Annotated in this window: 50 protein-coding genes and 1 tRNA gene (2 of these 51 cut by a window edge); 16 read left to right on the top strand and 35 right to left on the bottom strand. The window is 66.3% G+C overall.

The window, feature by feature from the left end; genetic code table 11:
• Positions 1-1,578: the 5' portion of a glycogen/starch/alpha-glucan phosphorylase gene (locus tag JJJ16_RS01075; protein ID WP_219751041.1), read on the bottom strand. Its footprint begins 789 nt before the window's first position; 1,578 of the gene's 2,367 nt are visible here — the first part of the coding sequence; its start codon is at positions 1,576-1,578; the stop codon falls past the left edge of the window.
• 400 nt (positions 1,579-1,978) lie between these two features.
• Here JJJ16_RS01075 and JJJ16_RS01070 point away from each other — a divergent pair, with 400 nt between their 5' ends.
• The gene (locus tag JJJ16_RS01070; RefSeq protein ID WP_225904953.1) at positions 1,979-3,469 is read left to right on the top strand and encodes a hypothetical protein; all 1,491 of its coding nucleotides are present in this window, start codon (positions 1,979-1,981) and stop codon (positions 3,467-3,469) included.
• Between the two features lie 323 nt (positions 3,470-3,792).
• On the opposite strand, the gene JJJ16_RS01065 is transcribed toward JJJ16_RS01070, so the two are convergent.
• The 3 genes from JJJ16_RS01065 to JJJ16_RS01055 form a co-directional block, all read right to left on the bottom strand.
• Complete coding sequence (locus JJJ16_RS01065; protein WP_219751039.1) at positions 3,793-4,353, bottom strand: LPXTG cell wall anchor domain-containing protein; 561 nt, start codon at positions 4,351-4,353, stop codon at positions 3,793-3,795.
• A 200-nt stretch (positions 4,354-4,553) separates the two neighbouring features.
• Positions 4,554-5,183, bottom strand: coding sequence for a MarC family protein (locus JJJ16_RS01060; protein WP_070834720.1), 630 nt, complete (start codon positions 5,181-5,183; stop codon positions 4,554-4,556).
• Complete coding sequence (locus JJJ16_RS01055) at positions 5,180-6,028, bottom strand: PHP domain-containing protein (protein WP_219751038.1); 849 nt, start codon at positions 6,026-6,028, stop codon at positions 5,180-5,182. Before JJJ16_RS01055 ends, JJJ16_RS01060 begins: the two co-directional genes overlap by 4 nt.
• Positions 6,029-6,266: 238 nt before the next feature.
• Between JJJ16_RS01055 and JJJ16_RS01050 the strand changes: the two genes are divergently transcribed.
• From JJJ16_RS01050 to JJJ16_RS01040, 3 genes are all read left to right on the top strand, one after another.
• Positions 6,267-7,727, top strand: a complete 1,461-nt coding sequence (locus JJJ16_RS01050) for an amino acid permease (protein ID WP_219751037.1) — start codon at positions 6,267-6,269, stop codon at positions 7,725-7,727.
• A 13-nt stretch (positions 7,728-7,740) separates the two neighbouring features.
• Positions 7,741-8,739 carry an asparaginase gene (locus JJJ16_RS01045; RefSeq protein ID WP_219751036.1) on the top strand — a complete coding sequence of 333 codons (999 nt, stop codon included), beginning with the start codon at positions 7,741-7,743 and terminating at the stop codon, positions 8,737-8,739.
• Between the two features lie 126 nt (positions 8,740-8,865).
• Positions 8,866-10,374 carry an aminopeptidase P family protein gene (locus tag JJJ16_RS01040; RefSeq protein WP_219751035.1) on the top strand — a complete coding sequence of 503 codons (1,509 nt, stop codon included), beginning with the start codon at positions 8,866-8,868 and terminating at the stop codon, positions 10,372-10,374.
• Positions 10,375-10,394: 20 nt separating this feature from the next.
• Here the strand turns inward: JJJ16_RS01040 and JJJ16_RS01035 are convergent, their stop codons facing one another.
• Entirely contained in the window at positions 10,395-11,135 is a 741-nt protein-coding gene (locus JJJ16_RS01035; protein ID WP_219751034.1) for a general stress protein, read from the bottom strand.
• A 101-nt stretch (positions 11,136-11,236) separates the two neighbouring features.
• Here JJJ16_RS01035 and JJJ16_RS01030 point away from each other — a divergent pair, with 101 nt between their 5' ends.
• From JJJ16_RS01030 to JJJ16_RS01015, 4 genes are all read left to right on the top strand, one after another.
• Positions 11,237-12,541, top strand: coding sequence for a magnesium transporter MgtE N-terminal domain-containing protein (locus JJJ16_RS01030; protein WP_219751033.1), 1,305 nt, complete (start codon positions 11,237-11,239; stop codon positions 12,539-12,541).
• Positions 12,534-13,109, top strand: coding sequence for a DUF1003 domain-containing protein (locus tag JJJ16_RS01025; RefSeq protein ID WP_219751032.1), 576 nt, complete (start codon positions 12,534-12,536; stop codon positions 13,107-13,109). The genes JJJ16_RS01030 and JJJ16_RS01025 overlap by 8 nt, the downstream gene beginning before the upstream one ends.
• A gap of 10 nt (positions 13,110-13,119) precedes the next feature.
• Complete coding sequence (locus tag JJJ16_RS01020) at positions 13,120-14,250, top strand: Mrp/NBP35 family ATP-binding protein (RefSeq protein ID WP_219751031.1); 1,131 nt, start codon at positions 13,120-13,122, stop codon at positions 14,248-14,250.
• Positions 14,251-14,445: 195 nt separating this feature from the next.
• Entirely contained in the window at positions 14,446-15,075 is a 630-nt protein-coding gene (locus JJJ16_RS01015; RefSeq protein WP_219751030.1) for an O-methyltransferase, read from the top strand.
• 64 nt (positions 15,076-15,139) lie between these two features.
• Here the strand turns inward: JJJ16_RS01015 and JJJ16_RS01010 are convergent, their stop codons facing one another.
• The 3 genes from JJJ16_RS01010 to dapE all read right to left on the bottom strand — a co-directional run bounded on the left by JJJ16_RS01010 (position 15,140) and on the right by dapE (position 17,406).
• A complete protein-coding gene (locus JJJ16_RS01010; protein ID WP_007589628.1) occupies positions 15,140-15,304 on the bottom strand; it encodes a DUF3117 domain-containing protein in 165 nt (54 codons plus the stop codon).
• 192 nt (positions 15,305-15,496) lie between these two features.
• Positions 15,497-16,222: a TIGR00730 family Rossman fold protein gene (locus tag JJJ16_RS01005; RefSeq protein WP_219751935.1), complete on the bottom strand. Its 726-nt coding sequence runs from the start codon at positions 16,220-16,222 to the stop codon at positions 15,497-15,499.
• Between the two features lie 2 nt (positions 16,223-16,224).
• A complete protein-coding gene (gene dapE, locus JJJ16_RS01000) occupies positions 16,225-17,406 on the bottom strand; it encodes a succinyl-diaminopimelate desuccinylase (RefSeq protein WP_219751029.1) in 1,182 nt (393 codons plus the stop codon).
• Between the two features lie 139 nt (positions 17,407-17,545).
• Here dapE and JJJ16_RS00995 point away from each other — a divergent pair, with 139 nt between their 5' ends.
• Entirely contained in the window at positions 17,546-18,319 is a 774-nt protein-coding gene (locus JJJ16_RS00995; protein WP_219751028.1) for a phosphomannomutase, read from the top strand.
• Positions 18,320-18,379: 60 nt separating this feature from the next.
• Here the strand turns inward: JJJ16_RS00995 and JJJ16_RS00990 are convergent, their stop codons facing one another.
• From JJJ16_RS00990 to JJJ16_RS00965, 6 genes are all read right to left on the bottom strand, one after another.
• Positions 18,380-19,561 carry a BMP family ABC transporter substrate-binding protein gene (locus JJJ16_RS00990; protein WP_219751027.1) on the bottom strand — a complete coding sequence of 394 codons (1,182 nt, stop codon included), beginning with the start codon at positions 19,559-19,561 and terminating at the stop codon, positions 18,380-18,382.
• Between the two features lie 160 nt (positions 19,562-19,721).
• Positions 19,722-20,840: a mannose-1-phosphate guanylyltransferase gene (locus JJJ16_RS00985; protein ID WP_219751026.1), complete on the bottom strand. Its 1,119-nt coding sequence runs from the start codon at positions 20,838-20,840 to the stop codon at positions 19,722-19,724.
• A gap of 78 nt (positions 20,841-20,918) precedes the next feature.
• Complete coding sequence (locus JJJ16_RS00980) at positions 20,919-21,527, bottom strand: 50S ribosomal protein L25/general stress protein Ctc (RefSeq protein ID WP_007589636.1); 609 nt, start codon at positions 21,525-21,527, stop codon at positions 20,919-20,921.
• A gap of 167 nt (positions 21,528-21,694) precedes the next feature.
• A complete protein-coding gene (locus tag JJJ16_RS00975) occupies positions 21,695-22,666 on the bottom strand; it encodes a ribose-phosphate diphosphokinase (RefSeq protein WP_060566502.1) in 972 nt (323 codons plus the stop codon).
• 24 nt (positions 22,667-22,690) lie between these two features.
• Positions 22,691-23,740, bottom strand: a complete 1,050-nt coding sequence (locus JJJ16_RS00970; RefSeq protein ID WP_219751025.1) for a bifunctional N-acetylglucosamine-1-phosphate uridyltransferase/glucosamine-1-phosphate acetyltransferase — start codon at positions 23,738-23,740, stop codon at positions 22,691-22,693.
• Between the two features lie 40 nt (positions 23,741-23,780).
• Positions 23,781-23,851: transfer RNA gene (locus tag JJJ16_RS00965), tRNA-Gln, on the bottom strand.
• 111 nt (positions 23,852-23,962) lie between these two features.
• Between JJJ16_RS00965 and JJJ16_RS00960 the strand changes: the two genes are divergently transcribed.
• A complete protein-coding gene (locus JJJ16_RS00960; protein WP_219751024.1) occupies positions 23,963-24,595 on the top strand; it encodes a TetR/AcrR family transcriptional regulator in 633 nt (210 codons plus the stop codon).
• Positions 24,596-24,666: 71 nt separating this feature from the next.
• Here the strand turns inward: JJJ16_RS00960 and JJJ16_RS00955 are convergent, their stop codons facing one another.
• The 13 genes from JJJ16_RS00955 to JJJ16_RS00895 form a co-directional block, all read right to left on the bottom strand.
• Positions 24,667-24,942, bottom strand: coding sequence for a DUF1540 domain-containing protein (locus JJJ16_RS00955; RefSeq protein ID WP_034465842.1), 276 nt, complete (start codon positions 24,940-24,942; stop codon positions 24,667-24,669).
• 351 nt (positions 24,943-25,293) lie between these two features.
• Complete coding sequence (locus JJJ16_RS00950) at positions 25,294-27,306, bottom strand: glycosyl hydrolase family 28-related protein (protein ID WP_219751023.1); 2,013 nt, start codon at positions 27,304-27,306, stop codon at positions 25,294-25,296.
• Positions 27,307-27,630: 324 nt separating this feature from the next.
• The gene (locus JJJ16_RS00945; RefSeq protein WP_225904952.1) at positions 27,631-28,218 is read right to left on the bottom strand and encodes a TNT antitoxin family protein; all 588 of its coding nucleotides are present in this window, start codon (positions 28,216-28,218) and stop codon (positions 27,631-27,633) included.
• A gap of 62 nt (positions 28,219-28,280) precedes the next feature.
• Positions 28,281-28,868 carry an Imm61 family immunity protein gene (locus JJJ16_RS00940; protein ID WP_318836505.1) on the bottom strand — a complete coding sequence of 196 codons (588 nt, stop codon included), beginning with the start codon at positions 28,866-28,868 and terminating at the stop codon, positions 28,281-28,283.
• A 730-nt stretch (positions 28,869-29,598) separates the two neighbouring features.
• Positions 29,599-31,533, bottom strand: a complete 1,935-nt coding sequence (locus JJJ16_RS00935; RefSeq protein ID WP_219751022.1) for an ABC-F family ATP-binding cassette domain-containing protein — start codon at positions 31,531-31,533, stop codon at positions 29,599-29,601.
• Positions 31,533-32,507 carry a 4-(cytidine 5'-diphospho)-2-C-methyl-D-erythritol kinase gene (locus tag JJJ16_RS00930; protein WP_219751021.1) on the bottom strand — a complete coding sequence of 325 codons (975 nt, stop codon included), beginning with the start codon at positions 32,505-32,507 and terminating at the stop codon, positions 31,533-31,535. The genes JJJ16_RS00935 and JJJ16_RS00930 overlap by 1 nt, the downstream gene beginning before the upstream one ends.
• Before the next feature lie 39 nt (positions 32,508-32,546).
• Positions 32,547-33,536, bottom strand: a complete 990-nt coding sequence (gene rsmA, locus JJJ16_RS00925; protein ID WP_219751020.1) for a 16S rRNA (adenine(1518)-N(6)/adenine(1519)-N(6))-dimethyltransferase RsmA — start codon at positions 33,534-33,536, stop codon at positions 32,547-32,549.
• Between the two features lie 64 nt (positions 33,537-33,600).
• Positions 33,601-34,254, bottom strand: coding sequence for a DUF4230 domain-containing protein (locus tag JJJ16_RS00920; RefSeq protein WP_219751019.1), 654 nt, complete (start codon positions 34,252-34,254; stop codon positions 33,601-33,603).
• A gap of 680 nt (positions 34,255-34,934) precedes the next feature.
• The gene (locus tag JJJ16_RS00915; RefSeq protein WP_219751018.1) at positions 34,935-36,374 is read right to left on the bottom strand and encodes a ubiquitin-like domain-containing protein; all 1,440 of its coding nucleotides are present in this window, start codon (positions 36,372-36,374) and stop codon (positions 34,935-34,937) included.
• Between the two features lie 96 nt (positions 36,375-36,470).
• Positions 36,471-37,631, bottom strand: a complete 1,161-nt coding sequence (locus JJJ16_RS00910; protein ID WP_219751017.1) for a resuscitation-promoting factor — start codon at positions 37,629-37,631, stop codon at positions 36,471-36,473.
• 219 nt (positions 37,632-37,850) lie between these two features.
• The gene (locus tag JJJ16_RS00905) at positions 37,851-38,762 is read right to left on the bottom strand and encodes a TatD family hydrolase (protein ID WP_219751016.1); all 912 of its coding nucleotides are present in this window, start codon (positions 38,760-38,762) and stop codon (positions 37,851-37,853) included.
• A 40-nt stretch (positions 38,763-38,802) separates the two neighbouring features.
• A complete protein-coding gene (locus tag JJJ16_RS00900) occupies positions 38,803-39,387 on the bottom strand; it encodes a DJ-1 family glyoxalase III (RefSeq protein WP_219751015.1) in 585 nt (194 codons plus the stop codon).
• 113 nt (positions 39,388-39,500) lie between these two features.
• On the bottom strand, positions 39,501-42,911 hold the full coding sequence (locus JJJ16_RS00895; protein WP_219751014.1) for an ATP-binding cassette domain-containing protein: 3,411 nt from the start codon (positions 42,909-42,911) through the stop codon (positions 39,501-39,503).
• Between the two features lie 218 nt (positions 42,912-43,129).
• On the opposite strand from JJJ16_RS00895, the gene JJJ16_RS00890 reads away from it, so the two are divergent.
• Positions 43,130-43,702, top strand: a complete 573-nt coding sequence (locus JJJ16_RS00890) for an N-acetyltransferase (RefSeq protein ID WP_219751013.1) — start codon at positions 43,130-43,132, stop codon at positions 43,700-43,702.
• A gap of 36 nt (positions 43,703-43,738) precedes the next feature.
• Here JJJ16_RS00890 and JJJ16_RS00885 read toward each other — a convergent pair whose 3' ends face one another.
• Positions 43,739-45,631: a cation:proton antiporter gene (locus JJJ16_RS00885; RefSeq protein ID WP_219751932.1), complete on the bottom strand. Its 1,893-nt coding sequence runs from the start codon at positions 45,629-45,631 to the stop codon at positions 43,739-43,741.
• Positions 45,632-45,847: 216 nt separating this feature from the next.
• On the opposite strand from JJJ16_RS00885, the gene JJJ16_RS00880 reads away from it, so the two are divergent.
• Positions 45,848-46,441 (top strand): protoglobin domain-containing protein, encoded by a 594-nt coding sequence (locus JJJ16_RS00880; protein ID WP_009055343.1) that lies wholly within the window; start codon positions 45,848-45,850, stop codon positions 46,439-46,441.
• Positions 46,410-47,015: a methylated-DNA--[protein]-cysteine S-methyltransferase gene (locus JJJ16_RS00875; protein ID WP_219751012.1), complete on the top strand. Its 606-nt coding sequence runs from the start codon at positions 46,410-46,412 to the stop codon at positions 47,013-47,015. Before JJJ16_RS00880 ends, JJJ16_RS00875 begins: the two co-directional genes overlap by 32 nt.
• A gap of 1 nt (position 47,016) precedes the next feature.
• Here the strand turns inward: JJJ16_RS00875 and JJJ16_RS00870 are convergent, their stop codons facing one another.
• Positions 47,017-48,339: a hypothetical protein gene (locus JJJ16_RS00870; RefSeq protein WP_219751011.1), complete on the bottom strand. Its 1,323-nt coding sequence runs from the start codon at positions 48,337-48,339 to the stop codon at positions 47,017-47,019.
• Positions 48,340-48,491: 152 nt separating this feature from the next.
• On the opposite strand from JJJ16_RS00870, the gene JJJ16_RS00865 reads away from it, so the two are divergent.
• Positions 48,492-48,755, top strand: a complete 264-nt coding sequence (locus JJJ16_RS00865; protein ID WP_219751010.1) for a type II toxin-antitoxin system Phd/YefM family antitoxin — start codon at positions 48,492-48,494, stop codon at positions 48,753-48,755.
• A 19-nt stretch (positions 48,756-48,774) separates the two neighbouring features.
• Here the strand turns inward: JJJ16_RS00865 and JJJ16_RS00860 are convergent, their stop codons facing one another.
• Together JJJ16_RS00860 and JJJ16_RS00855 are read right to left on the bottom strand one after the other, a co-directional pair.
• Complete coding sequence (locus JJJ16_RS00860) at positions 48,775-49,497, bottom strand: nitroreductase (protein WP_219751009.1); 723 nt, start codon at positions 49,495-49,497, stop codon at positions 48,775-48,777.
• Positions 49,498-49,565: 68 nt separating this feature from the next.
• Entirely contained in the window at positions 49,566-50,615 is a 1,050-nt protein-coding gene (locus JJJ16_RS00855; RefSeq protein WP_219751008.1) for a threonine aldolase family protein, read from the bottom strand.
• Between the two features lie 137 nt (positions 50,616-50,752).
• On the opposite strand from JJJ16_RS00855, the gene JJJ16_RS00850 reads away from it, so the two are divergent.
• Entirely contained in the window at positions 50,753-51,589 is an 837-nt protein-coding gene (locus JJJ16_RS00850; protein WP_219751007.1) for a class I SAM-dependent methyltransferase, read from the top strand.
• Between the two features lie 21 nt (positions 51,590-51,610).
• On the opposite strand, the gene arfB is transcribed toward JJJ16_RS00850, so the two are convergent.
• From arfB to JJJ16_RS00835, 3 genes are read right to left on the bottom strand one after another with little or no spacing between them, the layout of a single operon-like run.
• Positions 51,611-52,051, bottom strand: a complete 441-nt coding sequence (arfB, locus tag JJJ16_RS00845; protein WP_219751006.1) for an alternative ribosome rescue aminoacyl-tRNA hydrolase ArfB — start codon at positions 52,049-52,051, stop codon at positions 51,611-51,613.
• 38 nt (positions 52,052-52,089) lie between these two features.
• A complete protein-coding gene (locus tag JJJ16_RS00840; RefSeq protein WP_219751005.1) occupies positions 52,090-52,689 on the bottom strand; it encodes a uracil-DNA glycosylase family protein in 600 nt (199 codons plus the stop codon).
• Positions 52,690-52,746: 57 nt separating this feature from the next.
• A complete protein-coding gene (locus JJJ16_RS00835; protein WP_219751004.1) occupies positions 52,747-55,113 on the bottom strand; it encodes a hypothetical protein in 2,367 nt (788 codons plus the stop codon).
• Positions 55,114-55,519: 406 nt separating this feature from the next.
• On the opposite strand from JJJ16_RS00835, the gene JJJ16_RS00830 reads away from it, so the two are divergent.
• Positions 55,520-56,482, top strand: a complete 963-nt coding sequence (locus JJJ16_RS00830) for an alpha/beta hydrolase (RefSeq protein WP_219751931.1) — start codon at positions 55,520-55,522, stop codon at positions 56,480-56,482.
• A gap of 100 nt (positions 56,483-56,582) precedes the next feature.
• Here the strand turns inward: JJJ16_RS00830 and hemQ are convergent, their stop codons facing one another.
• Positions 56,583-56,645, bottom strand: the end of a protein-coding gene (hemQ, locus tag JJJ16_RS00825) for a hydrogen peroxide-dependent heme synthase (protein WP_225905037.1). It continues 2,142 nt past the right edge of the window; the window shows 63 of its 2,205 coding nt (coding positions 2,143-2,205); the start codon falls outside the window, past its right edge; it ends in the stop codon at positions 56,583-56,585.

The raw sequence follows: 56,645 nt of genomic DNA, 5'->3' as shown, positions 1-56,645 counted from the left end.
GCGCTTGTACTCGTGCAGACGCTTGATCTGAACGTCGAAGATCGCGTCGGGATCGATCTCGACGCCCTCGCGCGCCTTGACCCACGCGGCGAAGTCGACCTTGTTGGCGTGCTTGATCTCGGCCAGGCGCTCGAGCACCTTGTCGGTACCGGCCTCGGTGAACTTGGACAGCTCGGTGAGGTCGCGGACCCACGCGTCGGAGCCGGTGACCTCGTCGAGGAGGGCTGCCAGGCGGGGGTTGCACTGCTTGAGCCAGCGGCGCGGGGTCACGCCGTTGGTCTTGTTGTTGAAGCGCTCGGGCCAGATGGCGTACCACTCCTTGAGGGTGTCGCGCTTGATGATCTCCGTGTGGAGGGCGGCGACGCCGTTGATGGAGTAGGACGCGTAGCAGGCGATCCAGGCCATGCGCACGGTGTTGCCGGCGACGGGGGCCATGTAGTCGATGGTGCCCTGGTCGAGGCCGCGCTCGGCCATGTCGATGCGGAAGCGACGGTCGATCTCGCGCACGATTTCGGCGATGCGCGGGAACAGGCGATCGAAGATGTGGATATCCCAGGTCTCGAGGGCCTCGGCCAGAACCGTGTGGTTCGTGTAGGCGAAGGTCTTGGAGACGACCTTCCAGGCCTCTTCCCAGCCGAGGCCATGCTCGTCCATGAGGATGCGCATGAGCTCGGGGATGGCGAGGACCGGGTGGGTGTCGTTGAGCTGGACGGCGTTGTACTCGGCGAAGCCGGTCAGGTCGGTGCCGTGGTGACGCACGTAGTTGGCGACGATTTCCTGCAGGGAGGCGGAGCAGAAGAAGTACTGCTGGCGCACGCGCAGGACCTTGCCCTCGAACGTGGTGTCGTTGGGGTACAGGACACGGGAGATGTCCATGGTGCGCTCACGGTCGACGATGGCGTCGGTGAAGCGCTGGGAGTTGAAGGCGTCGTAGTCGAATTCCTCGATGGGCTCGGCCTTCCACAGGCGCAGGGTGCCCACGTTCTTGGTGCCGTAGCCGGTGATCGCGATGTCGTAGGGGACGGCGCGCACGGTCAGGTCCGCGTAGGAGACGATGCGGGAGCGCTCTTCGCGGCGGGTAACGAAGGGGTAGCCCTCCTCCATCCACGGGTCCGGATGCTCGGTCTGGAAGCCGTTGTCGAAGAGCTGCTTGAACAGACCGTAGCGGTACAGGATGCCGTAGCCGCGCACAGGCAGGTCGAGGGTGGCGCAGGAGTCCAGGAAGCAGGCGGCGAGGCGGCCGAGACCACCGTTACCGAGGGCAGCGTCCGGCTCCTCTTCGAGGACCTGACCGAGGTCAAGGCCGTAGGCGGCGAGGGCTTCACGAGCCTTCTCGACGAGGCCAAGGTTCGACAGGTTGTTGAGCAGGGCTCGGCCCATGAGGAACTCGGCGGAGAAGTAGTGTTCCTGACGGCCCTTGGCGTAACGCTCCGTGGTGGCGGCCCAGTTATCGGCGATCTGATCGACGATTGCGGCGGAGAGCCCCTGCCACACTTCCATCAGGGTCGAATCTTCAACGGGGCGTCCAGAGGTCGCGCGCACATGAGAGGGCAGCGACTGCGTCAGATCCAGCGTCATACGATTTCCTTTTGTGTAACTGCGCCGTGCCCGCCGCGGGGGCGAGCGCCCCGGGTCGGGGCTGGCTTCACCTCTAGAGGGTAGCGAGTGTGTGGCCCAATTCCCTGTTCTGACACAGCACTGGGAGAAACCCCACCCCCAGCCACGTGACGGAATCCACCTGTCAATTCCAGCCCACGACTAAAGACCCAGATAGTCGCGCCTTTACAAACGGCAACCAATCCCCACCTGCAGCAAGTTGCGAAAAATTCCCTCAATGTTTTTTCGCAAACGCGAGACACGGTCAGTGTTCATGGATTAAGGTTCTCATGTAACCAATACTGACCGGGCCAACAATAGCCCACGCGGCCAGTATTCTTGAGACTGAATCACCTTCAACACGAGGAACACGATGAAACCGATGCATAAGTTGACCATCGCAACCGCTCTGAGCGCCACGCTCGCGACCGCCCTGATCGCAGGCCCCGCCATGGCCTCGCCCTCCGACGAGAACCAGCCCACGGGTCCCGGCACCGCCAACGGCGACAAGTCCACCGCGTGCCGCGCCGACTGGACCGCCGCGGCGATCCTCGACACGGACATCCTGGCCCACCACCCCGAGCTGGTGAACCCTGCCGACATCACCCGTAACTCCGACGGCACCGTCAACAAGGTCGCCACCGGCTCGAACAACGGCTACAAATCGAAGATCTCGACGAACTTCAACACCGAGACCTACACTGCTCCGGGCATGTTCGAGGCCAACCACTGGATCGCCGGTTCCATGCAGAACTGGCGCTTCCCCGTGGCCACGAAGAACAAGCTGGCCGCCGGCACGACGATCACCGTCGACCTGCCCGACGACATGGCCGACACCACCTTCATCGGCAAGATCGAGACCCGCGCGGGCCTCAACGCATACATGCAGGCCTGGGGCCCGCGTGAAGCCGAGTACACGTGGAATGACGGCGACTTCACCGCCACCCTGACCGACGCTGCCAAGAACATTTGGACCATCACGCTGAACAAGGGCCTCGACGCCAACACCGGCACTGTCTTCCAGTTCACGGGCACCTTCCCCGAGGGCGCCGAGTCCTCGACCGCGTCCGCCAACCTGGTCGGCGCCCAGTTCCCGGCCGACGGCCAGGTGTGCGGAGACCTGCCCACCCCCGAGACCCCCGAGCTCGCCAAGTGCCAGGTCACGACCGTGGACCGCACCGTGTGGAGCCCCTACTCGCGCGACATCAACGAGCGCAACAAGTACGCGGGCTCCTGGGGTTCTGAGGAGCCCAAGTGGGGCGAGGCCAACGCTGATGGCTGGTTCGTTGCCACCGGTACCGATCCGAAGGTCGGCGACTCGCGCACCCTGCGCCTCTACGGCGCCACCCACAAGGACCTCACCAACGCGACGCTGACGATCAAGGCCGTCCAGGGCCTGAAGTTCGACGCCTCCACGATCAACACGATCTCCAACCCCGGTGCCGGCGCGCTCCAGGGTAACGGCTTCAAGAACACTGTCGAGGGCCTGGGCGATATCAAGGTCAGCGAGGACGGCAAGACCATCACCGTCACGATCAAGCACATGCCGGCCAACTCCGGCTTCTCCTTCAACATCAACGGCATCCTGACCGGCGAGACCCTCGAGGGCTCCCCGGTCCTGGCCCCGATCGTCCTGCACAACTGGCTGACCGGCACGGACAGCGAGTGCACGGTTCCCACCGAGGTGCCGACCACGCCGGCGCCGTCGGATTCCCCGACGCCCGAGCCGACGACCCCCGCTCCCGCTCCGTCCGCAACCCCGAGCGGCAACCTCGCTCGCACGGGTGCTGACACCCCGATGCTGGCCGGTGCGGCCATCATGGCTGGACTGGCAGGCCTGGGAGCTCTGGCTCTGCGCCGTCGCCAGCACTGACGGATTGCCCCCCGCAGGGCGCGTCCCTGCGGGGGGCACGCTCCGCAGGGACGCATCAACAGGAAAGTGGCACCGCTCTTGATGAGTGGTGCCACTTCCCATCACCGGTTCATCATGAGGGCTCAATTCATGGTGACTTTCGGTAGTTCCATTGTGCATGTGATGCACGCATCATTTCAAGGCGAAACGGTGATTTTTCGGTGCAAATTCGCGGTTTCTAACTGCACGTTCGTGCACAACTATCGCGCGATCTGCGCAAACTAGACAAAACGCGGGCCCGCTCGAATCGAGCGGGCCCGCGTTGCTTGCCAGGCAAAGATGCCTCAGTGGCGCTTGCGAGCAACCACCAGGGTCACGCCACCGGCCAGCGCGATAACGCCAGCGCCAGCGGCGATCGAAGCGACGGAGCCGGTGTTGGCCAGCGTCGGGTTCGAGGCGGCGGGGGTGCCGGCCGGAGCGTTCGTATTGCGGATGCCGCCACGAGCGGAGACGGGGGCCGGGCCGTTGCCGGTGGAGATCTGGCCGCGGGTGGTCACGCCGGTGGTGCCGACGGGGCCGGAGGCAGCGCCAGCGCCACCCTGATCGGCGGCGGGGGCCGGGTCGACGGCGGGGGCCGGATCCTCGGTAGCGGGCTGCTCGGGAGTCGGGTCCTCGGTGGAGGGCTGCTCGGGGGCCGGATCCTCGGTGGCCGGGGTCGAGGGCTGCTCGGGGGCCGGATCCTCGGTGGCCGGGGTCGAGGGCTGCTCGGTGGCCGGGGCCTCGGTGGCCGGGGTCGAGGGCTGCTCGGTGACGGGGGTCTCGGCGGCGAAAGCAACGCCGGCCGAAGCGGCGATCAGACCGAGTGCCGCGGTGGCGGCGAACAGGGAAGAGGTCGTCTTCTTCATTGTTTCTCCTGGAACAATTGTGGTGAGGGATGAATGCGTGACCCTGACCAGTGCGGGCCGTGCGCGTCACGGCGTTCTCGCCCACCCTACAACATTTCCTGACCATTACGCACAGATTCTCGAAAATCACGCATCGGCGAGTCGCACCCCACTTTTTCGCGGGGCTTTGTTCGGCTCCGCCGCGCGCGAGAACAACCAGGTCAGGACAGCTTGGCGGTCGCAATGAACTGGAAGATTCCCTCCATGATGAGCTGCGTCGCAATGGCGGCCAGCAGCAGACCGGAGATCTTTGTCAGCAGCATGATGCCGCCGGGGCCAAGCGCCCTGGAGAGCATCAGCGAGAAGCGCATGGTCAGCCACATGACGATGTGTGCGAGCACGACGGCGACGATGACAGCGATCCACGATCCCACGTTCGTTCCGGCCTGTCCGACGGCCACCATGACGGCGACGATCGAGCCGGGGCCGGCGAGCAGCGGCGTCCCCAGCGGGACGAGCGCAACGTTGACGCCCTCGTCCCCCGTGTCCGGTGAGGACGAGTCCGTGCCCATGAGGAGTTCCATGGCGACGAGGAAGAGCAGGACGCCGCCGGAGAGCTGGAGGGCCTCCATCGAAATATGCAGGAGGCGCAGGATCTGCCCGCCCAGGATCGCGAAGGTCAAGATGACGCCGAAGGACACGGAGGTGGCCTGGATGGCGGCGCGCCGCTGCTTGGGCTGGGAGTAACGGGCGGTGAGCCCCAGGAAGACGGGCACGGTCCCAATGGGGTCCATAATGACCGTCAGTGTCGCGAAGGCGGTCGCGAAGAGGGTGACGTCGAAGAGGCTCACGGCTCGATCACCTCGATGGCGCCCTGCGCGATGACCTCGGCGATCACCTGCGGGTCCGTCGTGTTTTCGCCGATACGGTTCGGCTTGCCCGTCCCGTGGTAGTCGGAGGAGCCGAACATCGCCAGGCCCAACTCGCTGGCGATGCGCTCGACGTCGGCACGGTCCTCGGGCGCGTGGTCGCGGTGGTCGCGCTCGATGCCGAAGAGGCCGGCCGCCGCCATGTCGGCGATGACGGCCTCGGGCAGCAGGCGCTGGCGCTTGCGAGCGCGGGGGTGGGCCAGGACCGGCACTCCCCCGGCCTGCCGCACGCAGCGCACGGCCTCGACCGGGTCGGGCGCCCAATGGTGCACGTAGTAGGGACCCGACGGATGCAGGGCCTCGACGAAAGCGGCGCTACGGTCGGGGAAGGCACCGGCGGCGACGAGCGCGTCGGCGATGTGCGGGCGCCCCACGGGGCCGCCCTCGGGCGCGAAGGCGAGCACGTCGTCCAACGTAATCGGGTAGTCAGCCGACAGGTTCTCGACCATGCGCGCGGCGCGCGTCTCGCGGTCCTCGCGCGTGCGTCGGAAATTATCGACGAGGCTGGGGTTAGCCGGGTCGAAAAGGTAGGCCAGGAGGTGCACGGTGAACCCCGAGGAGGAGCACGACATCTCGGCGCCCCGGATGAGGCTCACGCCGGTGTCCGCGACGGCGGCCACGGCCTCGTCCCATCCGGCCGTCGTGTCGTGGTCCGTCAGCGCGATGGCGTCGAGCCCGGCCTGCGCGGCGATAGCCAGGAGCTGCGCGGGCGTATCCGTCCCGTCTGAATACGCGCTATGAGTGTGGGGGTCAATTCGCTTCACCATTTGAGACTACCCCATTAATCCCATCACACAACCGCGCGGGCGAACACCACCCGCGAACGCCGCACGTCTCACCAAAGAGCCTGTATTTGCTTGATTTTGACCTTATCGTCTGCACGTTCTCCCATCTCACCTTCACCCTTTTTGGTTAACCGCTCACCTGCGGCGACGGGCTGTCGACTGTAGGAAACTGGCAGTACACGGCCATTTGGCCTCCCTCAACACCGATTGGAGTACACGCGTGTCTGACAAGGATCAGACCCAGGTGTCCACCGCGACTGACGCGGGAGATGCCGGGTACAACAAGGCTCTGAAAAACCGACACATCCAGATGATCGCCATCGGCGGTTCGATCGGCACCGGCCTGTTCCTGGGTGCGGGTGGCCGTCTGGCGCTGGGCGGCCCCGCTCTGGCCTTCGCCTACGCAGTGTGTGGCGTCTTCGCGTTCCTGATGGTCCGCGCCCTCGGCGAGCTGGCGGTGCGCCGCCCCTCCTCGGGCGCGTTCGTCTCCTACGCCCGCGAGTTCCTGGGTGAAAAGGGCGCATTCATCACCGGCTGGTTCTTCTTCCTGGACTGGGCGGTTACGGTCATGGCCGACATCACCGCGGTCGCCGTCTACATGCATTACTGGAACATGTTCAAGGTGGTCCCTCAGTGGGTCATCGCCCTCATCGCTCTGGGTCTCGTCTTCGTCCTCAACATGATGAGCGTGAAGGCCTTCGGTGAGGCGGAGTTCTGGTTCGCGATGATCAAGGTCGCGACGATCCTCATCTTCATGGGCGTCGCTATCTGGGCGATCCTCACGCAGTCCTCGGTCGGCGAGTACACCGCGGGTGTCCACAACATCTCCGAGTCCGGCGGCTGGTTCCCCGAGGGCCTGGCGCCTGTCTTCGCCCTCACCCTCGGCGTCGTCTTCGCCTTCGGCGGCACCGAGATGGTGGGCGTCGCGGCCGGCGAGGCCAAGGACGCCGCGAAGATCCTGCCCAAGGCCATCAACTCGATGGTCATCCGCATCTTCTTCTTCTACGTCGGCTCCGTCGTTCTCTTCGCCCTGGCGCTGCCCTACACCGCCTACTCGTCGAATGAGTCCCCGTTCACGACGTTCTTCTCCGGCCTCGGCGTGCCCCACGCGGGCGACATCATGCAGGTCGTCGTCCTGACCGCCGCCCTGTCCTCTCTCAACGCCGGCCTGTACGCGACCGGCCGCACGCTGCGCTCGATGGCGCTCGTGGGCGAGGGCCCGCGCTTCGCGGCTCGCCTCAACAAGAACCACGTCCCCTACGGCGGCATCGTCGTCACGGCATCGCTCGGCCTGCTCGGCGTCCTGCTCAACGCCTTCGTTCCGGAGAACGCCTTCAACATCGTCATGGACCTGGCGGGCATCGGTATCGCCGGCACCTGGGCGATGATCCTCATCTCGCACCTGGCGTTCCTGCGCAAGGTCAAGCGCGGCGAGGAACAGCGCCCCGAGTTCCGCATGCCCGGCGCCCCCTACACCAACTACCTGGCACTGCTCTTCTTCACGGTCGTCGTGGCCTCGAACGTGACCTCCGAGTCGGGCCGTTGGACCCTCGCCCTCTTCGCCGTGGTCATCGTCCTCATGGTCGCCGGCTGGTACTACGTGCGCGGACGCGTCGGGAACCTGACCGACGAGGCCGCCGCCTCGCTGCAGGGCGAGGAAACCCTGGTGGCGGGCGACTGAGAAAGGACGAACAGTGCGTCTTCACGTCACGTATGCCGGTGGCACCATCGGCATGGTCGACTCCCCCGAGGGTCTGCGTCCCGGCGCTGACCTGCAGGGCTGGTTCGGCTCCCAGCTGGAGGGCATCGAGCTGGCCTCGAACATCACGATGTCGACGCTGGACCCGCTCATCGACTCCTCGGAGGCTACCCCCGAGGACTGGCAGGCCATCATCGACGACATCAACGCGCACGCGGACGAGGCCGATGCCTTCCTGGTCCTGCACGGCACGGACACGATGGCCTACTCGGCCGCGGCCCTGTCCTACGCGCTGGCAAGCATGGGTAAGCCGGTCGTTCTGACCGGGTCTCAGTACCCGCTTGGCGTCGTCGGCTCGGACGCGTCCGCGAACGTCACGGGCGCCCTGCGCGCCGCGATTTCGCACCGCGCCCGAGGCGTCATGCTGTTCTTCGGGCACAAACTCCTGGCCGGCAACCGCGCCACCAAGACCTCGTCGTGGGCATTCCGCGGATTCGAGTCGCCCTCCGTGTCCCCCATGGCACGCACGGGCGCCCCGTGGCGCTGGTACGGCGCTCCGAGCGCAGGCACCGGCTGGCAGGATCCCAGCCCGTACAAGCGCCAGGATGTCGCCGTCATCGACGTGGTGCCCGGCATGAGCGCCGCGCGACTGCGCGCCATGACGACGCCTCACCCGGACGCGGTCATCCTGCGCACCTTCGGCGTGGGGAATATCCCGGCCTCCGAGCCGGGTCTCGTGGACGTCCTGGCCGAGCTCGCGCAGGCCGAGGTGCCGATCATCGTCGCCTCCCAGTGCTACCAGTCCGAGGTCATGCTCGGCCACTACGAGGCCGGCAACGCGCTGGCGCGCCTCGGCGCAATCGGTGCGCATGACATGACGCTCGAGGCCCTCTACGCCAAGACTGTCTTCCTGCTCTCGCAGGGCAAGCGCGGCGCGGACTTCAAGCGGTGGATGGACCTGTCCATCGCGGGAGAGCTCACCCTCCAGGACTGAGCCTCTTCCACCCGACACGGCCCCGGCCTCGTTCCCGGCGCAGCGCGCGCCACAGGGAGACGAGGCCGGGGTTTGTCATGACCATCGAACCCGCCCGAGGGGCCGAGAAGCCGTAGAATAGTGACCATGAGTGAAGAAGCGTCCCAGTCCATGGCCGATCGCGGCGAAACCCGCTCCCGTCAGCCCCAGTCCTCCGCATTCCGCGATTTCATCGGCTCCGGTTGGGGGCCTCGTCCCTCCGAACTGCCCGAGCGCGAGCGCGTCGCCGACTTCCTGCACGACCGCACCCTGAAGGCCGGTACCCCCTTCCCGGGTGAGCGTCTCGTCGTGCCTGCGGGCCCCTACAAGGTCCGCTCCAACGACTGCGACTATCGTTTCCGCGCGCATTCCGCCTTCGCGCACCTGTCGGGCCTGGGCGGCGAGAAGGAGCCGGACACCGTCCTGGTGCTGGAGCCGAACGAGGACGGCACCCACACTCCCCTGCTCTTCTTCAAGCCCCGCGCCTCGCGTTCCTCCAAGGAGTTTTACGCGGACGCCCGCTACGGCGAATTCTGGGTGGGCGCGCGCCCCTCGCTCGAGGAGCTGAGCGCGCAGACCGGCCTGGAGACCCGCCACATCGACACGCTGCGCGACGTGCTGGCAAAGGACGCCGGGACCGTTCAGCTGCGCATCGTGCGCGGCGTGGATGCAAACGTCGAGGCGATGGTCAACGAGGTGCGCGCCCAGGCTGGGCTGCCCGCGGGAGAGGATACGCGCAAGGAGGACGAGGCCCTCGAGGAACACCTCTCCGAGATCCGCCTGACCAAGGACGCCTTCGAGCTTGAGGAAATGATCCGCGCGGTCGAGGTCACCAAGGCTGGCTTCGAGGACATCATCCGCGTCCTGCCGCGCGCCGTCGGCCACCGTCGCGGCGAGCGCGTCATCGAGGGCGCATTCCGAGCGGTCGCCCGAGAAGAGGGCAACGGCGAGGGATACGAGACCATCGCGGCCTCGGGCAACCACGCGAACACCCTGCACTGGATCGACAACGACGGCGAGGTGCGCGAGGGCGACCTTGTGCTCGTCGACGCGGGCGTCGAGGTCGACTCCCTCTACACGGCCGACATCACGCGCACGCTGCCCGTCAACGGCCGCTTCACCGAGGTCCAGGCGCGCGTCTACCAGGCGGTCCTCGACGCCTGCGAGGCCGCCCTGGCCCGCGCCAATGAGCCGGGCTGCCGCTTCAAGGACGTTCATGACGCCGCCATGAAGGTCATCGCCGCCCGCCTGTACGAGTGGGGCATTCTGCCCGTCACCCCGGAAGAGTCCCTGGCACCCGAGGGCCAGCAGCACCGTCGCTGGATGCCGCACGGCACCAGCCACCACCTGGGCCTGGACGTGCACGACTGCGCGAAGGCGCGCGCGGAGCTCTACCAGGGCGCGCTGCTCGAGCCGGGCATGGTCTTCACGATCGAACCGGGCCTGTACTTCCGCGCCGACGACCTGCTGATCCCCGAGGAATACCGGGGCATCGGCGTGCGCATCGAGGACGACGTCGTGGTGAACGCCGACGGCACCGTCACACGCATCTCCGAGGACATCCCGCGCACGATCGCCGACGTCGAGGAGTGGATCGCGAGCGTTCAGTCCCGCTGAGCCACGCGAAGACGCTGAGGTTACGCCTCGGTCTGGTCCTTTTCGGGGGACGAGGCCGGGGCGTCCTCATGTGCGGACGCCGCGCTCTCGGGGCTGTTCGTTGCAGGGGCCAAGGCCTCGGGCGCGCTCACGGGGGCGTGGGCCTGGGGGGACGTGGCCTCGGGTGTCTCGCGACCACCGGGCACCTCCCCGTCCTTGGTCGCCGCGCCGAAGCGGGGGCGGCCGTCGGGGAAGAAACCAACGGAATCCTTCTTCGGGCGCGCCTGCTCCGTGCGCGGGCGCACGACGCGCGCGCGATTGCCGGGGGTGCGCTGCAGGATCTGATAGGCGCGATCGATGTCCGCCGAGGCCAGGACCGCGTAGCGCTGCGCGACAACCTGCTGGGAGGACACGAGGTCGCGGCTGCGTCCGCGAATGATGAAGGACAGAGCGGATAGAGCCATGCCAATCAGGGCGCCGACGATGATGCCACCGACGACCCATGAACCCGTTCCGCCCGCGTTTTGCCCGGCGGACATGAGCATGCCACCCAGGGCTCCCCACAGGCCACCGCTGGACGCACCCGAGAGCGAGGCGCGGGCGATCGTCAGGCGTCCTTTGACGCGCTCGACGAGGTGCAGGTCGGAGCCAACAATCGTGATCGCGGAAACGTCGAAGCCGGCATCCGATAGGAAGTCGACACCGGCGCGGGCCTGCGCGTAGGTCTCGTACGAGGCGACCTCGGTGCCCGTGGGCATCTGCGGGTCCATCACGACAGCCATTTCTTCTCCTTCGTCCCCGGCCTCGGTGGCATGGAACGCATTGTTCATGCGGCGACCGGCTCATCAGTACGCATCTGTGGTCACCAGCCTAAGATGGAAGAGTGAGCATTGCATCTATTGAACTAGGCACCAAGAGTCGGCGCGTCTACATCGGAAAGCTCGCTGGCACCAGTGTTTTCGACCCTTTGGGCGACCAGGTCGGCAAGATTCACGATGTCGTTGTCATCTTTCGGCTGAAATCCGAAGCCAACGTCATCGGCTTCGTCGTCGAGGTCGGCCCGCGTAAGCGTGTCTTCCTGCCTCTCACTCGCGTCACCGCCATCGAGTCCGGTTCCGTCATCACGACGGGCCTGCTCAACATCCGTTCCTTCACGCAGCGTCCCATCGAGACGCTCGTGCTCTCCGAGCTCTTCGATCGCGTCGTCACCATGAACGACGGCTCGGGCCAGGTGCGCATCCTCGATGTCGCGATGCGCCAGCGCCGCCCCAAGGACTGGGTGATCTCCACGTTGCACGTCCAGCGCGTGCGCACGTCCTCCCTCGGTTTCACGCGCAGTGGCGAGACCCTCACCGTGGACGTGTCCGAGGTCTCCGGCCTGCTCAAGACCGACTCGAACCAGGCGGCGACCGCGCTCGTGCAGTACACGGAGGACATGCGCCCCGCGGACCTGGCGGACTTCATGCACACGCTCCCCCAGGACCGCAAGATGGCGGTCGCCATGCAGCTGACGGATGCGCGCCTCGCCGACGTGCTCGAGGAGCTGGGTAACGACGACCGTATCGCGATCGTCTCCGCGCTGGAAGCCGCCCGAGCCGCCGACGTTCTGGACGTCATGCAGCCCGACGACGCGGCCGACCTCGTCGCCGAGCTGCCCGACGCGCAGGCCCAGTCCCTGCTGGCCCTCATGGAGCCCGAAGAGGCCGAGGACGTGCGTCGACTCATGACCTACGACGAGTCGACCGCCGGTTCGCTCATGACCACCGAGCCCGTCATTTTCGGCCCCAACGCGACCGTCGCCCAGATGTTGGCTGCCGTACGACGCGAGGACATCCCGGCCTCGATCGCGACCGTCGCCTTCATCGCACGCCCACCCCAGGAGACCCCGACCGGCCAGTACCTGGGCATGGTGCACATCCAGCGCGCGCTGCGCGAGCCCCCGCAGACTCTGCTCGGCACGATCCTGGACCGCGACATCGAGTCCGTGGACCCCAACGCGCACATCGCGACAGTGACGCGTCTGCTGGCAACCTACAACCTGACGGTCCTGCCCGTCGTCGACGAGGACGGGCACTTACACGGCGCCGTCTCGGTCGACGACGTCCTCGACGAGCTGTTGCCCGAGGACTGGCGAGACTTCGACGACGACGTGACCGACCGCATGATGGCAAGGAGCATCGATGGCTGATCGCCTGGATAACCCGATCGACAAGCGTCGGTGGTTCTTCCGCCGCTCGTCAGGCGGCGGCGACGGCTTCGGCCGCTTCGCCGAGGCCACCGCCCGTTTCATGGGCTCGCCCCGCTTCGTCCTCTACATGACGATCTTCGTCATCGCGTGGATCGGCGCGAACCTGATGCTCGCCGGCATCAGCGAGGAAGCCGCCTGGGACCCCTACCCCTTCATCCTCCTGAACCTCGCGTTCTCGACCCAGGCCTCATACTCGGCCCCGCTGATTATGCTCGCGCAGAACCGCCAGGACGCCCGCGACCGCGTCGTGGCCGAGCAGGACCGTCTTCGCGCGGAGCGTAACCTCGCCGACACCGAGTACCTCGCCCGCGAGATCGCAGGCCTGCGCCTGGCCCTCCAGGACGTCGCCACCCGCGACTTCGTGCGCTCTGAGCTGCGCGACATGCTGGAGGACCTGCGTGCGGAGATCGCCGCGGACGCGGCCAACGCCTCGTCGAACGAGGCGGAGGCTGAGCCCGAGGCCAACGGTGCCTTTCGTCCCCTAGAAGATGGGCACACCGGCCAGTAGAGTGGAGTCCATGCCAGTCACACTTGATTCCGTCATGGAGGCTCTCGGCCAGGTCATCGACCCCGAGATCCGCCGCCCCATCACCGACCTCAACATGGTGACCCCCGACATGGTCACGATCGACGGCTCCTCCGTCGCCGTCAAGGTCCTGCTCACCACCGCCGGATGCCCCCTGCGCACCCAGATCACCAAGGACGTCACCGAGCGCGTGAGCGCCATCGACGGCGTCGAAAACGTCTCCGTCGAGATGGGCGTCATGGACGAGGCCCAGAAGAAGGCTCTGCGCGAGAAGCTCAACGGCGGTCGCCCCGAGCGCGAAATTCCCTTCGCCCACCCCGACTCCCTCACGCGCGTCATCGCCGTCACCTCCGGTAAGGGCGGCGTCGGCAAGTCCTCCATGACCGCGAACCTGGCCGCCGCGCTGGCCGCGCAGGGCCTCAAGGTCGGCGTCATGGACGCGGACATCTACGGCTTCTCGATCCCGCGCATGCTCGGCGTGGACCACGACCCGCAGGTCATCGACGGCATGATGATCCCGCCCGTGGGTGCCGGCGGTGTCAAGGTCATCTCGATCGGCATGTTCGTACCCGACGGCCAGGCCGTCATCTGGCGCGGCCCCATGCTCCACCGCGCCCTCCAGCAGTTCCTCGCGGACGTGTTCTGGGGCGACCTGGACGTCCTGCTCATCGACATGCCTCCGGGCACGGGCGACGTCGCGATCTCGATCGCGCAGCTGCTGCCCAACTCGGAGATCCTCGTCGTGACGACCCCGCAGGTCGCGGCCGCCGAGGTTGCCGAGCGCGCCGGTTCCATCGCCTCGCAGACGAACCAGAAGGTCATCGGCGTCGTCGAAAACATGTCCTTCCTGCCCCAGCCCGACGGCTCGCGCCTGGAGATCTTCGGCGCGGGCGGCGGCGAGTCCGTCTCGCAGCGCCTGACCGCGCAGCTGGGCTACTCCGTGCCGCTGCTGGCCCAGGTGCCCCTCGACATCGCGCTGCGCGAGGGCGGCGACCGCGGCGAGCCCGTCGCCGTCGCTTCGGGTCCGGCAGCGGAGGAGCTCACGGCCCTCGCCAAGCAGCTCTCGTCGGTAAACCGCGGCCTGGCGGGCCGCCCCCTTGGGGTCTCCCCCATCCAGCACTGAGCCCACACGGCTTCGCCCCGGCCTCGTCCCCATCGACGAGGCCGGGGTTTCGCATGCTCATCAGGTGAGGTTTTCGCGTATTTTCGGAGCGCCAGCGCGCCCTTGCGCATCCTCGCCTGTACCCTGATGCCTGGGGAGGCATCAACGCACAGGCGTACCTCACCCAGGCGATCAAACACGAGTGAGGATACGGCGATGGCGGACAAGGCCCAGACGTGGGTGTACACCGAGGACTACGTGGCGGAAAGCGACGCGCTGACCGCCGCACGTGCCGTCGCTACCGAAATGGGCGCTTCTCCCGTGTCCGCTGGCACCGGTGCCGCCCTGCGTATGCTGGCGGCTGTCTCCGGCGCCCGCGCGGTCCTGGAAGTGGGCACGGGCGCGGGTGTGTCCGGCCTGTGGCTGTTGGACGGCATGGCCGCCGACGGCGTCCTCACGACGATCGACTCCGAGTCTGAGCTGCTGGGCCACGCGCGCCGCAACTTCGCCGCCGCGGGCCTATCCTCGCATCGCACGCGCCTCATCGCCGGGCGCGCCCTTGACGTGCTGCCGCGCATGGCAGCACGCGGCTACGACATGGTCGTCCTGGACGGCGACCTGGAGGAAACCCCTCAGTATCTCGATCACGCGGTGCGTATCCTGCGCCCCGGCGGAACGATCGCTTTCGTGCACGCCCTGTGGCGCGACCAGGTCGCTGACCCCGCGCGTCGCGACGCGCACACCGTGGTCGCCCGCGAGGTGGTCAACTACCTGCGCGACTCCGATGAGTTCGTGCCCGCGCTGCTGCCCGTCGGTGACGGCCTGGCGGTTGCCGTGAAGCGATGAGCGCCCCCATTCATAGACAAGCGGCGGAACAGGAGATCCTGTTCCGCCGCTTCGTCTCTATCTGTCAGATGGCCGCTCCGAGAGCTTCGGCGAGTTCCGCCGCCTCCTGCGCGTTCAGCTCAATGACGAGCCGCCCGCCCCCTTCGGTGGGAATTCGCATGACGATACCGCGCCCTTCGGCGCTGACTTCGAGGGGTCCATCCCCCGTGCGAGGCTTCATTGCTGCCATGAGAGTACTCCTTCTCAGAGTTATGCCCGCGCCTCCTCAGGCGGGGTAACATACCCATTTTACCGGATAAGCGCCATTTTTCCTTAACAGATCGCAAAGAGTAATCAAAGAAAAATAAGCCGATCGATTAATTAGGCCCGTAATAAGTGGAGTTTGACAGAACATAGCACCCGCATAAAGGGTGCGAAACTACTAGGCACCCGTCGCTAGACGCACGGCCTCCTCCGGGTCATCGACGACGCGGAGCAGGTCCACGTCACCGGGCGAGATCATCCCAGCGTCGACCATCGCGGAACGGATCCAATCGACCAGGCCCGACCAGTAGTCGGTCCCCACGAGGACCACCGGGAAGGAACGGATCTTCCCCGTCTGCACGAGGGTCGCGGACTCGAAGAGCTCATCCATGGTCCCAAAACCCCCGGGCATCACGATGAAGCCCTGCGAGTACTTGACGAACATGGTCTTACGGGCGAAGAAGTAGCGGAAGTTGACGCCCAGGTTCACCCACTGGTTCATACCCTGCTCGTGGGGCAGCTCGATCCCCAGGCCGATCGACGTGCCACCGGCCTTCCATGCGCCGCGGTTCGCTGCCTCCATCATGCCGGGGCCGCCGCCCGTGATGACCGCGTAGCCGCGATCCACGAGGAGCTCGCCGATGCGCTGGGCGCACTCGTAGAGGGGATCCTCGGGGCGGGTGCGAGCGGAACCGAACACCGAGATGGCGGGGCCGACCTCCGCGAGGGCCTCGAAGCCCTCGACGAACTCGGACTGGATGCGCAGGACCCGCCACGGGTCCTCGTGCTTCCAATCAGCGCTCTGGTCGGACTGGAGCAGCGATGCGTCCGAGGTCATGCGCGGGATCTGGTCGCCTCGCAGGACGACGGATCCGCGGCGGTAGGTGTGCGTCGGCTTGGTCATGGTCATGCCTCCCTGTGTGGTGCCGGCGTCGGTGCCGGCTGCGCGAGCACGAACGCGCGCAGCGTGTCGTGCACCTTCACGATATCGGATACGGGGGTATGTTCGTCGCGCGTGTGCGCCAGCAGCGGGTCGCCCGGCCCGAAGTTCATGGCGGGCACGCCGACCTGAGTGAAGCGCGCGACGTCGGTCCAGCCTACCTTCGCGCTCAGCCGCAGCTCCTCGCCCCGCGAGGCCGCGACCTGACGGGCGACGGACAGGAAGCGCTGGGCGACGTCAGAGTCCGCTCCCGGCCTGGCCCCCTCGCACAGGTCATCGACGTCGATCGTGGCACCCGTGCCCTCGAAGAGCCCGCGCACCCACTCCAGGGCATCGTCCGCGCGCGTGGAGGGAGCGAAGCGGTAGTTGACGGTCATCGACGCAGACTCGGGGATCACATTGTTGGCGATACCACCCTCGACGCGTACGACCGAGAGGGATTCGCGGAATTCGAGGCCATCGACGGTGACGAGGGGGTTTCCGTAGGCGGCGATACGCTCGATAACGGGAGCCATCGCGTGAATCGCGTTGACGCCCATCCACGCGCGCGCCGAGTGCGAGGCGCGCCCCGGGAAGTGCGCGATGACGCGCAAGGTTCCATTGCAGCCGCCTTCCACGTGGGCGGCGGTCGGCTCGCCCAGCAGCGCCAGGTTACCGGCGAGCCACTCGGGGTGGTTGCGCTGGACGCGCCCCAGGCCGTTCAGCTGGGAGGCAACCTCCTCGTGGTCGTAGAAGATCCAGGTGACGTCGGCACTCAGCGCGTCCTCGTCGCCGGAACGGAGGACAGCGCCAACCTCACACGCGAGCGCGAGCGCCGCCGCGCACCCACCGAGCATGTCGACCGACCCGCGACCCCACAGGACCGAGGCCCCGTCGCGCTCCTCGAAGCGACCGGGAACGTTGTCGGCGATGGGGACGGTGTCAAGGTGCCCGGCGAGAACCACACGCTGGTCGAGGCCGAGACGGGTCCGTGCACACACGGCGTCACCGTCACGCAGGATCTCCAGGGACGGGACCGATCCGAACCCGGCGCCACGCAGGGCCACCTCAACGGCGTCAGCCAGGGGCCCTTCATCTCCCGACACCGAGGGAATGTCGATCATCTGGCGCGTGAGCTCGACCGGGTCCGTCAGGTTCGTCAGCTGCATGATTCCTCCTTCGTGGATGCCTCCAGGATAGCGGCGCACTCCCCCACCTGCGTCCCTCCACCGTTTCCCGGGAGCGCGCCCCGGCCTCGTTCCTGATACCCGTTTTTGCGCGAACCACCCAAGGTGTTACCCTCAGCACATGACACGCTGTGCAAGCCCGTTGCTGTTTGCGGGTATCGCTTCTTTCCTGTCCGCGCGAACCGGGGGCCGTTTCCGCCTGATCATCGGCTACGAAACCCCTGAGAATCAGGATGCGGCGCGCGACGGTGCTGCGATCATCGAAGCGTCTGGCGGGCACGCGCTGCTCATGCCGCGTGCGCTCCCCGCTCCCCTGACGGCATTTTCGGTGCGCATGGTCATGGCGGACGGCGCCGTGTACGTGCGCGCGTCGGGTGAGGCCCTCGTCTACCTGGGTGGGCGCGCAATCGACCGCTCGCGCGAGGGCGCTCTGACCCCCGAGGCTGAGCTGGCCCTCATCGACGAGGCCGTGGCCGCGTGCGGGGACGGCTCGTCCCTCCCCCGTTCGCAGGGAGGCTGGGAGTCGGTGGGCGACGGAATGATCGGCGCGTACGTGGACCGCTGCGCCTCTCGTATCGCTTCTCTGGAGCCTTCCGGCACACACGTGGCCTCCGTGTCGATCGACGAGGCCTCGGGGCTGCTAGCGACCCTGCTGGACCACCTGGGCGTGCCGGTCGTCGAGGAGGGCGCTGCGCTCTCCCTGAGCGTTTCCACGGACGGGCGCACCCTGAGCGCCTCGCTGCCCGAGGAGCAGGTCCGCGCCGCGCTGGCGAGCGCGCTGAGCACCTCTCCCGGCGCGCCCACCGGCCCGGGCCTGTACTGCGTGGACCCAGCCTTCGTACTCGACGCGGATGCCCTGTGCGCGGGCGCGGCGCTGGCAGTGCTGGGAGCCTGAGACCTCAAGAGTTGTGCCCCGGGGACGCGTCCCCGGGGCACAATCGTCTGCGCAGTCAGCTCACACGTCGAAGGGCGTGGAGATGATCATGCCGCCCGTCTCGATCTGGCCGGCCATGTCGGACAGGCCCAGCTTGAGCTCGGAGGACAGCATCGGCGTGTAGGAGCCGAAGCCGGTGAGGATCACGCCGCCCGAGGCCAGGGACACCGGGACGACGGTGGCCTTCTCGCCCGCGGGGGCCTGAGCGATGAGCGTCTCCATCGCGGCCTTGTAATCCACGACGACGCCCGTCAGCACGGGAGCGCCAATGGCAGAGCGAACCTCGTCGGAGATCTGGATGTAGCTGAACGCGTCCGCGAAGGACTGCGTGTCCACCTGCTGCGACACCGGCGCGCCGGACTGGCCGGACATCGGCGCGGTCTCAGCCGACTGGGCCTCGTCGCGGGTCAGGCCCTTCAGGTCGTTCTTCGTCAGGCCCGACCACACGAGGCGCACGGTCGGGTTGGCGGCCTCGGTGACGGCGCGCGCAGCACCCTCGTTGGCCTCACCGGCAAAGGGGGCGATGATGTCGGCGCCCTGAGAGATCACGTCGGCGGTCGCCGTACGCACCTCGTCGGCGCTGCCCGCGTACGTGCCGTCGCTCGTGACGGGGTTCCAGCCGAGCACGGTGATCGACGTGCCGTTGGCCAGATTGTACGCATCCACGCCCTGGGAGAACGCGGACATCTGCGAGCTGGTGACGTTGTCGCGCTCTCCGCCGACGACGGCGAGCGTACCCGTGGTCGTCATGCCCGCGGAGGCATAGCCGGCCAGGTAGGCGGCCTGCGAGGCGTCGACGTCGACGACCGAGCCGTTCTTCAGGGAGGTCGCGGCACCCTTTGAGTCGACGAAGGAGGCGCCTACGAGGGCGAAGCGGACCTTCGGGTTGGAGCGCGCGGCCTCGGAGATCGAGGCGGCCATAGTCGAGTCCGTGCCCACGATCAGCGTGCAGCCGGAAGTCACGAGCGAGGCCGGGGCCTCCTGCCCGCTGGCCGCCTCGAAGGCGACAGAGGCGTCGTTCGCGGCGCCCGCGAGGGCGGTCGCGACGGGGTCCGTGGCGGCGTCGCCGTGGGCTCCGGAGATGGCTGCGCACACCTTCGCGGAGGCTGCGGGGGTGGCGGCGGGCGTGGTCGAGCAAGCTCCAAGGGCCAAAGAGGCCGCGGTCGCAGTGGTTGCGAGGGCGGCGATGGTCCGCTTGTTCACGTGTGATGCCTTTCGTCGGGGCTTCTGCTGCCCATCACGCTACCAGCCTCGCACCCCTGCGCGGCGGGCGGGGCGGCGCACCTCACCCGAGAGCGAACAGGGCGCGGCGAGGCCGAGGCCGCCTTCTGGGGGCCGCGCAGGGCAGCGTGTCGGTGACGCGTCAGAGCAGGTCGGAGCGCCCCCGGTCCGCGAGCTGGTCGACGACGGCCTTCACCGACTGCGCACGGTCGCGACGCGTCACGAGGATCGCGTCGGGGGTCAGCGCAACGGCCACGTCGGGCACGCCCACGAGGGCGACGAGGGGGCCCTCGCCATCCTGCGCGAGGGAACCGAAGACTGCCGCGCCGTCGGATTCGACGCGCAGCGCCTCGCCCAGGTGGCCCGCCTGCGCGACGATGCCGGTCAGGGCCTCGAAGTCGCCCAGGTCCGTCCAACCCAGCTCGGCGTCGGCGGGAACGACGGCCACTCCTCCGTCGGCGGCGACGGGCTCGGCGATCGCGTGGTCGATGGCGATCTTCGTCAGGTGCGGCCAGTTCTCCCCCAGCACCTCGTCAAACTCGGGGGTGCCCCACGCGCGCGCAATGGTCTCCAGGCGCGCGTGCATGTCGGGCAGCAGGCGGGCCAGGTGAGAGGCGAGCACGCCCGCCGACACGATAAACATGCCCGCGTTCCACAGGTAGCCCTGCGACACGTAGCGGGCTGCCGTGTCGGCATCCGGCTTCTCCACGAACTCGGCGACCCGTCGGGCGGCCGTGTGTGCGGCAGGGTCCCCGGAGCCGTCGGAGAGCACGGCCCCGGGCGCGATGTACCCGTAGGCGGTCGAGGCCTCGGTGGGCGTCAGGCCGATCGTCACAACGTAGCCCTCGCGGGCGGCGCCAATCGCGGTCTCGACGGCAGCACGCAGCAGCTCGAGGCGGGCAATCAGATGGTCGGCCGCGAAAGAACCGACAATCGCGTCATCCCCAAAACGCTCACGCACGACGTAGGCGGCGAGACCGATCGCGGCCATGGAATCGCGGCCCGACGGCTCGATGAGGAGCGTACGGCTCTCCGAGGCAGCAAACTCGGGCAGCTGGGCCAGCACGCCTTCGCGGTGCGCCTGGCCGGTCACGATACTCACCGACGAGGCCGACTCCTCCAGGCGGTCCACCGTGCCCTGCAAGAGGGTGCGGCCCGTGCCCGCCAGGTCAAGGAGGAACTTGGGGCGGCGGCGGCGCGACAGCGGCCACAGGCGGGTGCCGGCGCCACCGGCAGGGATGATCACGTGAAGGTCACTCATGCCCCAAGTATCGCAGATACGACGAGGGGGCGAGGCATCAGCCTCGCCCCCTCGTGGAAAGCGTGTGCTACGCGAGTGTCACTCGGCGTCGCCCTCGGCGGCGGCCTCTTCGGCGGCCTCTTCGGCGGCTTCCTCAGCCTCTTCAGCGGCGGCTTCCTGAACAGCAACGATGACCGTCTCGGGATCGAGCTCGACCTCAACGCCGGCGGGCAGCTTCAGGTCGGAGACGTGCACGGCGGAACCGGCCTCGAGACCCTCGATGGAAACCTCGAGGTTCTCGGGGATGGAGGTGGCGGCGGCCTTCACCAGGATGGTGAACTCCTCGAGCGAGTGAACGGTGCCGGGGGCAGCCTCGCCGACAACGACGACGGGGACCTCAACGTCGACCTTCTCGCCGGCCTTGACGGCCAGGAAGTCGGCGTGCAGGATGTCACGGCGCACGGGGTGAACCTGAACGTCCTTGACGAGGGCCAGCTGGGTCTTGCCCTCGATCTTCAGCTCAACGAGCGCGTTCTTGGTGCCGCGAACGATGAGGAAGAGGTCGTGGCCGGGAACGTCCAGGTGACGGGGCTCGGCGCCGTGGCCGTAGAGGACCGTGGGGACCTTGCCGGCGCGGCGGGCGCGGCGGGCAGCGCCCTTACCGAACTCGGAACGCTCTTCAGCAAGCAGGACGGGGTTGTCGCTCATGTGTCTTTCCTTCGTTTCTCAGGTCCGGCGTCGGTGTCGGCAGAGCGAAGGAAACGCGTGGCATTTCGATTCAGGCCCTGTCGATAACGGCGGATACGGATCCGCCCTCGCCGGAGCAACCCCAATAGGTTACCTCACGGCGAGGGCGGATGTGAAGCGGGAGGCGCTCAGTTAAAGAGCGATGTGACCGAACCGTCTTCGAAGACCTCCTGGATCGCGCGAGCCAGGAGCGGCGCGATGGACAGGACGGTGAGCTGCTCGAAGCGCTTCTCAGCGGGGATCGGCAGCGTGTCGGTGACGACAACCTCGGCGGCGCCGGACTCGGAGAGACGCTTCGCGGCGGGGTCGGAGAGGATGCCGTGGGTGGCGACGACGATGACCTTCTTGGCACCGGCATTGTTGAGGACGTTGATCGCCTCGGTGATCGTGCCGGCGGTGTCGATCATGTCGTCCACCAGGACACATTCCTTGCCGGCGACCTCACCGACGACGCGGTTCGCGACGGCGACGTTCGGGCGGGTGGTGTCGCGGGTCTTGTGGACGAAGGCCAGGGGCGCGCCGCCCAGCTTCTTCGACCACTTCTCAGCGACGCGGATGCGGCCCGCGTCGGGAGAGACGACGGCGGTGTTGGCCAGGTCAACGCGGCCACGCACGTAGTCCACGAGGACCGGCATGGCGAAGAGGTGGTCGACCGGGCCGTCGAAGAAGCCCTGCTCCTGCGAGGCGTGCAGGTCGACACTCATGATGCGGTCGGCACCGGCGGTGCGGTACAGGTCAGCCATGAGGCGAGCGGAGATGGGCTCGCGCCCCTGGTGCTTCTTGTCCTGACGCGAGTAGGGGTAGAAGGGAGCGACCACGGTGATGCGCTTCGCGGAGGCGCGCTTGGCAGCATCAATCATGATGAGCTGCTCCATGATCCACTTGTTGATGTCGCCCTCGATGGACTGCAGGACGAACACATCGGCGCCGCGAACGGACTCGTTGAAGCGCACGTAAATCTCGCCGGAGGCGAAGTCGTAGGCCGTCACCGGCGAAACCCCACATCCGATTTCCTCGCCCACGGCGTGAGCCAGGTCCATGTGAGCTCGTCCAGAAACGAGGACGAGGTTCTTCTCTCCGGTGGTCACCAGTCCGCTCATGCGGTTGTCTCTCCTTGTGTTGGATCAGGCGCGAGGCGCCGCGATCAATGTGCCGATGGTGCTATATGGCGTGACCATCGTATCGGCTGCGACGCAGCCCTGACCGATCCACGCGGTGGGAACCACACTGCGGTCCCCAATTTCCGCATCAATCAGCGTGGCGCTAGGACCGATTTCACAGCCGGTCCCAACGGTGGTCGTCCCCCGCAGGCAGGTGCCGGGGTAGATGGTGGTGTCGGCGCCAACGGTCACGTCGACGTCGATCCAGGTGGAGGCCGGGTCGACGATCGTCACGCCGGCGCGCATGTGTGCCTCGCAGATGCGGCGGTTCATCTCGGCGCCGAGTTCGGCCAGCTGGACGCGGTCGTTCGCGCCCGCGCTCTGCCAGTGGTCGGTGAGCTCGAGGGCGCCCGCGGTACGCCCGGCAGGGGCCGCAGCTGCGAGGACGTCGGTCAGGTAGACCTCGCCCTGATCGTTGTCGGTACCCAGGGAAGCCAGGGAGGTGCGCAGGAAGTCCGCATCGAAGGCGTAGATGCCCGCGTTGATCTCGTTAATCGCGGCCTGTTCGGGGGTGGCGTCGCGCTGCTCAACGATCGCGGTGACCGTGCCCGAGGCGTCGCGGATGATGCGTCCGTAGCCGGTGGGATCCTCAACGCGCGAAGTCAGGACGGTGACGGCGTGGCCCGCACCCTCGTGGGTGGCGACCAGCTCGGCCAGGGTGTCCGTGGACAGGAGGGGGACGTCGCCGTAGGTGACGACGATGGTGCCGGAGACGGGCTCGACGGCCTTATCGAGGGCTTCGAGGCCGCACTGGACGGCGCGACCGGTGCCGGGAATCTCGTCCTGGTCAGCGATGATGGCGCTGGGCAGCACGCGCTCGATTTCTGCGGCGACGACCTCGCGCTGATGACGGACGACGGCGACCAGGTGCTCGGGGTCGAGGCCGTGGGCGGCACGCAGGGCGTGTCCGATCATGGACAGGCCAGACAGGGGGTGAACGACCTTGGGGAGGGCAGATTTCATGCGCGTTCCCTGGCCTGCGGCCAGGACGATGACGGCGGCGGGGCGAGACATGTTCCTCCTCGGGGATCTGCGGTCCCAACGGGACCGGTCGCTCCGCCCCTAGGATTCGAACCTAGACTAAAGGCACCAAAAACCTCTGTGCTGCCGTTACACCAAGGCGGAATGCGTCCACTGTGATGATACCTGCACCCCGCGCGCGCTTTCAAACGCGACCCCGCGCCCGCTGCTTGGTCTACGCGTAGGCCGACCCATGTCTCGTGTGATACTGGGGGCATGGCTGAGAAGAGGACACGAATGAGCGGCTTCGCGCGCCGCGAGCAGCTGGTGGCCGTGGGACGTTCCCTGTTCGCCGAAAAGGGCTTCGGCGCGACCAGCGTCGAGGAGATCGCCGCCCGGGCGAAGGTCTCCAAGCCCGTGGTCTACGAGCATTTCGGAGGCAAGGAGGGCCTGTACGCGGTCATCGTCGACCGCGAGGTGCAGGCGCTGATCTCCTCCCTCCAGTCCTCCCTAGAGTCCTCCGAGCGCCCGCGCCTCATCCTGGAGAACGCGACCCTGGGCCTGCTCGACTACATCGAGCGCAACACGGACGGCTTCCGCGTGCTCGTACGCGACGCCCCCTCGGACCGCACGGCGGGTTCCTTCTCCTCGGTCATGGGCGACGTGGCGACCAGCGTCGAACACATCATCGCCGAGCAGTTCAAGCGCTCGGACTTCGACGCCACCTGGTCTCCCCTGTACGCGCAGATGCTCGTCGGCCTCATCGCGCAGGTCGGCCAGTGGTGGCTGGACGACCGCCGCATGAAGAAGGATGAGGTCGCCGCCCACGTCGTCAATCTCATCTGGAACGGCCAGCGCGGCCTGCGCCCCCACCCCACGCTGCGGGTGCGCTCGGGCGAGGGACGCTGAGTTTATCGTTCACAACATACGACGAGGCCGTGGCGGGTATTCCCAGCCACGGCCTCGTTAATGAGTGAGACTCAGCGTGCCTCGTAGGAGAGGCAGTCCGCGGTGCCCGCGCCGACCGAGATGGAGGCGGCGGTGCACTCGAGGGCGTTGTTGTGGGCGCAGTCGGCCTTCTGGCAGGCGCCGACGAAGGTCTCAGCCTTGCCAAGGCCGCCCTTGACGGTCAGCGGGATGAAGGTCGTGCAGGAGGTCGAGTAGCCGACGGTGATAGCGGCGGCTCCGCAGTTCTTCTCCTTGTTGTAGGAGCAGTCGGTGACGGAGCAGTCGAGGATGCGGGGCATATCTGCCATTGGAGTGTCCTTTTCAACGTGGCCCCGTGGGGCCTCTTTGTAGCCGGTCGCGACCGGGTTGGCCGCGCTGTTGACTCCAGTGATACGCCTTTTCGCAACATATCCAAAACGTGGCGAGTTTTCGTTGCAATTCCAAGGGTGTTCGCGCGCCGTTCGGGAGCTATTTTCGCATTCACACCATCACTAATTACGCAAATAAATGCGGCATTTGTTTTGCGTAATTCGGATAGGTGAGCCTGCGCTGCGCGGGTGTGGCACACCTACCCTGATCGGCTCTCACGCACACGATCGCCCGCGCCACCGAGGGGTAGCACGGGCGATTGTGGAACGGAGACGTCAGTCAGGAAGCGATCACTTCGCGGACCAGAAACGGATCACGATCGTCGTGCCGTCATCTGCGGGCTGCGAGCGCTCCAGATCGGCGACGTAGCCGTAGGAGCCGGAGAAGTCAGTCGACGTCGGCAAGTACTGGGGCAGGTCAGCGAGCGTCACGTTATAGACGCGCTTGCCACCCTCGACGGAGTACTCCATGTCGGGCGTGATGGCCACGCCGTCCGCCTTGGAGACCCAGTAGCGGTTGATCATGCCGTGAGCGCCGCGCTCGTCGCGCTGGTACCAGTAGAGGCTGTAGTTCTCCGTCTCCGGGACGGTGCGCACGACCTGATCCCCCACCAGCACGTAGTTAACAACCTTCGCCTGCGCGGTATCCATGGCCTCGTCGTCACGCTTGTTATCGCGCAGCGTGAGGCCCTGCTTCCTCAGAGTCTCAGAATCGAGGCCGAAGTTCGAACTGATCTCTTCGGCGTAGGGGCGCACGATGAGGTTATCCGTCACGGAGACGTTGAGAACCTGCCCCACCTCCAGGTCTTCTTCAAAGTCAATCGCGCCACGCTTCTTGCCATAGAAGTCATCGGTCGTACCCGTGCGGACGAGCTTGTTATGGGTGATCGTCATGCCCGCGTGGTTGTACGTGAAGTTGCGGCCTTTGAAGACGGTGCTGATACGGATGCCCGCTCCGGAGAAGTTATTGACAATGAGGTTGTCCTTGACGACGTGCCCCTCGCCGCCGAACAGTCCGATACCGCCTGCTCGCCATCCCAGCTCGATGGTGTTACCAATGAACGAGTTGAACTTCGAAGCTTCGGAATTGCTTTGTGAACGCAGATCGTTGCTCGCCCAGGAGGCGAGGCTATCGTCACCATTGCCACGCACGGAGGAGTTGCGGACCGTGGAGTTCTTGGTGCCCTGCACGAAGTTAACACCGTCGGCGAAGTTGTTGCGAATGCGGGAGTTCTCGATCACCATGCCGTCGGTGTACGTCATGAACTTATGCTCGCGATAGTCGCCCATCCAGAAGCCGCACTCGAAGTGCTCGACCCACACGTTGGAGACTCGGGTGTTGCCACCAGCCGCGCCGGCAAAGCCCTTGTACTGAGCTCCTTCACCGAAGCGAGACTTCAGGTTCGAGGACATGTAGAAGTCGGTCAACGTCTCATTGCTCGCGCCGGGATTGAAGACGATGCCGCCACCCTTCATCTGATCGGAGGTGAAGAAGATGTTGGTGTACCACATGCCCGCACCCTGGAAGGTCAGACCGGGGTGATCGATGCCGATCTTGCGGGAGAATTCCCAGTTTCCTGCGGGAACGTAGACCACCTTGGAGGAGGTGTTCGCCGCCGCATCCATCGCCGCAACGAGGGCCGCATCGTCAGCAACACCATCGCCGGGCTTCGCATTGTTGTAGTCGGCGATACTCACGGCACCTTCGGGGCGCTCGATGGCCGGTGCAGCCTGCTCGAGCTCGATGAAATCGATGCCGTACTCAGTATCGTTCTGATCAACCTTGACGATGCGCACATGGTCACCCTTTTGGATCTGACCGTGGAGCAGCGTGTGCACCTCATCAAAGCGGAAACGCTTGTGTGCAGTACCAGGGGCCAGGGTCGGCTCGTCGTAGACACTCTCCTTATAGACGTACTGCCAGGCGGTCTCGGAAGACAGGGTGAGGGTCGCAGCAAGATCGTTATTAATGTAGACCTGCACCTGACCCGACTTGTGATCGGGCAGGGTGAAGCGCAGGTCGAGGGCGTTGGCCGCGGACGTCGCAGTGAAATCCAGGGAGGAATCCTGATCCTTCAGCGCCACGTAGGATTGGCCCGAGGCCTCGATAGCCGTCGATTCGAGGTCGTCGGAGCGCTCAAGCGTCGTCCCGTCAGAGCGGCTCGCCTCCTCGGCCTCGTATCGCGTGTAGGGGACGGTCGCGCCGTACTGGTCGTCAGCCGCGACCGCACTGGGGACCAGTGCGGGCACCAGCGCGATGACGCCGAGCAGGCCCGCTCCGGCGATAAATGGTCCGCGTTTCATCTGACTCTCAAGCCTCTTTTCATGCCCTGAAGGGCGCTCGAAGCGCCGCTTCGCTCCTAGGTTCCACTTGTTGGGACGAACACGGGCACATAGTAGCGGAATCTGACCACTGTCAAAGAGTTGCTTGGAAATTTTCCCAGTCAAGAACCGTGCAATATCAGGGAAAACACCACAGGCCAATATTTGCACTGTAATTATAAATCTGAGATTCCGATAGCGTGGCAGAGATTGAAGATAAGGTACCGAGACCTGGGTTGCAGCTACGCCGAAGGCGGTAGCTGCAGGCATGACGCTCCAACGACCCTGCGCCTGGCACGCTTGCTATCACCTCAGATAGGGGCGCCCAAGCCACTGACGAAGCAATGGCCCACCGTCGGGAATCATGTACGCATTGAGCAGCTCGGAGGGAGTCATGTCGTAAAGCCAGGCGAGGGCCACACAGTAGCGCGCCCCAGAGGCCACAAATTCCAAATGCTCGCCGTGAGGCCCATCAAGAGCAACATAACTCCACGTGGGAGTTTCTTGAAGCACCCAACCCGACGGGAGTTCGTCAGCTTTGGTTGGAACGCCCAACACAGGAAGTCCCAAACTATGACGCAAGAGCGAGACCGTGTAGTTGACCATCACCTTCTGCGTCAACTCGACCGAGGGCGAACTGAAAAAACCACATTTTCTCACCTTCCCTCGCTCTTCCTCGTCGAAGCAGTATTGTCCGTCCTCCAACCACAGGAGCATTCCCGATCCGAACCCCGCATCGATCGACAGGCCGGTGCGTCCCAGCTTAAAGCCGTTGTACACCTTCAGCCCGGTATGCCGGTTCATGACCGCCGCATACTCGTCCAGGAAGGCCATCGGGTCTTCTTTCTTCCCCGAGCCCATCCTGCCAAAAAAGCAACTGAAAGCATTCAGCATTGCATTCTCCCCCTCCCCAGGAGCTCGCCAGCTAACAACGACGGCCCCTGAAACAATCGCCCTCAGCGCAGATACGGGCGCCCGAGCCAGCGACGAAGCAGAGGCCCGCCGTCGGGAATCATGTACGCATTGAGCAGCTCGGAGGGAGTGACGTCGTAGAGCCAGGCGAGGGCCACACAGTAGGACGGAGCTCCCGCCTCGAAATCAAGACGCTCACCATGAGGGCCATCCAGCCGGTCGTAACGAGCAGCCGCCTCCTTATGCAAAGACCACCCCTCCGGGAGCTCCTCAACTTTTGTCGGAACACCCAACGCCGGGAGCCCCAAACTATGGCGCAAGATCGAGACCGTGTAGTTGACCATCACCTTCTGCGTCAACTCGACCGACGCCGACGCGATAATGCCACCCTTTACCACCTTTCCACGCTCCTCCTCATCGAAGCAGTATTGCCCGTCCTCCAGCCACAGGAGCATTCCCGATCCGAACCCCGTATCGATCGACAGACCCGTGCGTCCCAGTTTGAAGCCGTTGTACACCCTCAGCCCGGTATGCCGGTTCATGACCGCCGCGTACTCGTCCAGGAAGGCCATCGGATCATTCCTATCCTCGGAGGCCCTCCAACCGAAGATTCGTCCCAATGCGTTCACCACTACCCTGCTCCTTATCTCACCATCGCCACTTAGCCCATCATCGAACCTACGGACGCCCAAGCCATCGCCGAAGCAATGGGCCACCGTCGGGAAGCATGTACGCGTGCAGCAGCTCAGACGGAGACACACCATGGAGCCAAGCGAATGGAACACAATGAGCCGGATTCCAAGTCACAAATTCAAGCAACTCACCCGTCGGACCTCTCATACTCTTATAACAAGCAGATGCATTTTTAGATACCGACCACCCCACTGGCAGCTCGTCAATTGTACTAGGAACAGACAAACTTGAAAAACCCAGCGCATGACGCAAGTAGGGCACCATACAATTCACCATAACAATTTGCGTCAACTCAATTGACTGTGAATTAAACAGTCCACCTGCCCTAACTTTTCCCCGCTCTTTCTCATCGAAGCAGTACTGGCCATCCTCCCGCCATAGCAGCCACCCATCGCCACTCCCAAAGTTGAGCGACAGATCAGCACCCCCCTCCTTGAATCTATTGCGAACTTCAATCTTCACGTATCGATTCATTACTGTTGCATATTCATCCATGAATTCCAACAGGCTTACCCTTTCCCCTTAAGATACCCTCACCAAGCAATTTACTAACCGGAACAGCCCTATTATTTTCATCGAAAACTTGCAATTGAGTCGCCCCGCCCAGCTGCCCAGCCTTCGTTTGCACGCCAATAACGAGCCCGAAACCAGGTCCACTCACAACACGGTTTACTCCAGCAAATCAGCGGCCTCGAGCCAGGCCTCCTCCAGCTCGTCCATCTCGGCCAGGACGTCCTGGTGGGCCGCCGAGACCTTCGTCAGCTCGGACACCGCCGAGGGATCCGTCGCCACCTGGATCGACAGTTTCTCCAGCTTCGCCTCCAGGGACGAGGCCTCGGCCCGCAGGCGCTCCAGCTTGCGTTCGATGCGGGCCACTTCCTTCTTGGCCGCGCGCCGCGCCGCAGCGTCACTCACGCCGCCGCGAGCGCTCCCCTGCCCCGCACTGTCCTCGCCCGAGGAGGCGTCCGCGGAGGGCGCGGTGGAGCGGGAGGCGGAGCCGGCCTCGTCGGCGCGAGAGGACGAATCAAACGCCCCGAGGTCGCCGGACGCGCGCATCTGCAGGTACTGCTCGACGCCGCCAGGCAGGGCGCGGACCTGGCCGTCGCCGAGGAGGGCGACCTGGTGGTCGGTGACGCGCTCGAGGAGGTAGCGGTCGTGGGAGACGACGACGAGGGTGCCCGGGAAGGTGTCGAGCAGGTCCTCCATCGAGGCCAGGGTGTCGGTATCGAGGTCGTTCGTGGGCTCATCGAGGAGCAGCACGTTCGGCTGGCTCATGAGCAGGCGCATGAGCTGGAGGCGTCGGCGCTCGCCGCCCGAGATCTCGCTGATGCGCGTGTAGGCGCGGGCGCGCGTGAAGCCCATGCGCTCCGTCATCTGCGAGGCGCTGACCTCCTTGCCGTCCACGACGACAGTCTGGGCGACGTCGGCGACGGCCTCGACGACGCGCATGTCGGCCAGGGCGTCGAGCTCGTGCGTGTCCTGGGAGAGGGTGGCAACCTGGACGGTCTTCCCGCGCTTGACGCGCCCCAAGGTGGGCTCGAGGTCGCCGCGCAGGAGGTTCAGGATCGTCGTCTTGCCGGCGCCGTTGACGCCGACGATGCCGACGCGCTCGGCGGGGGCCAGGCGCCAGGTGACACCCTCGAGGATGTCCAGGCGCGAGCCGTCGGGGCGCGTGAAGGACACGGAGACGTCCTCGAGGTCGATGACGTCCTTGCCGAGGCGCGCGGTCGCCATCTTCACCAGCTCGACGGTGTCGCGCGGCGGCGGCACGTCGGCGATGAGGGCCTCGGCGGCGGCGATGTGAAACTTCGGCTTCGACGTGCGGGCAGGAGCGCCGCGGCGCAGCCACGCGAGCTCCTTGGTGAGCAGGTTGGCGCGCTTGGCGGCGGCCACGTCCGCCTGGCGCATGCGCTCAGCGCGGGCCAGCGTGTAGGCAGCGTAGGAGCCGTCGTAGATTTCGACATGCCCGGCGATCTGCGGGCGGTCACCGCCCGGATCGACGCCGGGGACGACCTCCCAGATGTGCTCGCACACGGCGTCGAGGAACCAGCGGTCGTGGGTGACGGCCAGGAGCGCGCCGGACGCGCCGGGGCGGGCGAAGCGGGCGTTCAGGTGCGCGGCCAGCCAGGCCACGCCCTCGACGTCGAGGTGGTTGGTGGGCTCGTCCAGGCACACGATGTCGGCGGTGGCCGCGAGGACTCCGGCGAGCGCAACGCGGCGGCGCTGACCGCCCGACAGCGTGCCGACGAGGGCGGCGGGGTTGATGTCGGCGAGGAGTCCGGCGTGGATGTCGCGCACGGCCGGGTCGGACGCCCACTCGTACTCCTCCATGCCGGGGTGAACGGCCTGGATGACGGTGTCCTCGGGGTCGAGAGTGTCCGCCTGGGTGAGGACAGCGACGCGCACGCCGTCGCGGCGGGTCACCACTCCCCCGTCGGGATCCTGCGTGCCGGCGACGATGCGCAGGAGCGTAGACTTTCCCGCGCCGTTGGGGCCAAGGATACCGACGCGGCTGCCGTCGTCGAGGCCGACCGTGACCCCTTCGAGGAGCTTACGGGAGCCAGCGAGGGCTCCGACGTTTTGGGTTCCGAGCAGGTGCGCCATCAGATGGCCTCCGTCGATTCGATGCGGGCGCCGCAGGCGGGCCCGTGGGTGGGGATTGCGCGCGCGACCGTGGGCGCGCCGCTGAGGGTGGCTGCGAGGGCTTGGGCGTGCTCGGCGTCGCGCGCGAGGGCCGCGACGGTCGGGCCGGACCCGGACAGCGTGACGGCCAGTGCTCCCGCGTCCTTCGCGGCACCGATGGTCTCGGCCAGCTCGGCGCGCAGGCGCAGGGCGGGCGCCTGCAGGTCATTGACGAGGCCGTGACGCAGTTCCTCGGGTTCCCCGCACAGAGCAGCAACCTCCTCGGGCGTGGGTTCGGCGAGGGCGGGTGCGCCCGTCGCGTCGACTCGATCGAACTCGCGGAACACCTCGGGGGTGGACAGGCCCTCGCGGGACAGGAGCATGACCCAGTGGTGCTGGCCCTCCTCGTCCCCTTCGCGCAGGACGCTCATGTGGTCGCCGCGCCCGGTTCCCAGCGCGATGCCTCCGGCCAGGCAGGCGGGGACGTCGGCGCCCAGCGAGCGGCCGATCGCCTGCAGCTGCTCGTCGCCCAGACCCAGCTCCCACAGCTCGTTGCAGGCCACCAGTGCGGCGGCCGCGTCGGCGGACCCGCCGGCCATGCCGCCGGCGACGGGGACGCGCTTGTCGACGCGGATGCTCAGGCCCGCGGCGGTGGACGCCCAGGGGCCCGCGGCGGCGAGGCGCTGGAGGACACGCGCGGCGCGCACAGCCAGGTGGGTGGCCGGGTCCACGTCCGCCATGGCGCGGGTCGTGGCCTCGTCAACGCTGCCGTCGGGCAGGTACGCGATCGTCTCCACGCGCACGCCGGGCGCCTTCGAGGTGCGCACGGTGACGGTTTCGCGCAGATTCAAGGCCTCGAAGACCGTGACGAGGGGGTGGTAGCCGTCGGGCGTGGGCGCGCCGACGCGCAGAGTCAGGTTGACTTTTCCGGGCGCACTGGCGCGCACTTCACGCATGGCGTTCCTTCTTCCTACCGCTTATCTGACCGGTGGCCCTCAGCGGGCCGCGGTCGACGCCGCGAGGGTACCGTTGGCGCGGGCCTCGATGACGGCGCGTCCCAGCTCGACGAACTCGTCGATCGAGAGGGTCTCGCCGCGGCGCGTCGGGTCGATGCCGGCGGCCGACAGGAGGGCCTCGGAGGCCTCGGGGCCACCCGCCCAGTTCTTGAGGGCCGCACGCAGGGTCTTGCGGCGCTGGCCGAACGCCACGTCGGTGACCTCGAAGGTGGCGCGGCGCAGCTCGTCGTCGCCGCGCGGAGCCTCCAGGCGCGTCAGGCGCACGAGCGCGCTATCCACGCCGGGCACGGGCCAGAACACGGAGCGGCCGATCGTGCCGGCGCGCTCGACCGAGCCGTACCAGGAGGCCTTCACGGAGGGCACGCCGTAGGTGCGCGATCCGGGGCCGGCGGCCAGGCGGTCCGCGACCTCGGCCTGGACCATGACGACGACGCCCTGGATGGAGGGGAAGGCCTCGAGCATGTTGAGCAGAACCGGCACGGCCACGTTGTACGGCAGGTTCGCGACGAGCTTGGTGGGGGCGGGCCAGTCCACGCCGAAGTCATCGACGCCGCTGATTTCCGTGGCATCCATGGTGACGACGTGGAAGCGGTCTGCGGCCTCGCTCATGCGGGCGCGCACCGTCTCGGGCAGCGCGGCGGCCAGGGGCGGGTCGATCTCGACGGCGCGCACGCGCGCGCCGACTTCCAGGAGTGCGAGCGTCAGGGAGCCGAGGCCGGGGCCGACCTCGACAACCTCGTCGCCCTCTTCGACGCCACCGGCTGCGACGATCTTGCGCACCGTGCCCGCGTCGTGCACGAAGTTCTGGCCGAGCACCTTTGTGGGGCGAATACCGAGCGCCTCGGAGATGGCCTTGACTTCGAGGGGGCCGAGCAGGCCCGTCTCGGAGGGGACGGCGCCCTCGGGCAGGGTCGTGTCGAGGCGGCTGCGCGTGTCGCGCTGGTTGCGGGGGCTGGAGGATCGGCTCACGCTGGCAAGTCTAGTGCACGCCACCCACGAGGCCGGGGCTGGGGACACTGTGAGGCTCGGAGCGTCATGGGGCGGGGGCGGGCGGCAGGACGACGCGCACCTCGTACTTGCTGGCCTGCTCGCCGAGAACGGCGTTGACCTGCTTCTTCACAATGTCTTCCAAACGCCCCTGCGCCTTGTCCAGCAGGCCCTTGGAGACGGCCTCGTCTGCTGCGGCGGCTTCCCGATCCGCCAGGAAAGTGGTGACCTCTCCGACCTCGATCTGGTTAACGATGGAGAAAGACTGGTCGTAGGTCTCGACCGAGGCAGGGTCGATGGACGCGGAGAGAATTTCGACGGCAGGCACAGTCACCGTCACAACGTGACCCGCCTCGTCAACCTCAACCTGAATCTGGCTCACATCGGCCACTCCGGCCTTCACCTCTCCGGAATAGGTAATGAGGTAATGGGAGCTCGTACCCGGCACTTCCATGCCGAACACCTTGGTTCCCTCCTCAGAGTATTTCCCCACCTGGGTGAAGTTGTAGGACTCAGTGGCAAGTTCACCAATGTCAGCGAAAGAGTTTTTCACAAGGGTCGTGTCAACGGTAACGACTGGTTCCGCGCCCTGGTCCCCGGACCCGATGCCGAATACCGGGGCAGCCTTCATGCCACCGGCGAATCCTGCACCTGCGATCACCAACGACGCAGCCCACTTAGCAAACGGTGGAAAACCCATGCTGACCTCACTGATACAACCGCGATGAATATTAGGTAACCTTCACGGGAATTGTAGGGTAAGTGTCAAGGTGCCACAACCCCGACACCACGCGGATAGGTTACGCGCATCCGGATAGGTTGCACGCTTCCGGATAGGTTAGCCACATCCGGATAGGTTAATAAGCTATCCGGATGCTCATAACCTATCCAGATGTTCGTTACCTATCCGGATACTCACGCCCATCCACCTACGCACGCGCCGAGATGCGCACCCCACAGTCCACCCAACCCACAAAGCCAGGACCGGGCGCCGAGCCAAGCTCAGCCCAGGCATCGAATCCGACCAGGTCAGGGCACCGCGCCAAGCCAGGGCGACGTATGAGGCCCCAGTACCGCGCCAAGCCAGGCCAGGGTGCGCATCCGGATAGGTTGCGCGCTTCCGGATAGGTTAGCCACATCCGGATAGGTTAATAAGCTATCCGGATGTTCATTACCTATCCAGATGTTCGTTACCTATCCGGATGTTCGTTACCTATCCGGATGTTCGTTACCTATCCGGATGAGCTCGCTCCGAGAGCCACCACACCAGCGCGCCCACAAGCACAACCACCACACCAGCACGAGCCCACCCGCGCACCGACAAAAAGGCCGGGCCCGACAACCTTCGTTGTCAGGCCCGGCCCTCACAAGCTCTCAGGCTTAGTACCAGCCCACGGCGTTGGAGTGCGCCCAGGCGGAGCAGGGCGTGCCGTAGCGGCCCTTGATGTAGCCGATGCCCCAGTTGATCTGGGTGATCGGGTTGGTGCGCCAGTCAGCGCCCGCCGAGGCCATCTTGGAGCCCGGCAGCGCCTGCGGGATGCCGTACGCACCCGACGAGGCGTTCTCAGCGTAGGGGTTCCACTGCGACTCGCGGTTCCACAGGAGGATCAGGCACTGGTACTCGCTGTCGCCCCAGCCCTGGGCTGCGACGAGGGGCTTGGCCAGCGAACGCGGGTCCTCGCCGGAGTAGGTGGTCGGGACAGCGCCCGCAGCGGCAGCGGCAGCGGCGGCTGCGGCAGCGGTGGCGGAGTCAGTGTTCTTCGTGTCGGCTGCGATCGCGGCGATCTCTTCCTTCGTGGAGATCGTGCCGAGCTTCGCGCGGTAGCGCACCGAGGTCGTGCCGTCCGCCTCGACCTTCTCCTCGAGGGTGGCCTTCGGGTCGATGCCGGCGGCGACAAGGGCGGCCGGGGTGGCCTCCTTCGTCCCCTCACTGCGCACCTGGGTGACGGGCTGGGACGTGGAGTGCTCGGTGATCGGCACGGAGGTCAGGACCTCGTCGCCCTTCTTCTCCTGCCACACGGTCCACGTGGTCGCGCCGTTGACGCCGGCCGTCGTCACCTGGGACTCGCCGACGAAGAGGTCAGAGCTGGTCGTCGTCGTCTCGCTGAAGGGGATCTCGACGGTCTCGGTGGCCTCACCGCGGGTGACGCGGCTGACGTTGATCGACAGCTCGCCGGCCTCACCCGTCGTGACGTTCACGCGGTCGAGGGGGTGCACGGAGACGCCGGAGGCCTCGAGGATCGCGCGGGCGTCCTGTCCGGGACGTGCGGCGACCTCACGAGTCGTGCCATCCACCGTGACGACGACGTTGCGAGCGCGCGACACGAGCGGGGTGAGCTCGTCACGCGACGAGGATCGGTCTGCGGCAAGGCTGACGGCCGACCCCAGCGGGGCGGCGTCCGCGAGGATCGCATCAGCCGACGAGGCCGTGGTCCACAGGGTGCGGGTCTGGCCGTCGACGGTCACCGTGTACGGCTTGGAGGTACGCACGACGATCGTGTCGCCGTCGCGCACGGCCTCGCCGGTGCCGGGCTGCACGAGGTCGTTGCTGCCAACGCTCACGCCCGCGGCATGCAGCGCGTCGCCGACGGTGTTACCCCAGGAGGTCACGGGGCGCGAGACGCCGTTGACCTCGAGCATGACGGACGTATGCGAGGAGGCGACACCGACGCCGGCGACACCGAGGACCCCCGCCGAGGCGAGGGCGGCGACGCCAAGGACGATGCGCGGGGAAGGCGCGAAGGAACGCACGTGGGCGCCCAGGACGTGCAGGGCGCTTGCGGCGGACGCACTCAGGGAGGTGCTCAGGTGGTGGTTCACGATTCTCCAGTTACTCGCTATCGATACTGCCGGTCAGCTTAACGTGCACGCACGCGGGCGCGCCAGACTCTGGCCGCGCCCGCGTGCAATGTCACGTCAGACGAGACCCAGCCTGTAGGCGCAGCCCCACTGGCCCCAACCGGAGCGCTGCTGGAGCATACGCGCACGCATGGTCTGCTCCTCCACGGAGGCGTCGGAGGGCAGGCCGGAGCCACCCACGGAACGCCACGTCGGCAGAGAGAACTGGTACATGCCGTAGTAGCCGTTGCCCGTGTTGATCGACGGGTTGCCGCCGGACTCGCACTGGGCGATGGCCGCCCAGATCGAAGCGTCGTCGCCGGAGACGGCGGCGGGAGCGGAGGCAGACGAACCGGACGAGGAGGAACCCGAAGAATCAGACGAGGAGGACGAGCTGGACGACGCATCCGCGGCCTTCTTCGCCTTCGTGCCCTTGGAGACGATGCGCTTGGTGGGCTCGGTGCGGGTCGTGGACAGGACGGCGGAGACGGTGACGTTGCCGTCGATGGTCTCCTGGTAGGTCTCGGTCACCTCGGAGCCGGCAGCGCCTTCCTGCACGGTCTTCTCGGTACCCTCTTCGGCTTCGGCGTCCTCACGCTCTTCGGTCTCGTACGGGATCTCGGTCGTGGAGGAAACGTTGCCGCGCACGACGCGCGCGACGCGCAGGGTGGCCTCGCCGCCGTTGTGCTCCATGGTCACGCGGTCGATCGGACCGGCGCTGACGCCAGCCTTCTCGAGGATCGCGGTCGTGCCCTCGTCGGAGGAGACGACGACGTCCGTCGTGGTGCCGTCGGCGACGACATGGACGGTCTGGCCGGCCTCGGCGACGGGCATCTCGGCGCGGGTGTAGGAGCGGTCGGCCGCCATAGACGCGGCGGAGGCCGGCAGGGCAGAGAGCACGCCGGAAATCGACGAGGCAGTGGACCACGCCGTGGTCTGGTTGCCGTCGACCGTCACGTCGTACTCGGTCGCGGTGCGCACGACGACGGTGTCACCGCTCGCGACGGTCTGGTTGGAGGCGGGGGCGACGAGGTCGTGGTCGCCGACGGTCACGCCCGCGCTGTGCAGAGCATCGCCTGCGGTCGTGAAGAAGCCTGAGACATCGCGGGTCACGCCGTCAACTTCGACGGTGACGTGGCGATAGGAGGTGCCGATGGCAGTGGCCGCGGTGCCGGCCACGACAAGGGCCGTCGCGGCTGCGACGGAAATGACGGTTGTACGAGAGGGCTGAAAGCTCACGTGTCTCCAGACTTTGTAGGTTCCGTTTCGGGGCCGCGCCGACGCATCCCCGCGGACTGCGGGCGCATCAGACGGGCAAGCCAATTCGGACTGACACTCCCACCGTAACCAATTTGTTACCGTCGCGCGACCACTTTGACGCAATTCACCAGTCAGAGAACGCGCGCGGGAAGGTCGTGCGAGGCCCGATAACCCGCGCTCATCACAGGAGAGAAACCCTCACCAGGTGCCGTAGACCGCCTCGGTGTTCGCCCGGAGCTGGTCGCACGCCGCCGCCTCGCTGACGCCCCATTGATCCGCAATGAAACGCACGGTGTGCGCCATGACGTAGGAGGCGTTGGGGCAGCCGCGCCACGGCACGGGCGTCAGGTAGGGAGCGTCGGTCTCGACCAGGACGAGCTCGCGCGGCAGGACCGCGAGCGCGGCGCGCAGGTCGGAGTTCGCGGGGTATGTGATGGGGCCGGCGAAGGAGGCGTACCATCCGCGCTCAGCGAGGTGCTGCGCCATCGCCGCGTCCCCCGAGTAGCAGTGGAAGACGATGCGCTGGTCCGCACTCGCGCGCTCGTCGAGGATCGCGAGGGTGTCCTCGTGGGCGTCGCGGTCGTGGATCTGCAGGGGCAGGCCGGCGCGCTGCGCCATGTCGATGTGCGCGCGGAAGGATTCCTTCTGCGCCTCGCGGCCCGGGTCGGCGGTGCGGAAGTAATCCAGGCCGCTCTCCCCCACCGCGACGACCATCGGATCGCCCAGCCGAGCCTCGACGGCGGCCAGGGCCTCGTCGAGGGGCACGTGGTAGTCGCGCACGACGGGGACCAGACCGTCGGGCGAGGGCTCCGCACAGCCCGCGTGCAGCGCCGCGTCGTTGGGGTGGATCGCGATCGCGACGCGCACGCCCTCGTGAGCGCGCGCCAGCTCGATCATCGGATCGAAGTCGGGCAGCTCGCAAGCGCTCGAGATCATCCGGGTGACGCCCACCTCGCGGGCACGCTCCAGCTGCTCCTCGAGGCTGAGCGCCACGCCCTCGCGCCGGGGGATCTCGCCGACGTGGGTGGGCAGGTGGGTGTGGTTGTCCACCACGGGCGCCGCCAGGGGCGCGGGCGCGTCGGGCCAGGGACGAGGCTTACGCGGGCTCATGCGGAGGGAGGATCCTTTCGGGGGCGCGAAGCGGGGCGCGTCAGCGGGCGAGCACGACGCCGCGGGCGACCTCTTCGACGGCGTCGTCGCCGAGGAGGAGACGGACGATCTCGAGGCCGAGCTCCAGGGAGGTGCCCGCGCCGCGGCTCGTGATGATCTGTTCATCGACGACGACCGGGTTCTCGTGGACGATCGCGCCGCCCTCGGCGATGGCCTTGACGAACGCGGGGTTCGCGGTCGCGTGGCGACCGTCGAGGACGCCCAGCTCGGACAGGATCGAGGGGGCCGCGCAAATCGCTGCGATGGGCTGGGCGGCGTCGGAGCGGCGCAGCACCTCGGCCTGGATCGCGGGCGTACCCTTCAGGCCCAGGGTGCCGGGCATGCCGCCGGGCAGGAAGAGGACGGTGTAGGTGGACAGGTCCACGTCCTCGAGCATGAGGTCGGCGACGACGCGGATGCCGTGCGAGCTGGTCACGTGGCGGGCGTCGGTCACGGAGATCAGGTCGGAGCGCACGCCGGCGCGGTACAGGACGTCGGCGACGGCCAGGGCCTCGACCTCTTCGAAGCCGTCGGCCAGCATGATGGCGACGGTCGCGTCGGTGGCAAGCTTCTCGGGAGTGGGCATGATTCCTCTTTCCTCGTGGCTACTCAAACAAGCGTTACGTCCAGGTTAGCGCAGCCGCGCGCGCCCCGTGGACGCGCCACGGCCTCGTCCCACAGGGGACGAGGCCGCGCGGCTCACTCGGAGCGTAGGGCTTCGACCGGGTCCTGGCGCGAGGCGCGCGAGGCCGGGATGATGCCCGCGATGACGGTCAGGCCGACGGAGACGCCGATCAGGACGAGCGCTGTCACGGGCGACAGCTGGGCAATATTGTCCACGTTGAAGGAGGAGTGAGCGATGCCGTTGGCGACCGCACACAAACCGTAGGTCACGCCCACGCCCATGAGGCCGGCCAGCAGGCCTTCGATGACGGTCTCGGCGTTAAACACGCGGGACACGTCGCCCTTCGAGGCACCGATCGAGCGCAGGATACCGATCTCTTTACGGCGCTCGAGCACCGAAATGTAGGTGATGATCGAAATCATGATCGAGGAGACCACCAGCGAGATCGAGACGAAGGCGATGAGCAGCCAGGAGATGATGTCGACGATCTTGGTCACCGAGCTCATGAGCGTGCCCATGACGTCTGAGTAGGTGATGACCTTGTCGGTCGCCCCCGCCGCCTTATTGTCGGCGTTGTAGGCGTCCAGGGCGGCCTTCACCTTGTCCTTGTCCGCGAAGGACTTGGGGTAGATCGAAATGTTCGACGGGGAGGCGATATCCGCCCATCCCAGGTTCCTCAGGTTCGTCTCCAGGGTCGGCACGTTCGTGGAGAACATGGTCGCCATGAGGGCCGCGAGGGACTTCTCGTCCACGTTGGACTTGAAGGCCTCGGCGAAGGCCTGCGGATCCATGGAGAAAGCGCTGGACATGTTGGTGGCGAACTGCTCCATGGTCGCGCCGATCTGGTCGCCGATCGCGCTCGACAGCTGCGTCATCATCGAGGTCATCGCGTTCGTCATGGCTTCCTGCATGACCTGGCCGATGACGGCGCTCACGCCCTGGGTAAGAGTACGACCCAGCTGGGCGGCGATCTGCGCGGAGATCGCGTTCATGACCTGAGTGGAGACGTCGGTGCCGATCTGGGCCAGGGCCGGGTCGTCCCCGAGGGCCTTCGTCAGGTTCGCGGCGAGCTTGTCGGAGTCGACAACCTTGTCCGAGGAGACGGCAGCTCGCAGCTGCTCGAGCACCTCGGGCTGAGAGAAGTACGCCGAGGCCAGGGTCGCGAAGTCCGTCGTGCCGCCCGCCTCGATCTGCTCGCGGGCGTAGTCCTGGAACCCCTGGGCGATCTGGGAGGCTTGGGCGCTCAGGTATTCAGCGGCGCCATCCTTGACGGCGCCGTCGGCCAGGGCCGAGCGGATGATCGTCTGGAAGTCGACGTTGGCCAGCTGCGGCAGGTCCTTGCTCAGCTCTCCGAAGTCTAGGCCGGACAGGTCGAAGGCCATGCCGGACTGGGCGCCGGACTGCGCGGCGAGGGCCGACAGGTCAATATTCGACAGGTCCATGCCCGACATATCGAGGTTGGAGAAATCCAGGCCGGACAGGTCCATGCCGGAAAAGTCCAGGCCAGACAGGTCCATCTGCATCTTGTTGGGGTCGATCTGGAAGGCGGCGGAGAGCTTAGACTCATCCACGGTGAACAGGGAGGACATGTCGAAGCCGCCAGACTGGCTCTTCTGGTTGTCCGCCAGCTCCTTGAAGGTCTTGCCGGTGAAGACGTCAACGTCGGGCTTGGCGCGCTGGGCCTTAACGATCGGGCTGGCCGCCGCCTCCTCGATGATCTGGTAGGTCAGGGCGGGCGTGTAGGCGATGCCCTGGCGCAGGGCACCGCCCTTGTCGGAGTTGGGCTTGACGATGCCGGAGATCGTCAGCTGCTGCCCGCCGTCCACGAGCTTCTTCATGTAGTCCGCGTCGGAGGAGCGGTCCGTCCACACCTTGTAGGTGTCGTCCCACGTGTACTTGTCGAAGGCGTTGACGCGACGGAAGGTCGTGCCCAGGATCGCGGAGTAGTCGTAGGTCGTGGTAGTGGCCCCGGACTGCGCACCCGACTGTGCCCCGGACTGGCTCTTACCCCCCAGGGCACCCTGGTAGTACTGGCGCATCAGGTCATCGAACTCCTTGTGGTCCTTGAGACCCAGGGTGTATTCGAAGAGGTTGGGGATGTTGCCGTCCTCATCCAAGACCAGGACGACCTGGTTCGCACCGCTCGGCCAGGAGCCGGCAACCACGTCGTACGCGGAGGTGTACAGCGAGGAGGTCGCGGGCATCTGATAGAAGGCGTTCGTCTCCATCATCGACCCGAAGGCCCCGGAACCGAAACCGGCTTCCATCTGCTTCATCGACTGGTCGGGGCTGACCTGCACGGTCGCCTTAGACGTGTCGGACTGGTAGATCTGCGGGACGATGTCGTAGTCGTACTCGATCGCGTTAACCATCGTGTCGATGCCACCGCCGTTGTTGTCCAGGTAGGTCTTGAGCGAGGCCAGGTCGTTCGTCTTCGCGTCACGGATCGTGTCTGCGAAAGTGCGCAGCTTGGAGACGCCGACCTTGCCGTCGGGCGCGGGCTGGGAGTCCTTCGAGTCCGAGGCCGACACAGACAGCGCGGCCGTCATGTCGATGCCGGTTTTCTGGATCGTCAGCGGATACGCGCCCAGCGTCTCCTCTTCTGTTTTGGCGATATAGGCATTGGTGCCGTTGGCCAGCGCGAGGATCGCGGCGATGCCGATGATGCCGATGGACCCCGCGAAGGAGGTCATGAGGGTACGCCCCTTCTTCGTCATCAGGTTGTTGGCCGACAGGGACAGGGCCGTCAAGAAGCCCATCGAGGTGCGGCGCGCGGGCTTGGCTTCGCGGCGGTCTTGCGCGGTGGGCACGAAAGGATCGGAGTCGGCGACAATGCAACCGTCGGCCAGCTCAACGATGCGGGTCGCGTACTGGTGGGCCAGCTCGGGGTTGTGCGTGACCATGATGACGAGGCGGTCGCGGGCCACGTCTCGCAGCAGGTCCATGACCTGCACGCTCGTCTTGGAGTCGAGGGCGCCGGTGGGCTCGTCGGCCAGCAGGATCTCGGGGTCGTTGATGAGGGCGCGCGCGATGGCGACGCGCTGCATCTGTCCGCCCGACATCTGCGAGGGCTTCTTGTTGACGTGGTCCTTCAGGCCGACACGTTCAAGAGCGTCAAGGGCGCGCTTGCGGCGCTCGGAGCGCGAGACGCCCGAGAGTGTCAGGGCCAGCTCGACGTTCGCCAGGACACTCTGGTGCGGGATCAGGTTGTAGGCCTGGAAGACGAAGCCAATTCGGTTGTTGCGGTAGGCGTCCCAGTCGCGGGCCTTGTAGTCCTTCGTCGAAATGCCGTCGATGACGAGGTCGCCGCTCTGGAAACGGTCGAGGCCGCCAATGACGTTGAGCATCGTCGTCTTACCGGAGCCGGACTGGCCCAGCACGGCCACAAACTCGTTGTCGCGGAACGCCACGGAGACCTTGTTGAGCGCCACCTGCACGAGGTTGGCGGTCTGGTAGGCCTTGACGATCTCCTTGAGCTCTAGCACGCTTCATCCTCACATCTGCTGTTGATTCCGCATACAAGTCTAGGTGAGCGACCATCACTCAAGACCGCCGCTGTTCACTGACTGACCCCTGATCGTCCCCTGACAAGCCCCTGAAGTCGTATCTGCCACATCACATCGTGGTCCCCAAAAACCAGCCCGGGCCTCGTTTAACGAACGGCCTGCAGGGGCACGCAAGACCGAGCGGCTAGACTGTCCTCATGACCGACCTCACCCAGATTCCCGTGCCCAACGAGGGGCCGATCACCGACAAAATCAGGGAAATCTACGAGCGTTCATTCCCTCCCGAGGAGCAGATTCCCCTTCCCGAGCTGCTGACAAGCGCCCAGCTGGACGAGGTCTCCTTCCTCGCCTGGATTGATCCATCCCTGCCTGCGGGCGAGGACGGGGCCGGCAACGTGGTCGCCCTGACCTTCTCCTTCGCCTTCCCCGACCTGTTCTACCTGGGTTTCCTCGCGGTGGATGGGCGCACGCGCAGCGCGGGCTACGGCTCGCGTATCCTCACCCACTTCCGCGAGCGCTACGGCGACGTGCCGCAGCTGCTCGAGATCGAACCGGTCGTGCGCGAGGCCGGGAACTACCAGCAGCGCGTGCGCCGCCTGAAGTTCTACGAGCGCAACGGTTTCACGATGACGAACATGCTCACACACGAGGCCGACCAGACCTACCGGGTCCTGACGCGCGACGGGATCGTGAGCCCGCAGCGCCTGGAGGAGGCGCTCAACTCGGTCACGGACGACCCGGCGTATGCGTCGCGGGTGACGACGGACTGACGCGCTGACCTCGCTCGGCTGACGCCGCAGCGGCGATCAGTTGTCGACGCCGCGGCTGGAGACCAGCAGGATTTCCTCGTTGTCGAGTCGGGCGAGCGCGCCTTCCAGGGCCGCCGAGGAGAAGATGCCCTCGTCACGGGCCTGCAGGAGGGCGTCGCGCTGAGCGTGGATGGCCTCCAGCGCGAGTTCACGGATCTGGTCTCGCGTGAAGGAGCGCTCAACCTCCTCCTCGCTCAAGTCGACAGTGCCATGGCCATCGTCATCCACCTCGCTCGCGGAAGCAGCGTCCGGGGGCGTGCCGTCTTGGAGAATGTCGGTGAGGATGCGGTCAGCCGTACGGGCAATGCGAGCACTCGCAGCTTCATCCTCAACGGAGACCGCGTGACCGATGCGTGAGAGGGTGCGCGAGACGCCGGCCGACAGCAGGGTCTGTCCGTCGACCTCGTGGATCGCCTGGGCGAGCGCCGTATCCACCAGCGCGGAGCCCATGACCTTCAGGAGCTTGGCGCGCTCCTCCTCGGAGATATCGCCCGTAGCCATCTTGGGCTTGACGAGGCGGATGAGGCCGGGCAGGGTCAGGCCCTGGATGACGAGGGCACCCGCGGCGATGAACAGGGCGATCGTGAGCAACAGCGCACGCATCGGGGCGTGCGTCGAGATAGTTTGCGCGGCGGCCAGGGTGATCGCGCCTCGCATGCCCGCCCACACGATGACGCTGCCCTCGCGCGGCCCCAGCGGCTCATTCGCGAAGTAGTCCAGGTCCGATCCGCGCATCGCGTTGCGGCGCGCGCGCCGCTTGAGGCGGCGACGATAGTGGTTAAGCGCATTCTCCCAGTGCTCGGGGCTCAGGTCGCGAGCCTGAAGCATGTCGGCGTCAACCTCGCTCGCCTTGTGCATGCGCTTCTCGAAGCGCTCGATGCGTGCGACCTCGGCCTCGTAGCGGCGTTGACGGTGGGTACGGCGGTGGTCCAGCCAGGCGAGCATGATGGCGATGAAGATGGCTCGCATCACCATGATGAGCGCGCCGAGGATGACGGCGAGGAACGCGGCGAAGGCCAAGCCGCCGGAGAACGCGGCGGTCTCCTCGACGATGCCGAAGGCCTGCAGGCCCATCGTCAGGAAGATGCCACTCTCCAAGACGAGCGTCATGGTCTGCCAGTTCTGCTGGGAGAAACGCCTGTTCGCCGCGGAGATAACGGCCGCGCGTCGGCTCGAGACGACCAGTCCGGCGACGACGGCCGCAACGAGGCCGGACCCTCCCAGGTGCTCGGCGGGGACCGATGCGATGAAGGGCATCGTGAACGAGAAGACTGTATCGGCCGAAGGGTCCTTGATGAGGGCACGCAGACGCACGCCGACCTCGCCGACAACCCAGCCAATACCCGCAGCGATACCGAGGGCGATGGCGACCTTGCCGATGAGCAAGCCCGGGTTGAGCGCGTGCTCGTCTGCTGCCAAGCCGGCGCTCATCGCGGCGGACAGGAGGACGAGCGAGGTCGCGTCGTTGAAAAGTCCCTCACCCTCGAGCACCGTGATGATGCGGTGGGAGACGCCGGAGCGTTTCGCAATCGAGACGGCGACCGCATCCGTCGGCGACAGCACAGCCCCCAGGGCGACGCCCCAGGGCAGCGAGATCGCCGGAACCAGCCAGTTGATAACGAAGCCAACCGCGAAGGCGGAGAGGAACACGAGGGGGATCGCGAGCATCGCGACGGCGTGCATCTCGCGGCGGAAGTCCATGGTCGGCATACGCACTGCGGCCGAGAACAGCAGCGGCGGCAGCACGATCTCAAGGATGAGATGCGGCTCGACCTCGATAGCCCCCACCTGCGGCAAGAAGCCAATCGCCAGGCCGACAACCAGCAGAATCAGCGGCGATGCCACGCCCACCTTGGGGGCGATGAATTGGCATGCCACGATGATGAGCATTCCGGCCACGGCAATAAGAAGGGGTTCTACAGGTCAATTGTATTGCGAGCAACCCCGCCAGCGCCACAGCTATCTCACCGCACCGCGTTTGCTGCCCGAACTCGCGCGGAGCACCACACCCCACCCACCTGCCTTCCACACCGGCCCCAGATGTCAAACAGACCCACACGATCAGAGCACGTTGTACAATCGACGCATCGTTTCAAGGAGGTTCTCATGACCGCTTACAACCACTCGTCGGGGTACACCTACGGCACCGATGCCGTCCCCACATCCCCGCTCACACTCGAGGATCTACGCCAGATCGAGGCCGCCGCACACGTCCAGCCCGGTGACGCAGAGCTGCTCTCACGAGCAGAACCCATCCTGGCGCCACACGCTATGGAAATGGTCGACACGTGGCGCGGAATTCTGGCTCAAAAGACGTATCTGGCAGCACATTCCGCGCACCCGGACGGGCAGCCAAACCCCGAGTACGCGCAGGCGTCAAAGCCGCGCTTCGCCCAGTGGATCATCGACATGTGCACGCGCGAGCGTGACCAGGCGTGGTTGGACTACCAGTACCTGATCGGCGCACGGCACATGTCCGCAGCGAAGAACGCGGCGGATGGGGCGGACTCGACACCATTCGTGCCCCTGCGCTACGTGCTCGCCTTCATCGCGCCCACTGTGGAGGTCGGTCACCGTCTCCTCGCGGAGGGCTTCGAGGGTGACGAACTGAGCGCCGTCCGTGATGCCTGGACTCGCGCTGTGACTGTCGCCGTGACAGTGTGGGCGTATGCCTACCGAGAGCACCCCGAGCAGTTCTGATCCGGCACTCGCCACCTACGACTCCCCCATCGGCAGCCTCACGCTGGCCGCGCGGGGCGGTGCGCTCATCGGCTTGTGGGGGGCCGGGCAGCGTTTCTTCGGCTCCCCCTACGGCATCGACGAGGCCGTGGCGCGCTCCGCGCTCGACCTAACCTCGCCCGTTTCCCGGGATGTTATCCTCGCCGAGGCCGGGTGGGGCGAGGCGGACGCGCGGGCTCTGGGCGCGGCGATGTCCTGGCTCGACGGATACTTCGCGGGCGAGGCCCCCTCCCCCGCCACCGTTCGTCTCGCGCCTGCGGGCACGGACTTTCAAAAGCGCGTGTGGGAGGCGATGGACGCTATCCCCTACGGCGCGACGCACACGTACGGGCACCTCACGGCCACGCTGCGGGACGCAGGTGTGCCCGCGTCGGCCCAGGCGGTCGGCGGAGCGGTGGGGCGTAATCCCCTGCTCCTGATCCGCCCCTGCCACAGGGTCGTGGCGGCCACCAGCCCCGGCGGCTACGCGGCAGGAGGGGACGTGAAAGCCTGGCTGCTTGCGCACGAGGAGGCCACGGCCTCGTCGGCCAACTAACTCAGCCGTTCGCCCGGTCGGCCTCGATCGCCTGCTCGACCAGGGCCTCGTCGACGGGCAGAGCCTCGCGCGCGTAGGCGGCGGCATCGTCCTGCGTGTCGGCGATCTGCTCGGCGATCGAGTCGGCCTCGCGGCGCAGCTCGCTGCCATCAACGACCGAGGCCTGGGCGAGGGTTCGCGCCTGAGCGCGATGCTCGTCCGTGTACTCCAGGTCGTCGGCGTGCTTGCGCACGAGGACGCGGATGAGCTTTCGGCGCAGGTTCTCCTCGCGCAGGACGGCGGAGCGCTCGCGCAGCCAGCCGACCGCGAGGACAACGAGGAGGGCAACGCCCAGCCAGCCGATGATCGGGTACATGCCGCCGATCAGCTTCTTGAAGCCCATGAGCGAGGCCGCGTAGCCCACCGCGACCACGCCGACGAGGACGATGCGCATACGCGTGGTCTGCCCGCCCGAGAAGCGGCGCGCCGTCGAGTAGAACAGCGAAAAGACCGTGTTGTAGATGAGCGCGAAAATGATCAGCGTGTAGACGAAGGCGAAAGCCGGGTGGATCGAGCGCGCGATCTCGAGGGCGGGAACGTTCACGTCCCAGATCCGGTCCACGTTCAGGTACAGGCACAGGGCGTCCGCGCCGATGACGAGGGCGATGATGGTGCCGCCAATGCGCCCGGCTCGGCGAGCCTCGCCGATGCGCAGCACCGAACCCCCCAGCACGAAGGCCATCGCGATGCCGTTGACGACGCACAGCGCGAAGTAGTTGATCGTGGAGAGCCACAGGTTGGGCAGCGCCGGGGTGACCTGGGTGGCGGCGGCGTTGAGCTCGGCGATGCCCGGGTGCGGGGTGGCGAGCGAGTAGATTGTGAGGATCGTGATGGCGACGATGATCATGGGCGTGAACACGCCGATCACCTTCATGATCCGGTCGAAGTCCAGGAAGGCCGTCAGAACGACAAGCACCGCGCACAGGGCACTGCCCGCCCACGCAGGCAGGCCGAACTGCTGCTCGAGGTTCGCGCCCGCGCCCGCGAGCATCACGAATCCCATCGCGAACCCCGAGAAGACGAGCACGACGTCGATGACGCGGCGCAGCGCCGGGTGGGTGATGCGCTCGAAGACCTCGTCGTGGTGGCCGGATCGGTAGTAGGAGCCCAGCTGGAGCGCGACGACGCCGAAGACGACGTTGAGGATGCCCAGGACCGCGATGCCGATCAGGCCCTTCGCGCCAAAGGACAGGAAGTACTGGAGCAGGTCCTGGCCACTCGCCAGGCCCGCGCCGATGATGACTCCCACGTAGGCGAAGGCGACGGAGAGGTACTTCTTGGACATAGGGTCCTTCCGATTGCGAACGTTTCACGAGGCCGAGGCCTCGTTCCACGGTAGACGCTCGGCTGTGAGCATGGCACGTCCGTGGGAAATTGTTCACGCTCAGGAGGGCCGGAAGAGGCACAGATGTGTACACAATGTACTAAAATGACACTATGAACACACTTGCCACGACGCTCTCAACTCGCGAGCTGCGCGCAAACCTCTCCGACGTCCTCGGACGAGCCTCCTACGGCGGCGAGCGTATCGGAGTGACGAAGAACGGCCGCCTCGCGGCAATCGTGATCGGCGTCGACGACCTGTTGGCCTTGGAAGAACTCGAGGATGCACGCGATCTCGCGGCCTTCCGGGAGGCAAAGCGCGACGACGACGGGCAGCGCGTGAGCCTGGCCGACCTGCGCGCTGAGCTCAACGACTAGCGATGTGCCGCTCGTAGCGCTACTTGCCTTCGAGGAGCTGGATCGGCGGGCGCGGGGCCTGCATCGCGTTGATCGGAGCCTCAGGATCCGCGTAACCGAGGGCAAAACCGGTGATGAACCGGTAGCCCTCGGGGATCTCAAACTCGGCTTCGACAGGCTCGCGCCAGGTGGCGAGGATGCCGACCGGGCAAGAGTCGACGCCGCGCGACTTGGCGGACAGGAACAGGGTCTGGAGCATGAGGCCAGCGTCCATGGCGCTCCACGGGAGCATGCCCTCGTGGACGAAGACGAATCCCATGACGGGTGCGTCGAATGCCGTGACGTTGCGGCGGTTCACACGGTTGCGCCCCTCGATGTCGGCGCGCTCGATGCCGTGGATGCCGTAGAGGAGCTTCGCAACCTCGATCTGGGCGGGGCGTACCTCGTCCGGGTAGCGCTTGCGCACCGGGAAGTCACCGTCAGGCACGGGTATCTCCACGGTCGGATCCTCAGCCTTGCGTGCGTGTGCGGCGATCTCCTCGTCGAAGAGACGCCCGTAGTGTTCCCGCAGGCGCTGGGCGCGCTCGCCCGTGGCCAGGGCGACGCGGAAGGCGCGCGTGTTAGACCAGGACGGCGCGGTCGTCGCGTCGGCAAGGATCGCGTCGAGGACCTCGACGGGGATCTCCCGTTCTGTAAAGGCGCGCGTGGAGCGGCGCGAGGCTGTCAGGGCGGAAAAGTCGTTCGTCTCAGCGGCGAGTGTCATGCGCCCAGGCTAACCCGGCCCGACGCTCCCGATCCACCCGGCCCGCCCATCGGACGGCTCCGGCCGAACTACCGGGCCAGAGCCTGCTCGAAGGCCACCACATCCTCCTCGGGCGTGGCCCAGGACGTGCCGATGCGCGCGAGGTAGCGGCCATCGGGAAGGGTCTCCCAGATGCTGTAGCGCACCTTGTCGGACAGGCGCTCATGCCCGGCCTGATCGAGGGCCACGAAAGTCAGGTTGGTCGGCGAGTCCATGGTGACGACGTAGCCGGCGCGCTTGAGGGCCTCGCGGATCCGCGCGGTCGCCTTGACGGCGGGCTCGCCGATCGTCAGGTAGAGACCGTCCTCGAAGAGTGCCTCGAACTGCACGCCCAGGAGACGCCCCTTCGCCAGGAGCGCGCCGTGCTGCTTCATCTGGGTGACGAACTGGCGGATCGAGCCGCGCTCGGGGATCACCACAGCCTCGCCGAAGAGCGAGCCGCACTTGGTGCCACCGATGTAGAAGACGTCGGTCAGGCGCGCCAGGTCGGCCAGCGTCACGTCGTTGGCGGGCGAGGCCAGCGCGTATGCGAGGCGCGCGCCGTCGACGAAGAGCTTCAGCTCGCGCTCGCGGCACACGGCGGAGAGCTCCTCAAGCTCCTGCAGGGAGTAGAGGGTGCCGTACTCGGTGGGCTGCGAAATATAGACGAGGGCGGGGGCGATCATGTGGTCACGCGCGCCGTCGCCCTCCCACGCCGAGCAGATGCGTTCGACGTCGGCGGCGTTGATCTTGCCTTCGACGGCGGGAGTGTCGAGAATCTTGTGGCCGCCACGCTCGACGATACCGGCCTCGTGCATGTTGATGTGGCCGGTATTGGGCGCGATGACGCCCTGCCAGGGCAGGAGGATCGCATCAATGACGGTCGCGTTCGTCTGCGTGCCGCCGACCAGGAAGTACACGTCGGCGTCGGGGGCCTGGCAGGCCTTGCGGATCAGGTCGCGGGCGCGCTCGCAGTGCTCGTCGGTGCCGTAGCCGCTTGACTGTTCCATGTTGGTGGCTACGAGGGCGTCGAGCACCCGGGCGTGCGCGCCTTCCTGGTAGTCACTGGAGAAGTTCGGCAGCGTGGCAGAAAAAGTCATTGGGCCATTATTCCACGCGCTTGGCCGGATGATTCCCGTTTCCTCCTGAAGATCTTTTCTCGCTGGAACTGAAGGACTATCCTGACTTTCGCCAGGCGATGCTGCCAGGCTTCCCGATACGAAAGTGAGGGCATCGCATGATGCCAACCACGCACGGAGAACAGGCGAGCACAATGAACCGGGACTCGCAGGCCTATTGGAACAAGCGGGCCGCGACGTTCACGAGAGACGCGACCGTCGAGTACGAGCGCTGGCTCCTGGATCTCCTCGCACTCGAAGATGGTGATGAGGTCCTCGACATGGGGTGCGCGACGGGCACGCTCGCCGTCCCCCTCGCCCGCGCCGGGCACCGCGTCCACGGCTGCGACTTCGCCGAGGCCATGCTGGCCATCCTCGACGAGCGCACGACCGCCGACAAACTGCCAATCACCTCCCACCTGCTCGCCTGGGAGGACGACTGGGAGGAGGCAGGCCTGGGCGAGAACAGCGTCGACGTCGCCTTCGCATCACGCTCCCTCATGAGCGGGGACGTGTCCGCTTGCGTACGCAAGCTCGACGCGGCGGCCCGCTCACGCGCGGCGGTCGTCGTGCCCGACAGCCTGCTCCCTTCCCGCGACCCACGCCTGCTCACCTACCTGGGACACTCGGCGAGGCGCCCGCGCGTCGTCCGCGAGGTAACCCGCGCGCTCGCATCCCTAGGACGTATCCCGGTTTTCGCGACCACACGGACCTTCCGTCCGATGAGGTTTTCTTCCTTCGACGAGGCCCGCTCGGACCTTCGTCGCCTGGCCGGCCCCGAGCCGTTCACCGCGCGCGAGGAGCGACTCTTCGACGCCTACGCGGCGCAGCACTGTGTGCGTGAGGACGCCGCCACCACCTCGGAAAAGGCAGGGGAACAATGGGTCCTGGACTACCCTCTGCCCGTCACCTGGGTGTTTATCGGCTGGCGCACCGACGTGAGCGAGTGGGCGTAGGCGGCCCCGGCCTCGTTTTTCTTAGTCCGCGTCGGGGCGGCGCCTGCGCGCCTTGACCTCCGAGCGCCTCTTCTTGTCGGCGAGGCGGCGCAGCTTCGACCCCCGCGTCGGCTTCGTGGCCCGCCTAGGAACGGGAGGGACGAGGGCCGAACGCAGAGCTTCGGCGAGGCGCTCGCGCGCGGCGGCGCGGTTGCGGCGTTGGGAGCGATGCTCGGCGGCGGTGACCGTGAGAACGGTTTCGCTCAGGCGATCCCCGAGAACGGACATGGCGCGCTCGCGCTGCTTGTCATTCAGCGCGACTGTCGCAGCGAGGTCCAGGCTCAGCTGCACGCGCGAGTCCGCGGTATTGACCCCCTGGCCACCGGGGCCCGAGGCGTGCGAAAAGCGCTCGATCAGCTCCCCCGCGGGCACGACGAGGCCACGCGGGCAGCCGGGCCCAGCGGGAATGCGCAGATCGTCCATGCGTTCCAGTGTGCACCACGCGCCCCGCCCCAGCCTCGTCAGGCGAGCAGGGAGGCGACGCGCGCTTTCAGGTCGGGCAGCACGTCGGCGGCAAACCAGGGGTTATTCTTCATCCACATCTGGTTGCGCGGCGAGGGATGCACCAGCGGGAAATACGTGGGCAAGTAGTGCTTGTAGTCGCGCACGACGTCGGTCAGCGAGGCCGAAGACTTCAGACCTAGATAGCGCCTGGTGGCATACGCGCCGACAAGGATCGTCATCTCGAGCTTCGGCATGAGCTCGAGCAGGCGCGGGTGCCACGTGTCGGCGAAATCCTTGCGCGGAGGCAGGTCACCGCTCTTTCCCGTGCCCGGGAAGTAGAAGTCCATGGGGACGATCGCGAGCTTCCCGGACTCATAGAAGGTGTCCCTATCGATGCCCATCCAGTCGCGCAGGCGGTCGCCGCTGCGGTCGTTCCACACGATGCCAGTTTCTTCGGCGACGCGCCCGGGCGCTTGGCCAACGATCATGATGCGACACTCGGGTCCCGTGTAGAACAGCGGTTCCACGCCTCGCTTCGTGAACGAGGCGTTGGCCGGGTCTGCGGCGATCTCCTCGGCGATTGCACGGACGGCCGGGTCGGTGATCTCAGGTGTCATACACCCAGGGTATGCCCACCCCGCGAGCGCACGACCCCCGGTGACTGGCAGGTCACACTAGTCCGACTCTGGAACGCGGGCGATATCGGTGCTCCCACTCGGAGCGAGGTCACCGCTCTCCAGGGCGGCCTCGCGTGCCTTCTTGCCGAGGCGCTCCAGCTCGGCCACGGTGTAGCGGAGGTGAGAAACGCCTTCGTTCAGGCTTTGCCCTCGCTTCTTCTGATCTTTCTCTTTCGTTCCCTTCAAGGCCTCAATCGTGCGCTTGTCCGCGTCGATCGCGCGCTCCAAGCGCGCCTTCGACTCCTCGATAACTCTCAGCGCCTGCGCCGGGCTTTCCTCAAGAAGCACCGAACACTGGGCGAGCCACTCGACACATCCCTGCTTCACTTGTTCTGCGTAGTCCTTGCTGAACGCCCCCACCAGGGCCGCTCCACTCGACGCCGCCGTCAGGCCAAGAACCGCGCCTCCTCCCGTGATGATCGCGGTCCCACCCGCCATACCGAGGCCTCCTGCGGCGAGGGAACCACCGCCTACCCACGCGAGGCTCGCACTCGTCAGCGCAGCACCGCTCAGTCCAACCACGGCCTCGCCGGCTAGGACGGTCGCGATCGCGGGAGCTGCCACGGCCGCCACCCCACCCGTGGCAACGGTTGCAGCCACAGCCGCAGCACCGCGCACCGCCCACTTCGTGTAGGTACCTGAGAGCCAGCGGTCGTAGGACGCACGCGCACTCTTCAGCCGCTTGAGCGTCTCCGAATCGATAACATCCTGGTCGGCGGTGAAGACATCGGTGAGCCACGTCTGGGAGAGGGAGAGCTTCTTTTCCGTGGCGTAGGGGCGGTACGCGAGCAATTGCTGGGCAATGGCCAGGCGAACGAGTTCCCCATCCTCCCCTGCGCACACCGCTTCCAACTCGCGGTAGGCATCGGCGGCGTCAAGGAAGTACTCCCCCTGGCTCTCGTCGTGTGCGATACGCTGCCTGCGCACCCAAGCGCCGATCAGCACTTCTTTGTGCTCACGCCGTTTGTCGTTCTTCTCGCGGCGATAGTCGTCCTCGAGCCACAGCATGCGTAGCGACTCGACGACACGTTGAATCTCCTCACCCATGGGCGCATGCACAGCCACATCCGTGCCCATCTTGCTCGCCTGACACCGCTCCCACCACTGTTCGACATCCTCGTAGATGTAGGACCTGTCGGCCCATAGAGCGAAAGCAAAACGTCCGATCCCGACATAGTTGAGGCGCATGAAGAAAAGCGGGACTGCTCCCACCTCGCCACTCGCAGCCCCATCGACCGCCGCACGTACAGCTGCGATAGAGGTATTGATGACTACGAAGGCACCCGAGGCGACCGTCAGCATACGCGTCAGCGCCCGGCTATTGAGAGGCAGGAATCGCGAGGGATTAATGCGCCCCAAGTCCTTGACGCTGGACACATCCGAACGCCTAAGTTCATCGATGAAGCGCGTGATCGTGTAGAAGCCACGGACAATACACTCGTTCGCGAGGACGGCGGGAACCTGCGTGAGGACCTGACTCCCCATGCCAACCTCAGTCCGCAGATCAAAGCGCAGGGGTTTTCCGTCCTGGTCCTTCAGGAGCGTACCGTTGAATGCCTTCGACACCCACTGCGAGAAAGTGGCGACCTTATCCTCGTACGCGATAGTCATGTCCCGGAAGAATGGCAGGGCCGAGGCCTCCTTCAGGAAGGAGAGAATCGGGCCAGGAATGCCCGTGCCCGCGCCGGGGGTCGAGCTCGAGCCCGCCATGTCGCTGATGAGGTGGAGAACCCACTTGAGGGTTCCGTAGAGGAACTTTTCCTCGACATTCTTGCCGATTAACCTTCCATCCTTCAGAGCCTCGGCAGGCAAGTCAAAGATCGCGAAGCTCCCATCCGTCGCGGTCCCAAACCCTTTGCCAGTGAATTGCATGAGGATGGAGCACACGAGCCCCACGGGCGAGGGATGGTGGGAAAAGTCGCGCAGGTGGTGCTGGAGACCACCACCGAACTCCGGAGTGAGCTTGTCACCAACGAAAGGGGAAGTCTTTTCGAGGAAACGGATCGCGTCTGCGATACTCAGATTTTCCTTCCTGGGCCCCACCCGCTGGGCTGCTTCAATGACGATTTTCTCGATCTTTTCGGCCCCGAACTTGTGCGCGTCCGCCAGGTTGAGGTCCTTTTGCCACAGGACACTGAGTGCTCCCATGAGAGTGCCGCTCGCTGCGGCAAAAACGTAATCTCTGGCTTGTGCGGGCGAGGTGTTGGGATCACATTCGAACGCTTCGGCCTCATCCGCCTCGCCGCCCTCACTCAGGCTGACCTCATACGTCCCCTCGACCCGAACGTCCGTCAGCTGAGGAAGGGGGGTTTCAGAAAACACCAGGCGCTCGTTGTCGCCACGACGGATCAGGTCCTGGGTCATGTTTGCTCCCATGCAACTCGCGATAGATACCGGGAGACTATCACGGTAACCATCTGCACGTATCGACTCTCACTCAGCACTTCCCTACTCCTCCCCACTCTGCCCCTCTCCCAAATTCCGCACGTAATTCCCCGAGCTCCCATTTCACCAAGCCCCCAGAAACCCCGGAATTCCAACGATTACATTTCAAATCTTGAAGGATCAAGGAGGGAATTACGTGCGGAATTGGAGGAAAAACGAGGCGTGGGAACGGCCATGCCAATCGGAAGCGGCAGGCACGTCAATCGGTAGAAGCAGACACACCGATTGGTAGCAGCAGCCCAACCGGGCATACAGTGGAAGACATGAGGACAACCAGGTCGAGGCGAGGGCAGTGACAACACGATTCGTGCGCCGTTCCAACAGGATGGGCGTTATCGCCGCGTCGGTTGCGATCACGCTCAGCCTGTTTGGCCTCGCGGGCCTCACATCGGCGGCCCTCCATCGAACCGGTCACGGTCAGAAGGACCCCGCTCCCGTCTCCTACGAGGAGGACGGCACGACCTCCGCGCTCGCCACCCGGGCACTGGAAGGGACGATCCAAGAGATCACCTACGAGCAGGCCTACGAGGGCGTGACCTACGAGAAGGAGGCCCTCGTCTACGTGCCTGCGTCCTACACGCCGGGGGTTCCCGTGAACATCGTCTACCTGACGCACGGGTGGTGGGGCACGGCCGACGGCCTGGCCGAGGGCGTGGCCCCCGTGGTCGATCAGCTGACCTCCGACGGAAGCATCGCTCCCACGATCGTCGTATTCGCGACCTACTATCCGGATCGGTCGTTCGCGACCGACGATTACGAGGACGACTACGCGCTCAATCGCTTCTTCGCGACGAGCGAGATCGATACTCTGATCGACGCCGTTGAGTCTCGCTACACCACGTTCGCTCGCGGCGACACGTCCGACCAGTCGCTGCGAGCCTCGCGCAGGCACCGCGCATTCGGTGGTTTCTCAATGGGCGCGACGACCACGTGGGATGTTTTTGCCTTGCGTCCGCAGTACTTCTACGGGTACATGCCGATGGCCGGCGAGTCGTGGATCGGACGCGAGGAGGACGCGGATTCCCCGCGCATCGCCGAGCTGGTGACCGCCGGGGTCGAGCGCGCCCAGTACGGCCCACAGGACTTCCGCGTCCTCGCGTCGGTCGGCTCGGAGGACCCTGCCCTGTGGGACATGACCCCGCAGATTGATGAGCTCCGCGAAGACTATCCCGACCTCATGACCGAGGACAGCCTGCAGCTGTGGATCGACGACGGCGAAACCCACTCAATGACCTCGATCGCCAACCAGGTCGAGCACAACCTGCCGCTGCTCTTCCCAGGCAAGTAGAGCGCGCCACCCGCGCCACGTGATGGCATCGCACTGCGCCCCGGCCTCGTTCCTTTTCTCAGGGACGAGGCCGGGGCTGGCTGACAGATAAGCGCGGCCCTTATGCGCGGGGCTGGCGCTCCGCCCACTCGCCGAGGCTCACGCGCGGACCCGTGAAGAACGG

This window comes from Schaalia sp. ORNL0103, from assembly GCF_019429565.1.
Classification (GTDB): Bacteria; Actinomycetota; Actinomycetes; order Actinomycetales; family Actinomycetaceae; genus Pauljensenia.
Note: the sequence above shows the minus strand (reverse complement) of the source record. Positions and strands in the feature narration are given on the sequence as shown.

Excerpts from the sequence above, each read along its gene's own strand:
- JJJ16_RS01070 (WP_225904953.1), top strand. The coding sequence starts at position 1,979 with ATGCATAAGTTGACCATCGCAACCGCTCTGAGCGCCACGCTCGCGACC.
- JJJ16_RS01065 (WP_219751039.1), bottom strand. The coding sequence starts at position 4,353 with ATGAAGAAGACGACCTCTTCCCTGTTCGCCGCCACCGCGGCACTCGGT.
- JJJ16_RS01055 (WP_219751038.1), bottom strand. The coding sequence starts at position 6,028 with ATGGTGAAGCGAATTGACCCCCACACTCATAGCGCGTATTCAGACGGG.
- JJJ16_RS01040 (WP_219751035.1), top strand. The coding sequence starts at position 8,866 with ATGAGTGAAGAAGCGTCCCAGTCCATGGCCGATCGCGGCGAAACCCGC.
- JJJ16_RS01035 (WP_219751034.1), bottom strand. The coding sequence starts at position 11,135 with ATGGCTGTCGTGATGGACCCGCAGATGCCCACGGGCACCGAGGTCGCC.
- JJJ16_RS01025 (WP_219751032.1), top strand. The coding sequence starts at position 12,534 with ATGGCTGATCGCCTGGATAACCCGATCGACAAGCGTCGGTGGTTCTTC.
- JJJ16_RS01020 (WP_219751031.1), top strand. The coding sequence starts at position 13,120 with ATGCCAGTCACACTTGATTCCGTCATGGAGGCTCTCGGCCAGGTCATC.
- JJJ16_RS01015 (WP_219751030.1), top strand. The coding sequence starts at position 14,446 with ATGGCGGACAAGGCCCAGACGTGGGTGTACACCGAGGACTACGTGGCG.
- JJJ16_RS01010 (WP_007589628.1), bottom strand. The coding sequence starts at position 15,304 with ATGGCAGCAATGAAGCCTCGCACGGGGGATGGACCCCTCGAAGTCAGC.
- JJJ16_RS01005 (WP_219751935.1), bottom strand. The coding sequence starts at position 16,222 with ATGACCAAGCCGACGCACACCTACCGCCGCGGATCCGTCGTCCTGCGA.
- dapE (WP_219751029.1), bottom strand. The coding sequence starts at position 17,406 with ATGCAGCTGACGAACCTGACGGACCCGGTCGAGCTCACGCGCCAGATG.
- JJJ16_RS00995 (WP_219751028.1), top strand. The coding sequence starts at position 17,546 with ATGACACGCTGTGCAAGCCCGTTGCTGTTTGCGGGTATCGCTTCTTTC.
- JJJ16_RS00985 (WP_219751026.1), bottom strand. The coding sequence starts at position 20,840 with ATGAGTGACCTTCACGTGATCATCCCTGCCGGTGGCGCCGGCACCCGC.
- JJJ16_RS00980 (WP_007589636.1), bottom strand. The coding sequence starts at position 21,527 with ATGAGCGACAACCCCGTCCTGCTTGCTGAAGAGCGTTCCGAGTTCGGT.
- JJJ16_RS00975 (WP_060566502.1), bottom strand. The coding sequence starts at position 22,666 with ATGAGCGGACTGGTGACCACCGGAGAGAAGAACCTCGTCCTCGTTTCT.
- JJJ16_RS00970 (WP_219751025.1), bottom strand. The coding sequence starts at position 23,740 with ATGTCTCGCCCCGCCGCCGTCATCGTCCTGGCCGCAGGCCAGGGAACG.
- JJJ16_RS00960 (WP_219751024.1), top strand. The coding sequence starts at position 23,963 with ATGGCTGAGAAGAGGACACGAATGAGCGGCTTCGCGCGCCGCGAGCAG.
- JJJ16_RS00955 (WP_034465842.1), bottom strand. The coding sequence starts at position 24,942 with ATGGCAGATATGCCCCGCATCCTCGACTGCTCCGTCACCGACTGCTCC.
- JJJ16_RS00950 (WP_219751023.1), bottom strand. The coding sequence starts at position 27,306 with ATGAAACGCGGACCATTTATCGCCGGAGCGGGCCTGCTCGGCGTCATC.
- JJJ16_RS00945 (WP_225904952.1), bottom strand. The coding sequence starts at position 28,218 with ATGCTGAATGCTTTCAGTTGCTTTTTTGGCAGGATGGGCTCGGGGAAG.
- JJJ16_RS00935 (WP_219751022.1), bottom strand. The coding sequence starts at position 31,533 with ATGGCGCACCTGCTCGGAACCCAAAACGTCGGAGCCCTCGCTGGCTCC.
- JJJ16_RS00930 (WP_219751021.1), bottom strand. The coding sequence starts at position 32,507 with ATGCGTGAAGTGCGCGCCAGTGCGCCCGGAAAAGTCAACCTGACTCTG.
- JJJ16_RS00920 (WP_219751019.1), bottom strand. The coding sequence starts at position 34,254 with ATGGGTTTTCCACCGTTTGCTAAGTGGGCTGCGTCGTTGGTGATCGCA.
- JJJ16_RS00905 (WP_219751016.1), bottom strand. The coding sequence starts at position 38,762 with ATGAGCCCGCGTAAGCCTCGTCCCTGGCCCGACGCGCCCGCGCCCCTG.
- JJJ16_RS00900 (WP_219751015.1), bottom strand. The coding sequence starts at position 39,387 with ATGCCCACTCCCGAGAAGCTTGCCACCGACGCGACCGTCGCCATCATG.
- JJJ16_RS00890 (WP_219751013.1), top strand. The coding sequence starts at position 43,130 with ATGACCGACCTCACCCAGATTCCCGTGCCCAACGAGGGGCCGATCACC.
- JJJ16_RS00885 (WP_219751932.1), bottom strand. The coding sequence starts at position 45,631 with ATGCTCATCATCGTGGCATGCCAATTCATCGCCCCCAAGGTGGGCGTG.
- JJJ16_RS00880 (WP_009055343.1), top strand. The coding sequence starts at position 45,848 with ATGACCGCTTACAACCACTCGTCGGGGTACACCTACGGCACCGATGCC.
- JJJ16_RS00875 (WP_219751012.1), top strand. The coding sequence starts at position 46,410 with ATGCCTACCGAGAGCACCCCGAGCAGTTCTGATCCGGCACTCGCCACC.
- JJJ16_RS00870 (WP_219751011.1), bottom strand. The coding sequence starts at position 48,339 with ATGTCCAAGAAGTACCTCTCCGTCGCCTTCGCCTACGTGGGAGTCATC.
- JJJ16_RS00865 (WP_219751010.1), top strand. The coding sequence starts at position 48,492 with ATGAACACACTTGCCACGACGCTCTCAACTCGCGAGCTGCGCGCAAAC.
- JJJ16_RS00860 (WP_219751009.1), bottom strand. The coding sequence starts at position 49,497 with ATGACACTCGCCGCTGAGACGAACGACTTTTCCGCCCTGACAGCCTCG.
- JJJ16_RS00855 (WP_219751008.1), bottom strand. The coding sequence starts at position 50,615 with ATGACTTTTTCTGCCACGCTGCCGAACTTCTCCAGTGACTACCAGGAA.
- JJJ16_RS00850 (WP_219751007.1), top strand. The coding sequence starts at position 50,753 with ATGATGCCAACCACGCACGGAGAACAGGCGAGCACAATGAACCGGGAC.
- arfB (WP_219751006.1), bottom strand. The coding sequence starts at position 52,051 with ATGGACGATCTGCGCATTCCCGCTGGGCCCGGCTGCCCGCGTGGCCTC.
- JJJ16_RS00840 (WP_219751005.1), bottom strand. The coding sequence starts at position 52,689 with ATGACACCTGAGATCACCGACCCGGCCGTCCGTGCAATCGCCGAGGAG.
- JJJ16_RS00835 (WP_219751004.1), bottom strand. The coding sequence starts at position 55,113 with ATGACCCAGGACCTGATCCGTCGTGGCGACAACGAGCGCCTGGTGTTT.
- JJJ16_RS00830 (WP_219751931.1), top strand. The coding sequence starts at position 55,520 with ATGGGCGTTATCGCCGCGTCGGTTGCGATCACGCTCAGCCTGTTTGGC.